This is a genomic window from Frankia sp. R43 (assembly GCF_001306465.1).
Classification (GTDB): domain Bacteria; phylum Actinomycetota; class Actinomycetes; order Frankiales; family Frankiaceae; genus Parafrankia; species Parafrankia irregularis.
In genome coordinates, this window is record NZ_LFCW01000001.1 from 1787060 (window position 1) to 1844730 (window position 57671).

53 protein-coding genes (1 of these 53 cut by a window edge) are annotated in these 57671 nt (G+C 72.6%); 18 read left to right on the plus strand and 35 right to left on the minus strand.

Features of this window, described 5'->3' with window-relative positions; all coding sequences use genetic code 11:
* Positions 1-366, minus strand: partial view of a hypothetical protein gene (locus ACG83_RS06785; RefSeq protein ID WP_054565164.1) — the 5' portion only. The gene continues 75 nt to the left of window position 1, outside the view; the window shows 366 of its 441 coding nt (coding positions 1-366); the start codon lies at positions 364-366; the stop codon falls past the left edge of the window.
* Positions 363-1382 carry a ParA family protein gene (locus tag ACG83_RS06790; protein ID WP_054565165.1) on the minus strand — a complete coding sequence of 340 codons (1020 nt, stop codon included), beginning with the start codon at positions 1380-1382 and terminating at the stop codon, positions 363-365. The genes ACG83_RS06785 and ACG83_RS06790 overlap by 4 nt, the downstream gene beginning before the upstream one ends.
* 351 nt (positions 1383-1733) lie before the next feature.
* Here ACG83_RS06790 and ACG83_RS06795 point away from each other — a divergent pair, with 351 nt between their 5' ends.
* Together ACG83_RS06795 and ACG83_RS06800 are read left to right on the plus strand one after the other, a co-directional pair.
* On the plus strand, positions 1734-3059 hold the full coding sequence (locus tag ACG83_RS06795) for a hemolysin family protein (protein WP_054565166.1): 1326 nt from the start codon (positions 1734-1736) through the stop codon (positions 3057-3059).
* 67 nt (positions 3060-3126) lie between these two features.
* Positions 3127-4212, plus strand: coding sequence for a hemolysin family protein (locus ACG83_RS06800; RefSeq protein WP_054565167.1), 1086 nt, complete (start codon positions 3127-3129; stop codon positions 4210-4212).
* Positions 4213-4559: 347 nt separating this feature from the next.
* Here ACG83_RS06800 and ACG83_RS06805 read toward each other — a convergent pair whose 3' ends face one another.
* Entirely contained in the window at positions 4560-4964 is a 405-nt protein-coding gene (locus ACG83_RS06805) for an antibiotic biosynthesis monooxygenase (RefSeq protein ID WP_054565168.1), read from the minus strand.
* A 78-nt stretch (positions 4965-5042) separates the two neighbouring features.
* On the opposite strand from ACG83_RS06805, the gene ACG83_RS06810 reads away from it, so the two are divergent.
* Positions 5043-5924 (plus strand): hypothetical protein, encoded by an 882-nt coding sequence (locus ACG83_RS06810; RefSeq protein WP_063793017.1) that lies wholly within the window; start codon positions 5043-5045, stop codon positions 5922-5924.
* Positions 5925-6137: 213 nt separating this feature from the next.
* Here the strand turns inward: ACG83_RS06810 and ACG83_RS43965 are convergent, their stop codons facing one another.
* Positions 6138-6635: a hypothetical protein gene (locus ACG83_RS43965; protein ID WP_063792984.1), complete on the minus strand. Its 498-nt coding sequence runs from the start codon at positions 6633-6635 to the stop codon at positions 6138-6140.
* Positions 6636-7032: 397 nt separating this feature from the next.
* Between ACG83_RS43965 and ACG83_RS06820 the strand changes: the two genes are divergently transcribed.
* Complete coding sequence (locus tag ACG83_RS06820) at positions 7033-7905, plus strand: helix-turn-helix transcriptional regulator (RefSeq protein WP_054565170.1); 873 nt, start codon at positions 7033-7035, stop codon at positions 7903-7905.
* A complete protein-coding gene (locus ACG83_RS06825; RefSeq protein ID WP_006543224.1) occupies positions 7902-8123 on the plus strand; it encodes a DUF397 domain-containing protein in 222 nt (73 codons plus the stop codon). The genes ACG83_RS06820 and ACG83_RS06825 overlap by 4 nt, the downstream gene beginning before the upstream one ends.
* A gap of 141 nt (positions 8124-8264) precedes the next feature.
* On the opposite strand, the gene ACG83_RS06830 is transcribed toward ACG83_RS06825, so the two are convergent.
* Both ACG83_RS06830 and ACG83_RS06835 read right to left on the minus strand, forming a co-directional pair.
* On the minus strand, positions 8265-8492 hold the full coding sequence (locus ACG83_RS06830) for a DUF397 domain-containing protein (protein ID WP_054565171.1): 228 nt from the start codon (positions 8490-8492) through the stop codon (positions 8265-8267).
* A gap of 172 nt (positions 8493-8664) precedes the next feature.
* Positions 8665-9495, minus strand: coding sequence for a PD-(D/E)XK nuclease family protein (locus ACG83_RS06835; RefSeq protein ID WP_054565172.1), 831 nt, complete (start codon positions 9493-9495; stop codon positions 8665-8667).
* Positions 9496-9837: 342 nt separating this feature from the next.
* Here ACG83_RS06835 and ACG83_RS06840 point away from each other — a divergent pair, with 342 nt between their 5' ends.
* A complete protein-coding gene (locus ACG83_RS06840; protein WP_054565173.1) occupies positions 9838-10173 on the plus strand; it encodes a chorismate mutase in 336 nt (111 codons plus the stop codon).
* A gap of 280 nt (positions 10174-10453) precedes the next feature.
* Here the strand turns inward: ACG83_RS06840 and ACG83_RS06845 are convergent, their stop codons facing one another.
* The 3 genes from ACG83_RS06845 to ACG83_RS06855 all read right to left on the minus strand — a co-directional run bounded on the left by ACG83_RS06845 (position 10454) and on the right by ACG83_RS06855 (position 14294).
* Entirely contained in the window at positions 10454-11170 is a 717-nt protein-coding gene (locus ACG83_RS06845; RefSeq protein ID WP_054565174.1) for a DUF1003 domain-containing protein, read from the minus strand.
* Complete coding sequence (locus ACG83_RS06850; protein WP_054565175.1) at positions 11167-12546, minus strand: magnesium transporter MgtE N-terminal domain-containing protein; 1380 nt, start codon at positions 12544-12546, stop codon at positions 11167-11169. The genes ACG83_RS06845 and ACG83_RS06850 overlap by 4 nt, the downstream gene beginning before the upstream one ends.
* Before the next feature lie 260 nt (positions 12547-12806).
* Positions 12807-14294, minus strand: coding sequence for a TerD family protein (locus tag ACG83_RS06855; protein ID WP_054565176.1), 1488 nt, complete (start codon positions 14292-14294; stop codon positions 12807-12809).
* An 80-nt stretch (positions 14295-14374) separates the two neighbouring features.
* Here ACG83_RS06855 and ACG83_RS06860 point away from each other — a divergent pair, with 80 nt between their 5' ends.
* Positions 14375-15058, plus strand: coding sequence for a suppressor of fused domain protein (locus ACG83_RS06860; protein ID WP_083473042.1), 684 nt, complete (start codon positions 14375-14377; stop codon positions 15056-15058).
* Positions 15059-15077: 19 nt separating this feature from the next.
* On the opposite strand, the gene ACG83_RS06865 is transcribed toward ACG83_RS06860, so the two are convergent.
* A complete protein-coding gene (locus ACG83_RS06865; RefSeq protein ID WP_255354691.1) occupies positions 15078-16745 on the minus strand; it encodes an aldehyde dehydrogenase family protein in 1668 nt (555 codons plus the stop codon).
* 506 nt (positions 16746-17251) lie between these two features.
* On the opposite strand from ACG83_RS06865, the gene ACG83_RS06870 reads away from it, so the two are divergent.
* Complete coding sequence (locus ACG83_RS06870) at positions 17252-17881, plus strand: DUF6758 family protein (protein ID WP_054565177.1); 630 nt, start codon at positions 17252-17254, stop codon at positions 17879-17881.
* A 177-nt stretch (positions 17882-18058) separates the two neighbouring features.
* Positions 18059-19744 (plus strand): cytochrome c oxidase subunit I, encoded by a 1686-nt coding sequence (gene ctaD / locus ACG83_RS06875; RefSeq protein ID WP_054565178.1) that lies wholly within the window; start codon positions 18059-18061, stop codon positions 19742-19744.
* A 19-nt stretch (positions 19745-19763) separates the two neighbouring features.
* Here the strand turns inward: ctaD and ACG83_RS06880 are convergent, their stop codons facing one another.
* From ACG83_RS06880 to ACG83_RS06895, 4 genes are all read right to left on the minus strand, one after another.
* On the minus strand, positions 19764-20705 hold the full coding sequence (locus ACG83_RS06880) for a diacylglycerol kinase family protein (protein WP_054565179.1): 942 nt from the start codon (positions 20703-20705) through the stop codon (positions 19764-19766).
* Positions 20706-20787: 82 nt separating this feature from the next.
* On the minus strand, positions 20788-22188 hold the full coding sequence (locus ACG83_RS06885; protein ID WP_054565483.1) for an HNH endonuclease signature motif containing protein: 1401 nt from the start codon (positions 22186-22188) through the stop codon (positions 20788-20790).
* 269 nt (positions 22189-22457) lie between these two features.
* Positions 22458-23975 (minus strand): alkaline phosphatase, encoded by a 1518-nt coding sequence (locus tag ACG83_RS06890; protein WP_235497755.1) that lies wholly within the window; start codon positions 23973-23975, stop codon positions 22458-22460.
* A gap of 272 nt (positions 23976-24247) precedes the next feature.
* On the minus strand, positions 24248-25393 hold the full coding sequence (locus ACG83_RS06895) for an Mrp/NBP35 family ATP-binding protein (protein WP_054565180.1): 1146 nt from the start codon (positions 25391-25393) through the stop codon (positions 24248-24250).
* Between the two features lie 440 nt (positions 25394-25833).
* Here ACG83_RS06895 and ACG83_RS06900 point away from each other — a divergent pair, with 440 nt between their 5' ends.
* Positions 25834-26268: a MarR family winged helix-turn-helix transcriptional regulator gene (locus ACG83_RS06900; RefSeq protein WP_193209943.1), complete on the plus strand. Its 435-nt coding sequence runs from the start codon at positions 25834-25836 to the stop codon at positions 26266-26268.
* Positions 26269-26347: 79 nt separating this feature from the next.
* Here ACG83_RS06900 and ACG83_RS06905 read toward each other — a convergent pair whose 3' ends face one another.
* From ACG83_RS06905 to ACG83_RS06915, 3 genes are all read right to left on the minus strand, one after another.
* Positions 26348-27199: a PHP domain-containing protein gene (locus tag ACG83_RS06905; RefSeq protein WP_076829454.1), complete on the minus strand. Its 852-nt coding sequence runs from the start codon at positions 27197-27199 to the stop codon at positions 26348-26350.
* 80 nt (positions 27200-27279) lie between these two features.
* On the minus strand, positions 27280-27783 hold the full coding sequence (gene tatB, locus ACG83_RS06910) for a Sec-independent protein translocase protein TatB (protein ID WP_054565182.1): 504 nt from the start codon (positions 27781-27783) through the stop codon (positions 27280-27282).
* 118 nt (positions 27784-27901) lie between these two features.
* Positions 27902-29242 (minus strand): S1C family serine protease, encoded by a 1341-nt coding sequence (locus ACG83_RS06915; protein ID WP_235497705.1) that lies wholly within the window; start codon positions 29240-29242, stop codon positions 27902-27904.
* 832 nt (positions 29243-30074) lie between these two features.
* Between ACG83_RS06915 and ACG83_RS43975 the strand changes: the two genes are divergently transcribed.
* Positions 30075-30665, plus strand: coding sequence for a hypothetical protein (locus ACG83_RS43975; protein ID WP_152991263.1), 591 nt, complete (start codon positions 30075-30077; stop codon positions 30663-30665).
* A gap of 593 nt (positions 30666-31258) precedes the next feature.
* Here the strand turns inward: ACG83_RS43975 and ACG83_RS06925 are convergent.
* The gene (locus ACG83_RS06925) at positions 31259-32056 is read right to left on the minus strand and encodes an anti-sigma factor (RefSeq protein ID WP_054565184.1); all 798 of its coding nucleotides are present in this window, start codon (positions 32054-32056) and stop codon (positions 31259-31261) included.
* Positions 32053-32898 carry an RNA polymerase sigma factor SigE gene (gene sigE, locus ACG83_RS06930; protein WP_054565185.1) on the minus strand — a complete coding sequence of 282 codons (846 nt, stop codon included), beginning with the start codon at positions 32896-32898 and terminating at the stop codon, positions 32053-32055. Before sigE ends, ACG83_RS06925 begins: the two co-directional genes overlap by 4 nt.
* Positions 32899-33064: 166 nt before the next feature.
* Here sigE and ACG83_RS06935 point away from each other — a divergent pair, with 166 nt between their 5' ends.
* From ACG83_RS06935 to ACG83_RS06945, 3 genes are all read left to right on the plus strand, one after another.
* Positions 33065-33727, plus strand: a complete 663-nt coding sequence (locus ACG83_RS06935; RefSeq protein WP_054565186.1) for an O-methyltransferase — start codon at positions 33065-33067, stop codon at positions 33725-33727.
* A gap of 213 nt (positions 33728-33940) precedes the next feature.
* Positions 33941-35119, plus strand: a complete 1179-nt coding sequence (locus tag ACG83_RS42080; protein WP_054565187.1) for a hypothetical protein — start codon at positions 33941-33943, stop codon at positions 35117-35119.
* A gap of 84 nt (positions 35120-35203) precedes the next feature.
* Complete coding sequence (locus ACG83_RS06945) at positions 35204-35596, plus strand: hypothetical protein (protein WP_054565487.1); 393 nt, start codon at positions 35204-35206, stop codon at positions 35594-35596.
* Here ACG83_RS06945 and ACG83_RS06950 read toward each other — a convergent pair.
* From ACG83_RS06950 to ACG83_RS45955, 3 genes are all read right to left on the minus strand, one after another.
* The gene (locus ACG83_RS06950; RefSeq protein ID WP_054565188.1) at positions 35588-37405 is read right to left on the minus strand and encodes a M17 family metallopeptidase; all 1818 of its coding nucleotides are present in this window, start codon (positions 37403-37405) and stop codon (positions 35588-35590) included. The genes ACG83_RS06945 and ACG83_RS06950 overlap by 9 nt on opposite strands.
* Positions 37406-37465: 60 nt before the next feature.
* Positions 37466-37633 (minus strand): DUF3117 domain-containing protein, encoded by a 168-nt coding sequence (locus ACG83_RS42085; RefSeq protein ID WP_006544345.1) that lies wholly within the window; start codon positions 37631-37633, stop codon positions 37466-37468.
* Positions 37634-37806: 173 nt separating this feature from the next.
* Complete coding sequence (locus tag ACG83_RS45955; protein WP_235497706.1) at positions 37807-38460, minus strand: DivIVA domain-containing protein; 654 nt, start codon at positions 38458-38460, stop codon at positions 37807-37809.
* A gap of 266 nt (positions 38461-38726) precedes the next feature.
* On the opposite strand from ACG83_RS45955, the gene folP reads away from it, so the two are divergent.
* A complete protein-coding gene (folP, locus tag ACG83_RS06960) occupies positions 38727-39539 on the plus strand; it encodes a dihydropteroate synthase (protein WP_054565489.1) in 813 nt (270 codons plus the stop codon).
* Positions 39540-39564: 25 nt separating this feature from the next.
* Here folP and ACG83_RS06965 read toward each other — a convergent pair whose 3' ends face one another.
* From ACG83_RS06965 to fdxA, 6 genes are all read right to left on the minus strand, one after another.
* Positions 39565-40212 carry a TIGR00730 family Rossman fold protein gene (locus tag ACG83_RS06965; protein ID WP_054565189.1) on the minus strand — a complete coding sequence of 216 codons (648 nt, stop codon included), beginning with the start codon at positions 40210-40212 and terminating at the stop codon, positions 39565-39567.
* Positions 40209-41036: a TIGR00730 family Rossman fold protein gene (locus tag ACG83_RS06970; RefSeq protein WP_235497707.1), complete on the minus strand. Its 828-nt coding sequence runs from the start codon at positions 41034-41036 to the stop codon at positions 40209-40211. Before ACG83_RS06970 ends, ACG83_RS06965 begins: the two co-directional genes overlap by 4 nt.
* A 724-nt stretch (positions 41037-41760) precedes the next feature.
* Entirely contained in the window at positions 41761-42873 is a 1113-nt protein-coding gene (dapE, locus tag ACG83_RS06975; protein ID WP_054565490.1) for a succinyl-diaminopimelate desuccinylase, read from the minus strand.
* A gap of 146 nt (positions 42874-43019) precedes the next feature.
* Positions 43020-43856, minus strand: a complete 837-nt coding sequence (locus tag ACG83_RS06980; RefSeq protein ID WP_198955613.1) for a 2,3,4,5-tetrahydropyridine-2,6-dicarboxylate N-succinyltransferase — start codon at positions 43854-43856, stop codon at positions 43020-43022.
* Between the two features lie 105 nt (positions 43857-43961).
* Positions 43962-45758: a succinyldiaminopimelate transaminase gene (gene dapC / locus ACG83_RS06985; RefSeq protein ID WP_054565191.1), complete on the minus strand. Its 1797-nt coding sequence runs from the start codon at positions 45756-45758 to the stop codon at positions 43962-43964.
* 59 nt (positions 45759-45817) lie between these two features.
* Positions 45818-46141: a ferredoxin gene (gene fdxA / locus ACG83_RS06990; protein ID WP_054565192.1), complete on the minus strand. Its 324-nt coding sequence runs from the start codon at positions 46139-46141 to the stop codon at positions 45818-45820.
* Between the two features lie 688 nt (positions 46142-46829).
* Between fdxA and ACG83_RS06995 the strand changes: the two genes are divergently transcribed.
* Positions 46830-47732 (plus strand): transglutaminase-like domain-containing protein, encoded by a 903-nt coding sequence (locus tag ACG83_RS06995; RefSeq protein WP_054565193.1) that lies wholly within the window; start codon positions 46830-46832, stop codon positions 47730-47732.
* Positions 47733-47796: 64 nt separating this feature from the next.
* Here ACG83_RS06995 and ACG83_RS07000 read toward each other — a convergent pair whose 3' ends face one another.
* The 6 genes from ACG83_RS07000 to ACG83_RS07025 all read right to left on the minus strand — a co-directional run bounded on the left by ACG83_RS07000 (position 47797) and on the right by ACG83_RS07025 (position 55153).
* Entirely contained in the window at positions 47797-48351 is a 555-nt protein-coding gene (locus ACG83_RS07000) for a flavin reductase family protein (RefSeq protein ID WP_054565194.1), read from the minus strand.
* A 342-nt stretch (positions 48352-48693) separates the two neighbouring features.
* The gene (locus ACG83_RS07005) at positions 48694-49089 is read right to left on the minus strand and encodes a DUF6113 family protein (RefSeq protein ID WP_369812856.1); all 396 of its coding nucleotides are present in this window, start codon (positions 49087-49089) and stop codon (positions 48694-48696) included.
* Positions 49090-49503: 414 nt separating this feature from the next.
* On the minus strand, positions 49504-50634 hold the full coding sequence (locus ACG83_RS07010) for a S1C family serine protease (RefSeq protein WP_083473044.1): 1131 nt from the start codon (positions 50632-50634) through the stop codon (positions 49504-49506).
* An 819-nt stretch (positions 50635-51453) separates the two neighbouring features.
* Positions 51454-52371 carry an N-acetyl-1-D-myo-inositol-2-amino-2-deoxy-alpha-D-glucopyranoside deacetylase gene (mshB, locus tag ACG83_RS07015; RefSeq protein WP_054565195.1) on the minus strand — a complete coding sequence of 306 codons (918 nt, stop codon included), beginning with the start codon at positions 52369-52371 and terminating at the stop codon, positions 51454-51456.
* 203 nt (positions 52372-52574) lie between these two features.
* The gene (typA, locus tag ACG83_RS07020; protein ID WP_054565196.1) at positions 52575-54416 is read right to left on the minus strand and encodes a translational GTPase TypA; all 1842 of its coding nucleotides are present in this window, start codon (positions 54414-54416) and stop codon (positions 52575-52577) included.
* A gap of 296 nt (positions 54417-54712) precedes the next feature.
* Positions 54713-55153 carry a (deoxy)nucleoside triphosphate pyrophosphohydrolase gene (locus ACG83_RS07025; protein WP_054565197.1) on the minus strand — a complete coding sequence of 147 codons (441 nt, stop codon included), beginning with the start codon at positions 55151-55153 and terminating at the stop codon, positions 54713-54715.
* Between the two features lie 307 nt (positions 55154-55460).
* Between ACG83_RS07025 and ACG83_RS07030 the strand changes: the two genes are divergently transcribed.
* Positions 55461-55760, plus strand: coding sequence for a 4a-hydroxytetrahydrobiopterin dehydratase (locus tag ACG83_RS07030; protein WP_054565198.1), 300 nt, complete (start codon positions 55461-55463; stop codon positions 55758-55760).
* 84 nt (positions 55761-55844) lie between these two features.
* On the opposite strand, the gene ACG83_RS07035 is transcribed toward ACG83_RS07030, so the two are convergent.
* Complete coding sequence (locus ACG83_RS07035; RefSeq protein WP_054565199.1) at positions 55845-56186, minus strand: DUF952 domain-containing protein; 342 nt, start codon at positions 56184-56186, stop codon at positions 55845-55847.
* A gap of 125 nt (positions 56187-56311) precedes the next feature.
* Here ACG83_RS07035 and ACG83_RS07040 point away from each other — a divergent pair, with 125 nt between their 5' ends.
* On the plus strand, positions 56312-57493 hold the full coding sequence (locus tag ACG83_RS07040; protein WP_054565200.1) for a heparan-alpha-glucosaminide N-acetyltransferase domain-containing protein: 1182 nt from the start codon (positions 56312-56314) through the stop codon (positions 57491-57493).
* Positions 57494-57671 lie beyond the last annotated feature (178 nt).

Below are 57671 nucleotides of genomic sequence, written 5' to 3' on the forward strand. Positions count from 1 at the left end.
CCGGCGCGGGAGCGGAAGGTGCACGCTCGGCGTCAGCACCCACAGCGCCCGCCGCAGGCTGACCGTGCTCGTCCGGCCGCAGCGGGAGCAGTCGACCGTGAGAACGGCGCTGCGGTTCCCCGGCGGACGCACCCCGCTGTAGAGGGCCCGCTTGCCCTGCGCGTCCCGGCCGGTCGACGCTCCGGGTGTGCTCACGCCGGCGACCTGGACCGACCTGGGGGCACCGGGGCTCGCGGGCGTCCCGGGTGGCCCGGGTGGCCCGGTGGCGCGCTCCCGGTTCGTGGGACGTCCCGTGTTCTCGTCCGGGCCGCCTGTTCCGGTGCGGGGACGCAACCGGTCGAAGCCCGCCGACGCGTTCGAGCTCACACCGCTCCTGACACCGCGGCACCGGGCATCACGGCTGCCGGCGTCACGACTGCCGGCATCACGACTGCCGGCATTGCGGCTTCCGGCATCACAGCTTCCGAGAGCACTGCCTGAACCGGTGCGGGCGTCGCCAGCCGCGGCGCGCTTCGCGGCGCACCGCCCGCTTCGCCTTCGCCGCCCGCACGTCCACGCGACGCCCCTCGCCCGGTGGCCTGGGTACCGGCGGACGGCTTCGCGGCCCCATCGGTCCCCGCACCCCCACCCCCACCCGCGATCGCACGGGCGTGTGCGCGATAGGCCTCGGCGCCCTTCGAACGGCCGGCGGTGGTGAGGATCGACCGCCCCAGGCCCGGCGCCTCGGCGAACCGCACCGACCGGGCGATCGGCGGATCCAGGATCGTGACCTGATAGCGGGTCTCCACGTCGAGGACGACCGCCCGGCTGTGCGCGGTGCGCCCGTCGAACAGGGTGGGCAGCACCCCGCGGACCCGCAGCCGCGGGTTGGTGAGCCGCTGGACGTCCGCGACGGTGTCGAGGAGCTGGCCCACGCCGCGGTGGGAGAGCGTCTCGCACTGCAGCGGGATGACGACCTCGTCCGCGGCGGTCAGCCCGTTGATGGTGAGGACCCCGAGCGAGGGCGGGCAGTCCACCAGCACGAAGTCGTACTCGGCGGCGATCTCCCCCAGTGCCAGCCGCAGCGCATGCTCGCGCCCGGTCCGGGAGAGCAGGATGGCCTCGCAGCCGGCCAGCTCGATGGTGGCCGGCAGCAGGTCGCTTCCGTCCGGGGTCGAGCGGATGACGATGCCCGGTGGCAGCCTCCCGAGCAGCACGTCGTGGACGGAAAGCTCCAGCGTGTCCGGGTCGAGGCCGAGGGAGAACGTCAGGCAGGCCTGCGGGTCGAGGTCCACCAGCAGGACGCGCCGCCCCAGCTCGCTCAACGCGGCGCCGAGGCTGGCGACCGAGGTCGTCTTCGCGACGCCACCCTTCTGGTTGGCTACAGCAAGGACCCGGGCCACATCGATCAGTGTGACAACTGAAACCGACTGATCACAACACTATCTGTGACTGAATCTCTCGCGTACATCAGCTGGCGGGACAAACCAGCCCAGGACGGGCGCACCGGCGGGCACCCGATCTGACATGTCGGGCGTACCACGCCGCGGCCCGTGTTGCCGGCATCCCGGACGGGCAGGACCGTTCCCGGCACCGCCGAGCACCGGAGCTGACCTGCAGGCACCGAGACACCGGACCTGACGGCACCCGGCACCATGCACCACACGGCACGCACCACGCGGCACGCACCCCACAGGCACCACGCGACACACAGGCACCACGCGGCACACGGCCGACCCGAGGGAGCGACCAGCATGCTTGAGGCCGCCGGCTACCTGTTCGTGGCCGTGCTCCTGATCGCCGGCAACGCCCTGTTCGTCGCGGCCGAGTTCGCGCTGGTCGCCGTCGAGCCGCATCAGCTCCAGCAGGCCGTCGACGCGGGTGAGCGCCGGGACCGTACCGTGCTGCACGCCGTGCGGTCGCTGTCGTTCCAGCTCTCCGGCGCACAGCTGGGTATCACCGTGACCTCGCTGGCCGTGGGCTACCTCGCCGAGCCCGCGATCGCGACCCTGCTGCGGCCGCCGCTGGCCGCGATCGGGATCGGCCCGTCGCCGCGCGGGGTGACGGCGATCGTGCTGGCGCTGGTCCTGGCGACCGTGACGCAGATGGTCTTCGGCGAGCTGGTGCCGAAGAACTGGGCCATCTCCGAGCCGGTGCGGGTCGCCCGCGCCGTCGCGCCGGCTCAGGTGCTGTTCTCGCGGGTGTTCCGGCCACTGATCAGTGTCCTCAACGGCGCCGCGAACGCCCTGGTCCGGGCGGTCGGCGTCGAGCCCCAGGACGAGCTTCGCGCCGGGCGCTCGTCCGCCGAGCTCGACTCGATCGTGACATCGTCGGCCGAGCATGGCACCCTGCCCACCACCACCGCCGCGTTGCTGAGCCGGTCGCTGCGCTTCGGTGACCGCCACGCGTCGGACGTCATGACCCCACGGGTGCGGGCCGTGCTGGTCGACGTGGACACCTCCCTGACGGATCTGCTGGCGCTGGCCGAGCGGACCGGCCTGTCCCGCTTCCCCGTGCTGCGGGCCGCGCCACCGGCCGCCCCGGCCGCCGATGAGGTGGTCGGCATCGTGCACGTGAAGGACGCGTTCCGGGCACCACCCCCCGAACGGGGGATGCGCCGGGTGGCGGAGTTCATGAGCGACCCGCTGCTGGTTCCCGCCTCGCTGCACTGCGAGGTGCTGCTGCACCGCCTGCGCCGCCATGGTCTGCAGCTCGCCGTCGTGATCGACGAGTACGGCGGGCTGGACGGCATCGTGACGATGGAGGATCTCGTCGAGGAGCTCGTCGGCGAGGTCGCCGACGAGTACGACCGACCAGCCGCACCGGACGTCGTCGCGCTCGGCCCGGGGCAGTGGCTGCTCTCCGGCCTGCTCCGCCTGGACGAGGTCCGGGAGCACACCGGAGTCGACCTGCCCAGCGGGCCGTACGAAACCGTCGGCGGTCTCATGCTGGCCCGGCTCGGACGTCTCGGGCAGCAGCACGACGTCGTCCGGGTCGACGGGCACGAGCTTGTCGTGGTGTCGATCGACGGCCGCCGGATCAACCGGATCCGCCTCGTCGCGGCGGCGGACGACCGATGAGCCTTCTGCATCTCACGGGGCACGGTCAGGACCGCCGCAGGTCCGAGTCGACGACGGAGAAGGCTCGATGAACCTTCTCGCCTTTCCGGCTGGTCTGCTGCTGCTGGCCGGGAACGCCTTCTTCGTCGGCGCCGAGTTCGCTTTGATCTCGGCGCGGCGCGACCGCGTCGAGCCGACGGCCCAGCGCGGCGACCGACGCTCGCAGGCCGTCCTGGCCCATCTGGAGCATCTCTCCCCGCTGCTGGCGGCCACCCAGCTGGGCATCACGGTGTGCTCGCTGGCGCTGGGCGCGGTCACCGAACCCGCCGTCGCCCACCTGTTGGCCTCGGGCCTGGACGCGGCCGGAGTCCCCCACGACGCCCAGCACGTGATCGCGTTCGTGATCGCCCTGGGCATCGTGGCGTCGCTGCACATGGTGCTCGGCGAGATGGTGCCGAAGAACCTCGCCATCGCCGGCCCCGAACGAGCCGCCCGCTGGCTGGGCCCACCGCTGTTCGCCTTCGCCCGCCTGGTCCGGCCGTTCATCCTGTTCCTGAACGCGTTCGCGAACACGGTCCTGCGGCTGCTGCGGGTCACCCCGTCGGACGAGCTGACGTCCGCCTACACACCCTCGGAGCTCGGGGCGCTGATCGGCCAGTCGCGGCAGGAAGGGCTGCTGCACAAGGGCGAGCACGAACTGCTGACCCACGCGCTGGAGCTGTCGGTACGCACGGCGCGCACGGTGCTGGTCCCGAGCGCGGACATCGTCACCGTGCCCTGGACGGTGACGGCCACCGAGCTGGAGAGGTTCGTCGCCGAGACCGGCTTCTCCCGGTTCCCCGTCCGTGCCCCGGCGGCCGGGCCCGGCCGGGAACAGGGCACGACCGCGGAACTGGCCGGGTTCCTGCATGCGAAGGACGTCCTGGGGATCCCCGAGGACGCCCGGGACGAGCCGCTCGTGCCGCGGCGGCTTCGGCCCATGGTGCGGATTCCCGTGGACCTGCGCCTCGACGAGGTGCTCCGCCTCATGCAGCGGACGAAGAGCCACCTGGGCCGCGCGGTGGACGCGGCGGGCAGCACCCTCGGCGTCGTCGCCATGGAGGACGTCGTGGAGGAGTTCGTCGGCGAGGTGGAGGACGCGAGCCACCGCGGTGCCGCCGACAGCCGGTCCTGAGGCATCGGTCCCCGGGCCCCACGCCCCTGGCGGTCCGTGTCCACCCGGCCGGTCGCCTGGCAATCCGCAAGAGTGAAGGATCTTGGTCGTTCTGACGACCAGAATCCTTCACTCTTCGGAGTCGCCCCACCGGGCCGCGATCAAGATCCTCAGTTTTTGCCCGGCAGCGAAGCCAACCCGGCGTTCAGGATTCCGTTGCACGCTCCGAGCACCGAGCACCGAGCACCGAGCACCGAGCACCGAGCACCGAGCCAGGTTCGAACACCCCAGGCAGAGGGCTGCCCGCGCCGCCCGTCGCCCGCCACGCGCACAGGACTGACGGCGCGGGCCGCGCCACGAGGACGTGGTCAGCCGGCGGCCGGCGCCGCGCTCTGGACGACCTCAAAAGACCACAGAGTCGCACCGGAGGCGGCTGGCCCACCGTGACCACCCGGTGCGCCGGCCGGCGCACCCGCGGGCGCACCGGAGGGGGCGCCCCCGGGATGGCCATGGGCTGGCGGCGCGGTCTGCGCGCCGGCGGCCCGGTGCCCCTCGCTGAAGGCCATCGAGGACTGCCACTTCTGGAAGTCATCCTCGCTGCGCCACCGGGTGTAGACCAGGTAGGTGTCGGTCCCCTCCAGCGGACGCAGAAGCTCGAACCACTCGAACCCGTCTGCCTTCTCGACCATCCCGGCCCGGCCGGCGAACCTCGCTTCGAGGGTCTCCCGCATCGCCGGGGGAACCGTCAGCACATTGATCTTCACGACACTCATGCCCGCAACGGTAATGCGGGACGTCCCGGAGTGACGTCGTCATCCCCACCGGTGGCTCATGCCGTACAGTCGGCCGGCGTGTCCCGTCTTCCCCGTCTGGCCGTGGTCCTCGGCGTCGGCGCCGCAGCTGACGATCCGGCGGTGTATGGGGCCGCCGGCGCGGCCGCGCTCATCGCCCTCACCGAAGGCGGGCTGGAACCGATCATGGTGCTCGCCTCCAGTGGCGGTGGCAGTGCCGGCGACCTGGCAGCCCGCGCGGCCGAGCGGTCGCTGGCCGGGTTCGGGCTGGTCGACCGGCTCACCCGCCTGCCCGGCCCGCTCGCCGTGGGCCCCGTGCCCGCCGATGGTGGCCCGCGCCGCTCGTTCACGCTGTCAGGCGCCGGCCCGCAGCACGACGGGGACGGCGCGACGGCCCTCGCGCATCAGGACGCGGTCGTGTTCGTCAGCACGCCCGACCTGCTCGGCAGGACCGGCCTGGCCGGCGTGTCCGACCTGGCCGGCGTGTCCGACCTGGCCGGCGTGTCCGACCTGGCCGGCGCTTCTGACCTGGCCGGCGCGCCCGGCGCCGCGGCGGCGACCACGGGTGAGAGCGCACCGCCGGTGGCCTGGCGCGACGATCCGTCGTCGCCGGCGGCCCCGGGTCGATGGGGCGAGATCCACTTCTTCGGCGGGGTCTTCCACATCGAGCTCGAAGGCCTGTTCAAGGTCTCCGCCGACCCGGACCTGGCCGGCCCGCAGGGCCGGTGGATCGGCGAGTACCTGCGCGGGCGCTACCTGCTCCCGGCGCGCTCGGACATGGTGCGCGATCCGGCGCGGTTCGGCGGGCGGCTCCGGGCGGCCGCCATCGGCCGGGCACCCGGCCGCCGCTATCTGACCGCGCTGACCCGCGAGGTACGACGGGGCCACGCCCGCGCTGCCAGCGCGGGCTACCCTCTGCCTCTCCGGGCCCACTCCCACTGAGCCGCTCCCCCTCACGGGAGCGTGTGGCAAGCCCTAGCTTCGTGCTGCCGCTGCTGCCGCTGCTGCCGGGCAGGATCTGAGGATCCTGGTCGCCAGCACGACCGGAATCCTCAGATCTTCGGGCTGCCGCTTCGAGCTACCGCATCGGGCTGCCGGCTCCGCACACCGGTCCGCCGCGGCGGACACGCTGCGCCGGCCCCGGGAGCCGGACTCTCAGCGCCCGCCACCACCGCCGGGAACGGGGCGGCCTGGCTGGCCCGCGGCGGCCCGAGTGCTCCACGCTCCCGGCGATGCCGCGGTACCCGATGCCGCGGTGGCGGGCGGTGCGCCGGCCACCACGGCTGACGACTCGACCCCCGGGACGTAGGTGGGCGGCTCGTGATCGTTCTGGCGTCGCCCCACGACCAGCTGGCACAGGCCCGGCTCGACGGTCCAGGTCCGGCGGTCGAGCTGGTCCTCGATCCGGATCGGCAGCCGGGCGAGCGGCTCGGCCGCGCGCCGATGGCCCCAGGCGTGTGCGGCCTCCCAGGTCTCGAAGATGCCCACGAACTGGCCGTCACCGTCGAAGACCTGGAAGCGGCTTTCCTCGCCGACACGCGGATCGGCGGCCGCCTGCCGAGGATCCGCCGGTTGGGCCGCCCCCGCGGCGGTGGACCCGTCGAAGGCCGGACCGCGCCAGCCTGTCGTACGGGCGGCCGAACCACCGTCCATCATGATCCCCCCCGCGCAGCCGTGACGGCCCATGACAGAGCCGCCCGCCGGCCACCATAAGCAATATATCGGACACATAGTGTCAGTCGAGAACCGTGAGCGACGCACGTGCATTCACGATGATTGTGCATCCATTGTTCCCACCCCCAGCCAACTTATGCTGAGATCATGACGCTCAGGCTACATTGGCATGCGAACGGTTATATTTCGTTAACTCTTTTAAATGACACGAACACCTGGTAGCCCCGTGACGGCAGAACTCGCTCTTCCGTTCGGTGTGCTCAGCGCGCGCTCCCCGCCGCTTTGAACCCGATTCGGCGCGCGGGCAGGCGTGGCATGCGCCGCGCGCTCCGCGATGACGCGCAAAGCATCAGCCAAACGGCCATAGAGAGGCACCATGTCCGAGCTCACCATCGGGGGAAGTCCGACAGTGCGCCGTCGGCGGCTCGGCGCCGAGCTTCGCCGACTCCGGGAACAGGCGGGGCTGTCGGCGGACGACGCCGCACGCCACCTCGAATGCTCCCCATCCAAGATCAGCCGGGTGGAGACCGGGCGGACCCCGGCCCGCGTCCGCGACGTCCGCGACCTGCTCGATCTCTACCTGGTGAACGACTCGTCCGAGCGGGGGATCCTGCTCGACCTGGTGCGCCAGTCGAAGGAACAGGGCTGGTGGCAGTCCTTCGGCGACGCGGTACCCGACTGGCTGGAGACGCTGATCGGCCTCGAGGGCGACGCAGACACGATCTGCACCTACGAATCGGTTCTCGTCCCCGGCCTGCTGCAGACCGAGGAGTACACCCGCGCGCTCGCCATGGACTTCGACGGTGAGGGCTCGCCCTCCGAGGCCGAGCGCACGGTGGCCCTCAAGCGGGAGCGGCAGAAGCGACGCGGCCAGACCGGGCGGCGCATCCACGCCCTCCTCGACGAGGCTGTCCTGCGCCGTCCGGTCGGCGGGCCGGAGGTCCTGCGCGGCCAGCTGGAGCACCTGCTGGCGGAGGCGTCCAGCGGGCGGGTCGTCATCGGGGTGATCCCCTTCCGCGCCGGCGGCTACCCGGCTCAGGGCTTTCCGTTCACCCTCTTCGAGTTCCCCGATACCAGAGACCAACCCGTGGTCTATCTGGAGGCTCTCTCCGGCGCGGTGTACCTGGAAAAGGCACACGAGGTTCGCCGCTATAAAGTCGCCTTCGACAAACTCAGAGCCTGCGCTCTCGGTCCCGACGAGGCAGGCGCCATGATCATGCGCATAGTTGAGAAGGTGAAAGTGGAGTGAACGCATACACAAGCGGTGCCGGCAAGGGTGGCGTCGAGTCCCTCGCTTGGCGGACGAGCAGCTACAGCCAGCCGCGTGGAAACTGCGTCGAATGGGCACCCGGTGCGGGCTCGGCGTTCGTACGGGACTCCAAGGACCGCGCCGGGGGCACGCTGGTGTTCTCGGAACGGTCCTGGTCGTCGTTCGTCAGCGCCATCCGCACCGGCGCGCTGAGCTGACGCCGGCGGCCTGAATGCTGATGTCAGCGGCCTGAGTCGGCCAGCCCGCCGCCCGGCTCGCTTCCGGTACCGTCCCGGGACCGCGAACGGCCGGGCGGCGGGCGTGCGGAGACCGCCCCGAGTACACCAGGACGTCAGACGTCAGGACGTCAGGTCGAACTCGCCATCCGCGAGGCCGGCGAGGAAGTCATCCCACTCCGCGTCGGTGAACAGCAGGACCGTGCCGACAGGCTGGTCCGAGTCACGCATGGCCATGCCACCCGGGACCCTCGCCACCTCCACACGGTTGAGCTCGCCCTCCCCCGCCGCGGCGGAGCGCCACGACGCGCTGGCGAGATCCCGGTGGGTGTAGGAGAACTTGCGCGGCACTGGTACGGCCCCCCGACCTGGTCAGAACGGATATGGGTTGCGGTCGCCAGGGCAGGCGGGCGACCCGCGCCGACCGGCGCAACCCTGAAGAATCACCACCCTAGAAGCCTTGACGCGGCCCGGCGCGCAGGTTGCACGGCGAGTCACCGCCGGCGACAACAAGCGGCCACAGTCATTCGGCCAGCCCCTCCCAGGGCTCCCGGTCGGGCGATACCGCGCGCCCCTGCGGGCAGTGCCGCCGGAAGTCACACCAGGAGCACAGCGGGCCCGGGCTCGGCGCGAACACGGCATCCGCATCGGCACCGGCGCGCAGCCGGTCGGTCGCCTCGGTGATGTCACTCGCGACGGACTCCGCGCGCTGCACATGCCGCTGGAGCGAGGCGTCGGTGTGCTCGGCCACGGCAACCGTTCCGCTGGGCAGATGGTGCAGCTCCACCCGGCGGCACGGGGTGCGCAGCATCCGCCCGGCGGCCAGGGCGTAGAGCGCCAGCGCGGACGACCCACGGGCGTCGGCCTCGGTGAGCGGGCGCCGCCCGGTCTTGTAGTCGACCACGACGAGCTCACCGTCCCGCTGGTCGAGACGGTCGACGCGGCCGTGGAAGGCCAGCTGCTCGGTGCGGGTGGCCACCTGACGCTCCACGGCCCGCGGCTCGGCGGCGGGGTCGAGCCCGGCGGTGTATCCCTCGACCATCGCCGCCGCGCGCTCCCGCCAGGCCGCCGACTGCTCCCGGTCACGGAAACCGTCGGTGACCCAGGCCATGCGCAGCAGCCCGCCGGCGCGTTCCGGAGTCCGCGCCGGCAGCGGGACGTCCCACCAGCGGTGCAACGCGTTGTGCACACTGACGCCGACGGAGGTGTGCGCCCACGGCGGGCCCTTGGGCGGCGCCGGGCGATCCAGGTAGGTCATCCGGTATCGGCGCGGGCAGTCCTCGAACGCAGCCAGCCGGGACGGCGTGCAGGAGAACAGCCGGCGGGGCATCCCGGCCAGCTCCATCTGGTCCATCTGCCGATCATGCCACCGGGGGTCACGAGCCCGGCTTCACATCCGTACCTTCTGGACTGCGCGGACCACGCCTGGCATGCTCGGTCCATGCAGTTCGGTGGGCCTCAGACGCGCGCGCTGGAGAGCACAGCTCTGTCAGCGGCGATCGGGGCACCACAGGCCAGGATCGGGCGGCCGGGTGTCGGCCGGGTCGGTCTTCGTCCACCGCGAAGGTTTTATGGGGGCCGGGTTCGGTCCCCGCTCTGCCGCTGATCGCACGCGGCTCCGCTCAGACCACAGCCCGGCAACACCCGGGTCCTTCGTGGCGCGGGCCGCGCCGAGCCCTACCGAAGGGCCCCACCCGTGACGAACGTCGTCGACGCCGCAAGCTCCGCCACGACCTCACCGGCCGCCGAGGCTTCCGAGTCAGCCACGCCCGCCACCTCCGCGCCGACCATCGCCTCCATCGACGAGGGTCGTCAGCTGATCGATGACATCGACATCAGGATCCGCGCCCTCGTGGCAACCCGCAAGGATCTGTCCGCCCAGGTCCAGGCGCTGCGTGCGGCAGCCGGCGGCCCGCGGGTCGAGCACGGGCGGGAGAACGCGATCATCACGGCCTGGGCGGACGAGCTTGGCCCGCGGGGCGCCGAGATCGCGCTGGCTGTACTGACCCTCTGCCGCGGCAACCTGCCGTAGGCCCGCCAATATTGATCTAGGTCGCCGCACGCCTCGTCAATACGGACAAAACGGGCGTGGAGTGCCCGGCAGTCCGCGTGAAGCAAGGATTTTGACCATCGGAGCGCCCGTCACAGAGTCCCAGGCCTCGGGCTTCCACTGCCGCCGCCGCTTCCGAGCAAGGAGTGAGGATTCTGGCGCCTGCAGCAACCAGAATCCTCACTCCTTGCGGATTACCAAGTGACTCCGCGCCCTTTTGTCGCTATTGGTGTGAACTGCGGACGCTGCGCGGCGGCGCGGGTCAGCTGCTTTCCCGCGGGTCAGGCGAAGCGGCGGGCTCCCCCGGGCCGCCCGCCGCGCCGGATCCACCGGTGCCGCCGGATCCACCAGTGCCGCCGGAGCTGGACGTCCGGGCCAGGCCTGCCGGCCTGCCAGCCCCGTTCTTCCCTCCGGCCCCGTTGTGCGCGCTGGGCACGCTCTCGCGCTGGCGACGGCGCTCCCGCTTGTCCTTACGGGACTTCTCCGCCCGGGAGCCCCCGCCGTCCAGGTCGGCGAGCAGCGCCCTCAGCTCGGACCGCAGGAAGTCCCGGCTGGCCAGGTCGCCGATGGAGATCCGCATGGCGGCGAGCTCCCGGGCCAGGTAGCCGGTGTCATCCTGCAGGCGCACCGACGCCTCCCGGTCCTGCGCGAGATTCGCGCGGTCCCGGTCGTCCTGGCGGTTCTGCGCCAGCAGGATCAGCGGCGCCGCGTATGCGGCCTGCAGGGACAGTGCCAGCGTCAGGAAGATGAACGGGTAGTTGTCGAAGCGCACCGAGGCCGGGGCCACGATGTTGTAGACCACCCACATCACGATCACCACGGTCTGCACCGCGATGAAGCGGGCGGTGCCCAGGAACCGGGCGATCCGCTCGGCGACGCGGCCGAAGGCATCCGGCTCATAGCTGGGCCGGACCTTCACCCGCCGCGACGCGTGCGGCTGGTCGAGCCGCCCCGCCCGCCTGCGCAGCAGCCCGATCATGTGGCCGCCGGCGCGCTACCCACCTCGCCGCGCCCACCCGGCTCCGGATCACCGGCCGGCGGAACACCCAGCAAGCCCGGTGACGCCCCGTCCGTCTCGTCCGCGCCGAGCTGGTGCTCGCGCCAGTCCGACGGCAGCAGGTGGTCCAGCACGTCGTCCACGGTCACCACCCCCACCAACCGTCCCGCGTCATCGAGGACGGGCGCCGCGACCAGGTTGTACGAAGCCAGGTGGCGTGTCACCTCGGGCAGCGGCGTATCGGGACGCAACGGGGTGATGTCGACGTCGATGACGCCGCCGACCAGGGTGCTGGGCGGCTCCCGCAACAGCCGCTGGAAATGGGCGAGGCCCAGGTAGCGCCCGGTCGGTGTCTCATAGGGCGGACGGACCACGTACACCTGGGCGGCCAGCGCCGGTGACAGCTCGGGGGCGCGCACGCGCGCCAGCGCCTCGGCGACCGTCGCGTTCGGGGCGAGGACCACCGGTTCGCTCGTCATCATGCCGCCCGCGGTGTCGTCCGCGTAGACGAGCAGGCGGCGCACCGGAGCCGCCTCCTCGGGCTCCATCAGGCGCAGCAACCGTTCGGCCTCATCGGTCGGCAGCTCGCCGAGCAGGTCGGCGGCATCGTCGGGGCCCATCGCCTCCAGCACGTCGGCGGCACGCTCGGCGGCGAGACCGCCCAACAGCTCCACCTGCTCGTCCTCCGGGAGCTCCTCGAGGACGTCCGCGAGCCGCTCGTCGTCCAGGGCCGCCGCCACCTCGGCCCGCCGCTTGCTCGACAGATGGTGCAGCAGCGACGCGAGGTCCGCGGGGCGCAGCTTCTCGAACGCGGCGAGCAGGTTCGCCGCGCCCTGGCCCTCCTCCGGCAGGGAGAAGCCGGTCACCTCGTCCCAGCTGACCGTGCGGACCTCGCCGCGGCGACCCCGGCCGACCCGGACCGCGACCTGGTCGAGGATCCAGTCGCCCGTGCGGGTCGGCTCGATGGCGGCGTCGACGACGGTCACCTCGCGCCCCTGGTCGGCGGCGCCGCCCGCGGACCGGTCCGCGGGCGGCGGGAGCAGGGTCACCCGGCGGTCGAGCAGCTCGGCGAGCACGCGGGTCTCGTTCGGGCGCTGCGCGAAGCGACGCCAGCTCAGCCGGGCCGACGACAGCACCACGGCGCCGGACTCGACCCCGGTGACCCGCGAGATCGGCACGAAGATCGGCCGGCGCTGCACCTCGACGGCAAGACCGAGCACCCGCGGGGGCTCATGGCCCAGCCGGAGGGTGACGATCACATCGTGGACCCGGCCCACCTGGTCCCCGTTCGGGTCGAGCACCAGCAGGCCGGCGAGACGTCGGCAGTAGACCCGGGACGGACCCGGCCGGGCGGTCATCGGTGGCCTCTGGCCGGGGGGCTGGCAGGGACAGACACAGCGGTCACGGGCGGAGGCTACCCGCGTGTCGGGGCGTCGCAACCCGCGGGCCGCGAGACCACGCGCGACACACCACTGGTCGCCTCACCCGTTCGGCGTTCGGTAACCGCCGGACACCAGGCGCCACCGACCGCTCGGCGCTGCCGACCGCTCCGAGGCGCCGACCGCTCCGAGGCGCCAACCGGCCAGAGGCGCCAACCGGCCAGCAGGGCCGGCGCCGCTCAGAGGTACTGGCGCGCCGGGCCGACCATGGCGCGGACAGTTCGCCCGTCATGGAACTCGCCGATCGCCGTCATCGCCCAGGTGGGCGCGCCCGGCTCCCGCTGCAGCCGGCACATCACCAGACCGGTCGCCGGCTTCGACTCCGAAAGGTCGAAGCGGACCAGCTCCTGGCCTGTCTGATCGTCGATCAGCCGGCAGAACGCGTTACGGATGTCGGTGAACGACTGCCCCTGGAAGCTGTTCACCGTGAAGATCAACGTGATCACGTTGGGCGGCAGGGCCGCGAGGTCGACCATGATGGTCTCGTCGTCGCCCTCGCCCTGACCGGTCAGGTTGTCCCCCGAATGGCGGACCGCCCCACGGGCGCCCTTCTTCGACATGAACCAGACCTTGTCCACGTCCTTGCCGCGATCATCGAACAGGATGCACGAGGCGTCGAGGTCGATGGACTTGCCGAACTGGGCGGGATCCCAGCCGAGCCCCATCCGGACCCGGACCAGCGGGGGCGCACCGGTCTTGACCAGCGACACGCTCTGCCCCTTGCGCAGCGAGACGCGCCCCTTGTCGAGGTTGATCTTCCCTGCGCCGGCGGCCGCACCGGCGACCGGGGCCGGCCCGCCCTGCGGCGGGCCCCACTGCTGACCCCCCGCGGGTGGCGGCGGCGGACCCCACTGCTGGCCCGGCGGCGGAGGCGGCGGACCCCACTGCTGCTGGCCGGGTGGGGGACCCCACTGCTGGCCCCCGGGAGGCGGCGGCGGAGGCGGACCCCACTGCTGGCCCGGCGGCGGGCCCCACGGCTGACCGGGTGGCGGCTGCTGGCCAGGTGGCGGCCCAGGCGGCGGGCCCCACGGCGCTCCCCCCGGCGACGACGGCACGACCTGGGTCGGGGCGTCCCACTGCGACGGGCCCGCGGGCGGCGCGGGAGGTGCCGGCGGCGGAGGAGGCGGCGCCTGTGAGGCGGCGGGCGCCGCGGAACCGGTGTTGCCGGTTCCCGGGTCGTCGACCGTGATGCCGAAGTCGGTGGCGATCCCGGCCAGCCCGGAGGCGTACCCCTGCCCGACCGCCCGGACCTTCCAGGCACCGGAACGGCGGTACAGCTCGACGAGCACCAGCGCCGTCTCGGTGCTCAGCCCGGCCGGGTCGAAGCGCGCGATCTCCTGGCCGCCCCGGTCCCGGACCACGACCGTCAGACCGCGGACGGCGGCGAACGTCTGCGGCCCTGATCCGTCCAGGCTGCCTGTGACGACCACCTTGTCGATGTCGGCCGGCACGGCGGTGAGGGTGAACTCCAGCGCGGACGGCGGTGCGAGGCGGACCCCGGGACCGGCCGGCTGGTTGAAGAAGACGAAATCCGCGTCGCCGCGCACCTTGCCGGACGCCGTGAGCAGCAGCGCGGCGATGTCCAGCGGGGTGGACGACGAGATCTCGACCCGCAGGTCCGTCGCCGGCAGCGCGGCGTTCGCACCCTTGCCGAGCACCTGTGCCATCTGACTCTCCGATCCGCCGTCACACCAGGCCCGCCGTGGAAACGAACAAGTGCGGCGTCGTGATCCTACGATCGACCGCTATGAGCGCAACCGACGATCCGATGCATGACAACCTCGCCTGGGCGGGGCAGCCGCTCGGCGGTGACGACGTCCTGCGGCGGGTCGAGGGCCACCTGACCGGATGGTTCGGCCCGGACAGCGGCCGGGCCAGCCTCACCTTTCTCGGCACGGACCCGATCGAGGTCCTTCGGTTCGGCCCGGACTCCGACGGCGTCGTCCGCTACGTGACGCTGGGGATGGCGCGGGAGCCCATGACGCCCGCGGACGCGACCGTTCGGGACCCCGCCGGCCCGCGGGCCGAGCTCGTTCTCTCGCTGCGCGGACGCCGGGACAGCGCCGCCCGTGCCCTGGCGGTTCTCGCGTCCGTCCCGGTGGTGGAGGGCCGGCCCGTCGTCGCCGGCAGCGGGCTCGATCTGGGTGAGCCGCTGTGGGAGGGCGGGCGGTTCACCGCGGTCCTGGTCGGCGAGCCGGGCGGGCTGGTTCCCGACGTCGAGCTCGGGCGTGGCGGCCCAGCTGGCGGCGACGGTGAGCCGCCTGAGACAGCCGGCGGGCCCGCGCCGGTGCGTTTCCTTCCGCTGCTGCCGATGACCGCCAACGAGGCGGCCTACAAGCGTGTGCACGGCGCCACCGCGATGCGCCAGCGCTGGTTGGACGCCGGTACCGACCTGCGCGACCCCGACCGCGCCGAGGTCGACCTGAGCTGACCGTCGCGCCGCCCGAGGCTCAGAGCTCGACGCCGGCCAGGACCATCACCCGTTCGACCGTCAGATCCGCCATCGCGGCACCGACGCCCTCCCGCCCCAGGCCCGAGCCCTTCACGCCGCCGTAGGGCATCTGGTCGGCGCGGTAGGACGGCACGTCGCCGATGATCACGCCGCCGACCTCCAGCGCGCGGTGGGCCCGGAAGGCCGTCCCGAGATCGCGGGTGAACACGCCGGCCTGCAGGCCGTAGGAGCTGTCGTTGACGCGGGCCAGGCCATCGTCCAGGCCGTCGACGGGCTCGAGCACCAGCACCGGCCCGAACACCTCCTCGCTGGCCACCGTCGCGTCGCGCGGCACGCCGGTCAGCACGGTCGGCGCGAAGGCCGTGCCCTCCGACCCGCCGCCGCAGAGCACGGTCGCACCGCGGGCCACCGCCTCCCGCACCCAGGCCCCCACCCGCGCCGCGGCGGCGCCGTCGATCAGCGGCCCGACGTCGGTCGCCGGGTCGGTGGGGTCCCCTCCGCGCAGCTCGAGGACGGCGGCGACGATCTCCTCCCGGGCCCGGCCGTAGAGCGTCCGGTCGACGAACACCCGCTGCACGGCGATGCACGACTGGCCGGCCTGGTAGTTCGAGAACAGCGCGATCCGCCGCGCGGCATGGCGCAGGTCCGCCGGGTCGGAGTAGTCCGCGGCGACCAGCACCGCCGCGTTCCCGCCGAGCTCGAGGACGACGTGCTTGCGCGGGACGGCGTCCCGGATCGACCAGCCGACCCGGGCCGATCCGGTGAAGGACACGACCGGCAGCCGCGGGTCGGCGACCAGGGCGGGCATCTGGTCGTCGGTGACGGGCAGGACCGACCAGGCGCCCTCCGGCAGGTCGGTGCCGGCGAGCAGCTCACCGAGCAGCAGCGCGGACAGCGGGGTGCGCGGCGCAGGCTTGACGATGATCGGCGCGCCGGCGGCGATCGCCGGCGCCACCTTGTGCGCGACGAGGTGCAGCGGAAAGCTGAACGGCGCGATCCCCAGCACCGGGCCGATGGGGAAGCGCCGGGTCAGCGCGATACGTCCCTCACCGGTCGGATCGGTGTCGAGCCGGTCCACCTCGCCGGCGAACCGCCGGGCCTCCTCCGCACCCCAGCGGAAGGTCGACGAGGCCCGCGCGACCTCCGCCCGCGCCCAGGTGATCGGCTTGCCGGACTCGCTGGTGATCAGGTTGGCGATCTCGTCGCCGCGCCGCGCGATCTCACGGGAGATGCTGGTCAGCGCGCCCGCGCGGACATGGGCGGGCAGGGCGGCGCAGGCTCGGGCGGCGGCTGCCGCGGCGGCCAGCGCGTCCTCGATGTCGGGGGCCTCCGGCCGGGCGACGGTCGCGACGAGCCGCCCGTCGTAGGGGCTGCGAACCTCGAACGTCGCGGTGGAGCGACGGCGACGCCCGGCGACCCAGAAGCCGGTGACCGACAGGCCCCCGCCACCGCCGCCGCGGCCGCTGCCGCCACCGGCACCGCCGGCACCGCCGGCACCGCCGCCGCCAGCACCGCCGCTGCGGCCCCGTCCGGCGCGCCGCGAGCCTGGCCCGATGGCGGACGGGCCGACGATCCACGGCCCGCGCACGGCGTCACGGGCCCCATCACCGGGCCCGGGACGCCCCGGATACCCGGAACCGCCGTCCTCGATCACACCGACCACCATCTCCTCGCCGAAACGGACAGGCGTCTCGCGTCGGCCGCCACGGATTTCCCACCCGTCGAAATCCACAGGACAACAAGTAACCACGACGGAACTATCACGACTCATCCGGTCCCCGGAACGGGCCACGCAGGCTCTCCAGCACCGCGACGCACACCCCCGAAGCGGGGGGCACTTACACTCGGCGTCCGTTCGCCTGCAGTGTGCAATCTACGGGTTGCGGACAGTGCCGTTGATCGGGAGGAGCCCTTGCGCGGAACCGACGGCGCCTCCCGCCCCCCGACAGCGCCGGCGCCCCGCCGAGGCCCATCGCCGCGGGCTGGTCCTGCTCAGCGAAGGGCCGGACCTGCTCGACACGGTCTTCTCCGACATCGCCGAGGAGTCAGAACCCTCCTGAGCGGGCATCAAACGTCCACCAGCCGCGCAGGGAGGCGGAGGATGCCTGTGGACCCCGATCTGACGGACAGCACCACCGGTCACCGCATGACCGGATCGCGCCGGAGCCCCCGGTGACCGCCCCGCCGGTCTGCCCGGCCTGCCTGGGCCCGCTCGACCCACCGGACGTCTGGAGTGACCGGTGGCGCTGCGGCCGGCACGGTGACGTCGAACCGTTCCACGAAGCCCAGTCCTCCCGCGAGGCGCTGCTCCGCTCGCTGGGGCGGACCAGCCAGGTGCCGGTGTGGCTGCCCTCGCCGATGCCGGTGCACTGGTTCGCGAGCGGTGTCGGCTGGGCCGGCGACGACCGCTCCGGCGCCCACGCGACCGCGCTCTCGACGAGTGGGCCGTCGCCGGTGGGTGGGCCCGCCGAGATGGTTCTGGTGGCCGAGGCCCCCCGGATCGGGCTGGGTGCGCGCCTCGCCGGCCTGTCGGGATCCGACCCGGCACGCCTGGACGCGGCGCCCGAGGCGAAGGTGGAGGCCGCGGGGCATCCGACGGCGCTCTGGCCGGTCACGACGCCACCCGACCGCGCGGCCTTCGTCGGTGAGGCGCTCGGGGTCTGGCTGTGGTGCGTCCTCTGGCCGGCCGACGCGGCGCTGCTGCTGCTCGAACAGCTGGTCATCGAGGACATGCGCGACGACGCGACCCTCGTCGACCGTCTGCTCTTCGGCGCCCCGGGCTCGCACCTCTCGTCGCTGTAGCGCCGAAACGGTTTCACCACGCCTTTTGGTATGCATTTCGGACGTCTCCGCGGCACCGCTCGCGGGAACGCTCCGCAGATGTTCTTCCACGGCGCAGTGGAACGGCCTGGCGGGCCACCCATGCGCGTTAGACTCCCTCCCGCCCACTCGTTCGCCGAGCCAGAGCCGGGAGCTGGAGTGACTCTTCTACGCGAACCATCCGGCCCTGCCACCGAGCATCCGCGGGATCAGCACGTCCGGCAGCGCGTCAACATTCTCGGGTACCTCCGCACCACCTCACACAAGGACATCGCCGTCATGTACGCGGTGGCGTCCTTCGCGTTCTTCGTCATCGGCGGGATCCTGGCGATGATGATGCGGGCCGAGCTGGCCCGGCCCGGCCTGCAGTACTTCTCGAACGAGCAGTACAACCAGCTCTTCACGATGCACGGCACGCTGATGCTGCTGATGTTCGCGACGCCGCTGGCCTTCGCGTTCGCGAACTTCCTCATCCCGCTGCAGATCGGCTCGCCGGACGTCGCCTTCCCCCGGCTGAACGCGATGTCCTTCTGGTTCTTCCTGTTCGGGTCGCTCACCGTGATGGCCGGCTTCCTCACCCCGGACGGCGCGGCCGCCTTCGGCTGGTTCGCCTACGCCCCACTGAACAGCATCTCGTACAGCCCCGGCATCGGGGCGGACCTGTGGATCCTGGGCCTCACGGTATCCGGGCTGGGCACGATCCTCGGCGGCGTCAACATGGCCACGACGATCATGGTCCTGCGGGCGCCTGGCATGACGATGTTCCGCCTGCCGATCTTCTGCTGGACCTTCCTGGTCACGTCGATCCTGGTGCTTGTGGCCTTCCCGGTGCTCGCCGGCGCCCTGCTCGCACTGGCGGCGGACCGTCGCTTCGGTGCCCACGTCTACGACGCCCAGAACGGCGGGGCGATCCTGTGGCAGCACCTGTTCTGGTTCTTCGGGCATCCCGAGGTCTACATCATCGCCCTGCCGTTCTTCGGCATCATCAGCGAGATCATCCCGGTCTTCTCCCGAAAGCCCATCTTCGGCTACAAGGGCCTGATCTTCGCCACGATCGCCATCGGCGTCCTGTCCGTCGTGGTCTGGGCACATCACATGTTCGTCACCGGCGCGGTGCTGCTGCCGTTCTTCGCCATCATGTCCTTCCTCATCGCCGTTCCGACCGGAATCAAGTTCTTCAACTGGATCGGGACGATGTGGCGCGGAAACCTGAGCTTCGAGACTCCCATGCTGTTCTGCATCGGATTTCTCGTCACCTTCCTGCTCGGCGGCCTGACCGGCGTCCTGCTCGCCAGCCCGCCCATCGACTTCCACGTCAGCGACAGCTACTTCGTGGTCGCCCACTTCCACTACGTCGTGTTCGGAACAGTCGTCTTCGCTGCTTTCGCCGGCACCTACTTCTGGTTCCCGAAGGTCACCGGCCGACTGATGGACGACCGGCTCGGGAAGATCCATTTCTGGACGGTCTTCTTCGGCTTCCACCTGACCTTCCTCGTGCAGCACTACCTGGGGATGCAGGGGATGCCGCGGCGGTTCGCCGACTACGGCCCGAACGACGGGTTCACCGACTGGAACACCCTGTCGACGGCGGGCAGCTTCCTGCTCGGCGTCTCGACGCTGCCGTTCATGTACAACGTGTGGCACTCGTACCGGCGCGGCCGGCTCGCGATCGTCGACGACCCCTGGGGGTACGGCAACTCACTGGAATGGGCCACCTCGTGCCCGCCGCCCCGGCACAACTTCCACAAGCTGCCGCGCATCCGCTCGGAACGCCCGGCCTTCGACCTGCACTACCCGGAGGTCGCCGGCGCGGCCGACTATCACGCCACCCCCGAGCTGCGCTGACCTAGCCGAACGCCGGCCTTCAGGAACGCGGCGGCACCAGCAGGCGCAGCGCCCCCGGCCGGATGACGATCTCGGCCGGGAGGTCCGCGACCGGGTCACCGTCCGCGTAGACCTGGAAGGGCCGGTCGGCCTGCACCACCAGCCGCTGGGCGCGGCGGACCTGGACGTAGGGCACCTCGACGTGGCGCCCGGAGAAGATCCGGGGGAACAGCCGCAGGAAGGTGAGCCGCCCCGCCTTCGCGATCAGCACGATCTCCAGTTGGCCGTCGGCGATGTCAGCGGCCGGCGCGAACTTCATCCCGCCGCCGTAGTAGGGGCCGTTGGCCGCCCCGACCGTCCAGCCGACGTGCTCGAACGGTGTGCCCCCGTCGACGGAGACGGTGAACCGGGCCGGCTTCCAGGCCAGCAGCGCCCGCAGCACCGCGTAGGTGTAGACACTCTGGCCGGACAGCCGGGTCGTCCGGTTCGCGATCACCTGGACGTCGGAGTCGAATCCGAGGCTGGCGATACCCACGAAGGGCACACCGTTCGCCTCGGGCAGGTCGACCCGGCGCTCCACCGCGGCGGCGAGCGCGGCGGCGGCGACCGCCGGATCCCGCGGGATACCCAGCCCACGCGCGAAGTCGTTACCCCGCCCACCGGGCAGGATGGCGAGCACACCCCCCGCCCGGGCCACCGCACCAGCCACCCGGCCGACCAGCCCGTCCCCGCCCAGCGCCACCGTCACCCGTCCCTCGGCGACCGCCGCTCGCGTCAGCTCGTCGGCATGCTCAAGGCTCTTCGTGGTCTCGACGGTGACGTCATCGGCCCAGCGCTCCAACGCGGCCCGCACGTCGCCAAGAACCTTGGCCGCCCGGCCGCCGCCCGCCTTCGGGTTGACCACCACGGTCAGCCGGCGCCGGCCAACCGCGGCATCCACCGGCGCCTGTGCCATCTCGGGAACGCCATCCACGCCGGCCATTCGCCCTCCACCCGCGCCGCCACTGCCGATCACGGCACAGCCTACGGCCAACCCCGCCGGGCTCCCGGTTCCGGGGCGCTGGCTACGCGACGGCTTCGTGGTCCTGGAGGAGTACGAACAGGGATTCGCCGAGGTTGAGCCGGCCGCCGTCACGGGTGGTGACGGCGTCCGGTGCGACGTGCCCGGTTCTGTCGGCGAGCGCGGTGGTGGGCCGTTCCCCGGGGGTCACCGGTGGTGCGGGCAGGAGGGTCCGGCCGTCGGGGAGCAGCGCGACGATCGTTCCGTTGCTGGTTCTGCGGAGCACGATGCCTTCCTCGTGGAGGTGGCGGTGGTGGGTGCCGCAGACGAGGGTGAGGTTGTCGAGGTCGGTGCGGCCGCCTTCGGCCCAGCCGGTGAGGTGGTGGATGTTCAGCCAGCGGGTGTGGGCACAGCCCGGGTACTGACAGGTGCCGTGGTCACGGGCGTGCACGGCGGCCTGGAGACGGCGGGTGGGGAACCGGTGTCGCCGGCCGAGGCGGAGCGGGTTGCCGTGCGGGTCGGTGAGCAGGGCCTGCACCAGACCATCGCAGCCGAGGCGTTGCAGGACGGCCGGGGGAAGCGTCGCCGGCGTGGCGGTACCGGTCACGGTGGTGCCTGACCGCAGGTCGGTGGGGCGCAGGTGCAGGACGAGAGAATGCGCGGGCCGGAGGAGCCCGGGTGCGCCGTGGTGCAGGAAGCTTTCGGCAAGCGCGACGAGACCGTCGGCGTCACGCTGACACCCCGACCCCGATCTCTCTTCCGGTGCTGGTTCCGGTTCGGGGTGTTCCAGCGCGGTGGGTTCCGGCGTGCCTGGTTCCGCGGTGCCGGGTTCGGTGGTGGCGAGGCTGTCGCGGGCGGTCTCGATCGCGGCGACCAGCCGGGCGCCTTCCTCGGCGGGAAGGACCGCGGTGAGGTGGACCATGCCGTCCTCGTCGGTGTGCCACGCCACCCGGCGGGCGGCCCGGGTACGGGCGCGGTCATCGGGATCCGCGCTGCGTTGCCGATAGGCGCGGGCCAGGTGTTCCAACGCGCCGGCGGTGCAGTGCTCGGCGTGGTTGAGCCAGGTCCGCTCGGTGTCGGGGCGGGCGACCCGGGTGATCGCCCGGACCTTCGAGTACGACAGCGCTCCCGCCGTGAACGCCGCCCGGATCGCGGGAAGCTGTTCGAGGGCGTGCGCGGTCGCGAGATGATCACGGGCGGTGCGCGGGCTCAGCCCGCACCGCCAGGACAGCCAGTGGGCACACGAGCGCATCCCGATCCCCGACCAGCCGCGACGGCGGTCGAACGCGGCGAGCAGACCGAGCCAGGCGCAGGTCGCGGCCGCGATCCGGCCCGCCCACTGGCAGATCGCGGTCTCCAGCTCGGCGACCGGGACGGCGTCGGGATCCACCGAGGAACCCGCGGCGTCCGCAGCCGCATCGGCAGCAGCAGTGTCGGCAGGAGGAACAGCAGCAGTATCGATCATGAGGATCACCGGGCCAGAGGTGTCGTCGGTCCATCGGTCCCGCGCATCATCACACCGGCCACCGACAGTTCTCACAACCTGGCCACAACCCGACCCCGGCGCTGACCGCGACCACCCACGACGGACGCGAACGGTTCAGCGGAACCGCCCGCACCCGGGGATCAGCCGCGGACGACCGCGACGGAACGGCCCACCGCATCGGGTCGGCTACTGAAGCCGCAGCGTAACCGACTGAGAACGCTGATCAGCGTCCGCCCGGCCAGGCGGCGCTACGCCTTGGTCGCGCCGGGCTTGCCGGCTTCGACGACCCAGGTCTGGTCGGTGGACGTCGGGGCGGTGCGCTTCTCGATGGTCTCGACGACCCGCATGTCCGAGCGCCACTCGTCGTTCGTCACCGTGACCCGGGTGTAGCCCCGCCGGTCCCCGCGGAAGTAGCGCACATGGGGGTTGAGGCGGGCGTTGTTCTCCTTGACGAAGTCCTCGCTGACCAGGAAGAACCCCGAGCTGATGGAGGTGCACACGAACTCGGTCGCGATGACCGGGGTCTCCGGCCGGTCGAAGTCGACCCGCAGGTCGTTGACCCACGCGCAGTGGATGTCCCCGGAGAGCACCACCGGGTTCGCCGCCTTGCTGTCGCGCACCGCCGAGAGGATCCGCGTCCGGTACGGCAGGTAGCCGTCGGCCTGGTCCAGGTTGGTCAGCGTCTCGCTGCCGTTCAGCTGGCCGTGCAGCTGCGCCATCATCGTCTGCTGGGCGATGACGTTCCACCGTGACCGCGACGCCCGCAGGCCGTCGACGAGCCACTTCTCCTGCTCCGCACCGGTCATGGTGCCGGCCGCGTTGTCCCGGCCCAGGCTGACGGCGCCGATGCCGTCGGCGGGCGAGCCGGGCTGCGGCGTCCGGTACTGGCGGGTGTCCAGCACGTTGAGGGTCAGCAGGTCACCGAAGCTCAGGCGGCGGTAGATGCGCAGGTCCGGCGAGCCCGGGTCGAGCTCGGCCCGGATCGGCATGTGCTCGTAGTACGCCTGGTAGGCCGCCGCCCGCTGCTTGGCGAAGGTGGACTGGTCCTGGTGCTTGTCGCCGGTGTCGCCGCTCTCGTCCACGAGGCCCGCGTAGTTGTTCTCGGTCTCGTGGTCGTCCCAGGTGACCACCCAGGGCGCGGCCAGGTGGGCGGCCTGCAGCGCCGGGTCGGACTTGTACTGCCCGTACCGGTTGCGGTAGTCCGCCAGGGTCTGGAGCTGGTCGATCCCGGGCTTCTCCGGGGTGGTGTGGCGGCGGTCCGCGTAGTCACTGTCCGGGTCGTACTCGTAGATGTAGTCCCCCACGTGGAGGACGAAGTCCGGGTGGTCGGCGGCGATTGCGTCGAAGGCCGGCCAGTACCCGTTCTGGAAGTCCTGGCAGCTGGCCAGCGCGAAGGCGAGCTGGCCACCCGCGGACCCGGCGGCCGCGGCGGTGCGCGTCCGCCCCACCGGGCTGAGGACATCCCCCGCGCGGAACCGGTAGAAGTAGTCACGCCCGGGCTCCAGGCCCCGCGCGTCGACATGCACCGAATGGGCGAAGGACGCGGTGGCGAGCTGGGTGCCGCCGCGCACCACGTCGGCGAACTTCTCGTCGCGGGCGATCTGCCAGTCGACCTCGATGTCGCGCAGGGGCATGCCCCCGCCCGAGGTCGGTTCGGGCGCGAGCCGCGTCCAGAGGATCACCCCGTCGGGCAGCGGATCGCCGCTGGCCACGCCGAGGGAGAAGACCCCGTCGCGGATCCCGGGGATGGGTGTGGCCGCACGCATCGTCGGCGTCGCCGACCGCGCCGAACCGGACCCACCACCGCATCCACCCACGGTGGCGGCGACCAGAGCGCCGAAACCACCTGCCAGTACAGCCCGCCGGCCCGGCCGTGCGCCCGCGAAGGAACCCCTGTCACCCGCCACGGCCCGATGACACCACAGTGGGGTGAACGGGGAGGGACTGTTCGCCAACCGCCTCGCCAAGTCTCCGGTCGGCCCCCGCCTCGACCGCGGCCGGCCCGGGGTGGGCCGGGCCGGCCGCTACCGGCTCAGGCTCAGGCCCGGCCGGCGGGGCTGATGCCCAGCGAACGGCCGGACAGGCCGCGGGAGCGGAAGGTGAGCCGCTCGGCGACGGCGCGCAGCGCCTTGCCGGCCTCGGAGTCGGGCTCGGAGAGGACCAGCGGCTTGCCGTCGTCGCCGCCCTGGCGCAGCCGGACGTCCACCGGGATCTGGGCGAGCAGCGGCACGTCGTGGCCGAGCACCCGGGTCAGGCGCTCGGCGACGGCCGCGCCACCGCCCTCGCCGAAGACGTCCACCCGCTCACCGCAGTGCGGGCAGGGCATGTAGGCCATGTTCTCGACCACACCGATCACGTTCTGGTGGGTCTGCACGGCGATCGTGCCGGCGCGCTCGGCGACCTCGGTGGCCGCGAGCTGCGGCGTGGTGACGAGCAGCAGCTCGGACGTCGGAACCAGCTGGGCCAGCGAGATCGCGATGTCACCGGTGCCGGGCGGCAGGTCGAGGAGCAGGACGTCGAGGTCGCCCCAGAAGACGTCCGACAGGAACTGCTCCAGGGCACGGTGCAGCATGGGGCCACGCCAGGTGACCGGCTCGTTCCCACGGGTGAACATGCCGGTGGAGATGACCCGCACCCCGTGCGCCTGCGGGGGCATGATCATCTTCTCGACCTGCGTCGGCGGGCGATCGATGCCGAGCATCCGCGGGACGGAGTGGCCGTAGATGTCGGCGTCGAGGACACCGACGGACAACCCCGAGCGGGCCATCGCCGCGGCCAGGTTCACGGTGACCGACGACTTGCCGACCCCGCCCTTGCCGCTGGCGATGCCGTACACGCGGGTCATGGAACCGGGCTGGGCGAACGGGATGACCCGCTGCGCCGCGCCGCCGCGCACCTTCTCGTGCAGGGCCGTGCGCTGCTCGGGGGTCATGACTCCGAGCGCCACCCGGACATCCCGGACGCCGTCGACACCGCTGACGGCGCGACTGACGCGGGAGGTGATCTCATCACGCATCGGGCAGCCGGAGACGGTCAGCAGCACGTTCACGTCGACGGAACCGTCGTCGCGGACGTGGACCGATTCCACCATGTCCAGATCGGTGATCGGCTTCCCGATCTCCGGGTCCAGCACTGTCGCCAGGGCGGACTGGATGGCGTCGGACGAAGGCAGGGCTGGTGACAAGGGAAACCTCAGTCGCGGGTCGACATCCTCGGCCGTGTGGGACCGCGGATGTGCTGCAAAGCGGGGGCTGGGAGGCGCCGGTGGCACGCAGCCGGATCCGGCGCTGTCGGTGGTTCTCGTATGCCAGTGCTCGTATACCAGTGATCGTGTGCCAGTGATCGCACAGCCGTTGGGACTTCGCGGCCGTGGGCCGCGGGTCGGTTACTCACCTGGCGCGACCTCGTTCCACGATAGCCGCCCATCGGCCCCTCGGGCCGGCTCGGCGGTGGGGGGCATAGCACGCCGGGCTTCGGCGCGGACCCGGCGGGTCACCGCGTCGTACTCTGATCGGCGTGGGGCGGATCGACGTGGTGCGGGACAACTCGACCGTGGCCGGAGCCGGAGATGTGGGCAGAGCCGGAGATGTGGGCAGAGCCGGCGAGGTCGTGGATGCCCGCGGCATGCGGGCCTGGCGGCAGCTGCTGAGGGCACACGCCCACGTGACCCGCCTGCTGGAGGCCGAGCTCGACGCCGCGCACCAGCTGCCGCTCGCCTTCTACGACGTGCTCGTGCAGCTCTCCGAAGCCCCCGACCACCAGCTCCGGATGAGCGAGCTCGCCCACAAGGTGCTGCTCTCCCGCAGCGGGCTGACCCGGCTGGTCGACCGCATGGAACGGGAGGGGCTGGTGGAGCGGCGATCCTGCCCTTCGGACGCGCGGGGAACGCTGGCTGTCCTCACCGACGCGGGGTTCAGCCGGCTGCGCGACGCGTCCGGCACCCATCTGCGGGGGGTCGCGCGCCACGTCCTGAACCACTTCACACCCGAGGAACAGGACGTCATCGCCGAGCTGCTGGGGCGGCTGGGAACGTCGGACATCCCGCCCGCCACACACTGAGGCACTGGGCACTGAGAGGCACTGAGAGGCTGGGGACTGAAATCGAGGTGCCGGAACAGCGGCCACCGGGGTGATCGGGTCACCCGGTGATCGGAGCTGCCCCGCTCGCCCTGGCGACCAGCGCCTCGTACGACTCCCGCGACGTGCTCTCCGACCCGAGAACCCTGCGGTCGCCCGTACCACCGTGGAAGTCACTCGACCCGGTGGCCACCAGATCGAGCTCAGCGGCCAGCGCCCGCAGCCGCTCCCGGTCCGGCGGGGTGTGGTCGGGATGGTCCACCTCGACACCGGTCAGCCCGGCCCGCGCCATGTCCACGATGACCTCGGGCCCCACGGTGTCGCCACGGGCGCTGGCGAACGGGTGGGCGAACACGCTGACGCCCCCCGCCGCCCGGATCATCCGCAGCGTCTCCCAGACGTCGGGCTGCTGTTTCGGGAGCCAGAACCGCCCACCGGAGCCGATCCACTCCCGGGTGAACGCGGCCTCCACCGTGGGCACGACGCCCGCATCGACGAGCGCCGCGGCCACGTGCGGGCGGCCGACCGTGCCGCGGGCCAGTTCCTGGACCCGCTCCCAGCGCACCGGATGACCCGCGGCGGCGATCCGCTCCACCATCCGGCGGGCGTGGTTCGCCCGGTCATCGCGCAGCCTGGCGCGCGCGGCGGCGAACCGCGGCTCGGCCCGGTCGAACAGGTAGGCGAGAACGTGCAGTGCGATCCGCCGCCCACCGACCTGCACCGAACAGGAGATCTCGGCACCAGGCAGCAACGTCATCCCGGCGGGCAGCGCGGCGGCGGCCCGGTCGAGCCCGCCGGTGGTGTCGTGATCGGTGAGGGCGAGGACGTCCACACCGGCCGCCGCGGCGGACCGGACCAGCTCGTCAGGTGTGAGCGCGCCATCCGACGCGGTGGAATGGGCGTGCAGGTCGATTCGCGGCGGACGAACCGCTCCCGGAGTGGGCTCCGGCGCGGAGACCGCAGCTTCCGACGTTGCGAGGTCCCGCTGGTCGCTCAGGTGGCGTCCGAATCGAACGGCGCCGAGTCGGCGGGAGGCTCGGAGCGCACGGCGGGAGTGGTGCCGGTGGCGACCGGACGCGCCGCGGACGGGCTCGACTTGGTCAGCGACGGGCGCGGAGCCGGCTTCGTCAGGGACGTCTCGGAGCCGGCCTGCGGCAGCCGATCCTTCGTCAGCGAGGGTGCGGCGGGCGCATCGTCCTCGCCGAGCAGCGAATCGATGGTCCGCTTTCCGGCCGGGTAGCCGAACGGATCATCTTCACCCTCGAAGAGATGCTTACGCACGAAGGTCTTGGGGTGCAGATCCCGGATATCCAGATCAGCGAGCTCGGGGCCCAGCTCCGACCGCAGGTCGTTGCGCATCCCGTTCGCCATCTCGCGGAACTGACGCAGCATCCGGCCAGCGTCACGGGCAGCCTTCGGCAACCGGTCGGGCCCGAAGACGAAAAGCCCGATCAGGAGCAGAACAGCTACCTCGCCCCATCCGACGCCATTGAACACTCGGCCAGAGTACCTCCCCTGCCGCTGCCGGCGAAGGGTTCCGACATGACGAACAGATGTCCTGTTACCTCTCGCGGGCCCACGACCTGCTCTGTTCTTACCCCCACCTTTGTGGTGGTCAGCCCGGCTGTTCCTGAAGTACCACCCGCGTCGTACGCTCGGCACCGGCACGCCAGAAGGTGACGGTGACCGAGTCGCCGACCCGGTGCAGCCGAGTCGCCGCCGTCATGTCGTTCGTGCTGTTGACGGCCATGCCGTCGACCTGGGTGATGATGTCCCCCAGGGTCAGCCCCGCCGCGGCCGCCGGCCCGGTCGAATCGACCTCACGGATGATCGCCCCCGCTCTGGTGCCGCGGGCCCGCGCCTCGGCCGCGGTGACGGTGGCCGCCGACACCCCGAGATAGGGATGTGTCGCCCGACCGGTACGGATGATCTCGTCGGCGACCGAGGCCGCGTAGTCGATCGGGATCGCGAAGCCGACGCCCACACTGCCTGACTGCGTCGTCGCCCCGGGCACGGTGGCTATCGCCGTGTTGAGGCCCACCACCTGCCCGGCCGCGTCGAGCAACGGCCCGCCGGAGTTCCCGGGGTTGATGGCCGCGTCGATCTGGATCGCTCCGATGATGACCGAGGCCCCGCCGCCGTCGACCGGCACGCTCGGATTGCGGTCCAGGGCGCTGACGATTCCGGTCGTCACCGTCCCGGACAGGCCGAACGGCGCGCCGATCGCGATCACCGGCGCGCCGACCACCAGGGAGCCGGAACGGCCCAGTGTCGCCGCCGTCAGCCCGGTCACGCCGGGGATCCGCAGCACGGCGAGGTCGGAACGCGCGTCCCGGCCGACGACCTCGGCCGGCCTGGGCTCCGTGTCGGAGCCCAGCGTCACCACGATCTGGCCGCCCGCGGCGACGGCCGGTGAGATCACGTGATTGTTCGTGAGCACGTAACCCTCGGAACGGATGATCACCCCCGAACCGTTTCCGCCCTCCTCGCCGGCGGTCACATCGATGGTCACCACCGACGGCATCACCCGGGCCACCACGTCCGCCACCGAGCCGGGGTCGATGACGGTGGGTGCCGCCTCGGCGGACGTGGCCGGCCCCGACGTCTGCGCCGACTCGTCCGTCACCGCGGCGATCGTCCCGCCACCGACCACCCCGCCGAGCAGACCCGCGATCACCGCGGTGATGACGAGCGCCCGGCGGCTGTGGACCGGCCGCGATGCGGGGACACGATGGTGCTGGGCGGCCGCTCCAGTCGCACCGTCGAGTGACCCGGGCGCCGCGCCCGTCGCCCCAGCCGGCTGCGCTGGCCTTCTGCCGCCGACGGACGGGCCGTCACCCGGGGCGCCGGGCGTTCCGGCCGTACCCGATCTGCCGGGCGGGGCCGCCGCCCCCGTCAGCTCCGACGGAGGCGGTGTGGTCGGGCGCGGCGGGCGTCGTTGGGACACCAGGTCCATGAACGGGTCGGCTGACGGCCGGCTTGGGGCCCGGGTGGCGGTCGTCTGCGCGGGCCGCCCCGCACCCGACCAGTCACCCGACGGCCGGCTCGACTCTCTGGGCAGCTCATCCGGTCGATCGCCACGGGCACGCCCGATGTCGGCCCGTGACGTCGCGTCGGCCCGTGACGTCGTGTCAGCCCGTGACGTCGTGTCAGCCCGTGACGTCGTGTCAGCCCGTGACGTCGCGTCGGCCCGTGACGTCGTGTCAGCCCGTGACGTCGCGTCGGCCCGTGACGTCGCGTCAGCCCGTGACGTCGCGGCCGGCCGAGGGGTCTTGTCCGGCCGAGAGGTCGCGTCCGGCCGAGGGGGCACATCCGCGGCGGGCACGGTCCGTGCGGTGCCCTCCCGTGTTGTGTTGTTCGCCGCCTCACGAGACGGCTCTCGCGTCGCCTCACGGGAGGTGCTGTCCCGGCCGGCTCCGCCGGGCGAGAGTCTCGCTGCCGGCCGTGCCTCCCCCGCATCGCGCGGGGTGGCAGCCGGCCCCACGCCGGTCGGACGCGGCCGCGCGGGCGACGAAGGCGGCGCGGACCAGTCGCCGCGTGCGCTTTCGAACAGGCCACGGGACGGGCCGGGCCGCCGTTCGCGACCCTCAGGAGACACCGTCGGCGCGCCCGGGCGAGCGACGGGGTTCTTCTCCGGCGCTGCCGGAGCACTGCTGGCAGGCCTCCTCCGCGGGGTACCGCCGGCGCCGCCGGTCCCGTCCGTCCCCTCGGCCGCCCGATCCGCCCGATCCGCCCGATCCGTGCGGTCGGCCGGATCCGCGCGACTGGCCGGCGTCGTCGCCTCACGCGTGGCGGGCGCGCCTCCCCTGACCTGCGACGGCGGGCGCACCGGTTCGACGAACGGCGGTCGGTGGACCGGCTTCGCGCGGCTCTCGTGCCCCGGTCTGGGCTGGCCCGGCCCGCCCCCCGACCCGGATGCGGTCTCCGCCGCCGGGGTCTGGGCGGCCCTGGCCGTCGACGCATCGGCGGCCCTGGCGGCCGGAGCATCGGCTGCCAGGGCCGCCGGAGCATCCGCCGCCCTGCCCGGAGCGGCCGCGGACCTGCCCTGCGGGGCGTCCGCCGGCCGGTCGGCCGGAGCATCCGCCGGCTCGCTGGCTACGGTCTCCGCGGGCCTGCGGGCCGAGGTCTCCGCGGACCTGCCGCGAGCCGCCGCGGCCGGAGTCACCGGTGGAGTCCGTGCCGCCGAGGGGAAAGGATCATCCCGCCGGCCAGGCCGAACCCGGGCGGTGACCGGGCGCCCCGCAGCCGCGGCGCGATTCGCGGCCGGAGCGGCGGCTGCCCCGGACCCGGGAGTGGACGCCGCTGCGGACGTGGACGCATCCTGCCGCGCCGCTACGCGCTCGCCCACCGCTGGACGCCGATCCGCCCCTGCACGCTGATCGGCCCCTGCACGCTGATCGGTCACCGGACGCTGGTCGGCTGCCGGTGCGGAGCCGGCCGGACGGCGTTCAGGTCCGTGCAGCGGCAGCGCCGTCGGGACGGGACGGTCGGCGCCGCCCGGTGACGGAGCGGTGCCCTCGGCCGCGGGTGGACGTAGCCGCGGCGGCCGGACCACCGGTGCGCCCCGTGACGATCCCACGCCAGGACGGGCATCTGTGGTCTGGTCGTCGCCGGTGCTGTCCACATGCCCTCCCCGAAGTGCCCGAGCGCCACGCTGAAGACCGCGGGCTTCCTGCGGGCCGAGGCACGATCCGGCCAACCAGGCGGACAACACGGTAAAGGGTGCCAGACAGGCACAGGAAGGTCAGCGGGCATGAATTCCCTCCGCGCCCCCCAGCGCGGTAACTCATCGTGAGGGAAGCGCGGCGTTCATGCACCCGACAGCGGCCACCTGCCGCATTCATTGGGGAAAATGAAGATTCGTCGACATTTGAGCTAGCCCGGTCGGGCATCAAATGATCAGTGAACGGCAGACCGAGATCGGTTCACGCGGTCGGCAGCCGTGCGGGGCGCCGCCGCCGCATCAGCCCGGTCAGGGCCTCGGGAACGAAACCGTGGCGATCATCGGGCTCGGACGCATCATGTTGATCGCCGGAGCCTTGGCCGGAATCGCGGTCGCGCTGGTCGGTGCGGGTATCGCCGGCAGGTCGGAGGGGCGGGCGACCGCACCCGCGTCCGCGAGCGCCGAACCACTGACCGCGAGCAGCATCACGGCCGCCGAGCCGACAAGGGTGCGGCGCATACGGCTCCGGTTGCCCGATCGTGGGTGCGGCGCGGGACGCCGAGCCGAGGGGCCCGCGACCCTCGTCGCTCCACTGGCAGCCACCCAGAGCACTCCGCCCGGCGCGGACCAGGCGGACCGCCCACGCGCACCACCCGGCGGCCGCCCCGCCCCCGCCGCCGGCCGCACAAGGCTCACGCCGCCGCCCGCGAACGGGCCGGCGGGCCGGAACGGACCCGGCGCCCGGGTCAGGCCACCCGGCCGGGAGCCAGCCGCGGTGAGCTCCGTGGCCGGCCCGCGCACGACGGGGCGCGCCGCGACGAAGCCGCTCGCCGCGCCGATCAACGGTCGCGGCGCCGAGGGCGCCGGGGTGGCCCGCAGCGCGGCCTGGTACTCACGTGCGCCCAGGCCAAGCAGGTTCGCGGCCAGCCCGCTCGGCAGGGAAGGCTCGGCGAGCCCGACCAGCCGGGCTTTGAGGAATCGCTGCTCGGCAACCTCGGCCTGGCATGCGGGACACCGGGTGAGATGTGCCAGGGCTCGGTCACGGTCGTCATGACCGAGCTGCCCGTCGACCAGGGGGGTGACAAGCACGCCCAGATGACCGCTCACGCCCGCCGCTCCCGAGGAGCACCGCCCTCGGCACCGACGGTACTGCTCACCGGACCACGGCGACGCTCGCTCCGGCGACCGCGCCGGCCCGACCGCTCCGGCTCGGTGACACCGTCGGCGAACGACCCCTCGCCACGCCCAGCCGGCTCCGGCTCGGCGACCTCGTGCTCCCAGCCGCCCGGATCGGCGGCGGAAGGCGCCTGTGCGGAAGCGGGACCGGCAGCCGCGGCCAGCGGAGCGCTCTCGGGGCCTTCGGCTGCCATCGCCGCCCGCGGCGCCCGGTCGGCGAGAGCCGCCCGCAGCATCGCTCGCCCGCGGGAGATCCGGCTGCGCACGGTGCCCAGCTTGACCCCGAGGGTCTGCGCGATCTCCTCGTACGAGAGCTGCTCGATGTCGCACAGCACGACCGCGGCCCGAAAGTCGGGCGGCAGCGCGGCGAGCGCCGCCTCCACGTCCGCGTCCAGATGGCTCTCGGCGTAGACCGCTTCCGGGCTCGCCTCCCGACCGGCCAGCCGCTCGGTGTCCTCCGGCAGCGCGTCGAACCGGATCTTCTGCTGGCGGCGCATCCGGTCCAGGAACAGGTTCGTGGTGATGCGATGCAGCCAGCCCTCGAAGGTGCCAGGCGTGTAGTCAGCCAGGGAACGGAAAACCCGGACGAAGACGTCCTGCGTGAGGTCCTCGGCGTCGTGGGCGTTGCCGGTCAGGCGATAGGCAAGCCGGTACACCCGGTTGCCGTGCTCGCGGACCACGTCCTCCCAGGACGGGGGCACCCAAGCACTCATTTCTGGGGCGGCGGCCGCGCCCTGGACGGCCGAACCCGCCCCGAGCTCCTCCGCCGCCACAGCCGCCTCTCGGTCGGTTCGCGACGAACGTACCCGACGCGCCGGCCAGGGAGCGGCGAATCCCGCTGCGGACACCGATTTTTCTCCCCTCGACCCAGTCGACACGGGCGCACTGCCAAGACGAACGTTCCTGTCTCGTCTCCCGTTCCCGTAGGCTGCGGATGTCATGCCGGACATCGACATCGCGGCACGGGAATCTGCCGTCGCCTACGCCGAGGGCTTCCTCCTGGAAGACCCCGTTCTTCGTGCTGCCCGCGCTCGCGCCGAGGAAGTCGGGATCGTCCCCGTCAGCCCCGGCGCCGGAGCCGTGCTTCGTTTCCTGGCCGCCTCCGTGGGAGCCCGTGCGGTCGTCGAGATCGGAACCGGTACCGGGGTATCCGGGACCTGGCTGCTCCGCGGGATGCGACCGGACGGAACCCTGACCACCATCGACGTCGAGGCGGAGCACCTGCGGCTGGCCCGCCGGATCTACGCCGACGCCGGGATGGCACCGGGGCGCAGCCGGCTGATCACCGGGCGCGCCCTGGAGGTGCTCCCCCGACTCACCGACGGCGCCTACGACCTGGTGTTCTGCGACGCCGACCGGCGGGAGAGCACCGAGTACCTCACGCAGGCGCTGCGGTTGCTGCGGCCTGGCGGCGTCGTGGCGTTCGCCGGGGTGCTCGCCGGGGGCCAGACGACGGACCCCTCGGCCCGCAGCCCGGACGTCACCGCAGTGCGCGAGCTGGCCACCGCCGTCCGGGACGACGCGCGGCTCACCCAGATGCTCCTCACGACCGGGGATGGGCTGCTGGTGGCGGTCGTCGCGAAGTCGTCACCGGTCGGCTGAACCACCCGAACCAGTCGAACCACCTGTACCGGCCAGCGGGCGGCTCGCGCGCGGAGCGTTCGAACTGGGTTACGGTTTAGGCTCTTCTGTGCCGGGGCGAACATTTTGTCCGCCCGTACGATCCGTCGCGGCGTCCGATCCGGGTCGGGCCCGCGGCGGTCGACACAGGTCGGACGACAGCGTCGAGCCGGGAGTGAGCAGGTGCGCGGTCAGGTGGATCGTCGTCGTTTCGACGACGACTACAGCCGCGATGGCGACCCCGGCGGGTTCGGCGAGTCGTCCCGTTCCGGCTACCCCGAGTGGCCTGACCACATCGACCACTCCGGCTACCCCGAGTGGCCCGACCACGCCGACCACTCCGGCTACTCCGATCGGTCCGGTCCCGTCGCTCGCTCCGCCGCCCGGTCCGACCAGTTCCGGGGTCCGCAGGTGTCGGCCTCGAACACCCGTGGCACCCGGCCCGGCCATCACGAAGGCGCCGGCTGGGCGGAAACGCGCGACCGAGGCCGTTTCACCGACCCGGCCGCGCGCTCCGGTGGGAGGCATCCCGGCGGAGCCGACTACGCCGACGATCCGACACCGGCACCGGGCCGGGAGCCGGGCCCCGGGGCCGGGCGCGGACCCGGGCAGGCGAGCCGTTCGGGCCGGCCGGCGCCGGCTACTGGCGACGACGGGTCCAGCAACTGGGCGGCCAGCCGGCCGGCCTATCCGGGCACCGGAGGATTCCCCGGTTCCGATCGGGCCCGGCCACCGGCGTCACCGCCACCGCGGGAGCCGGGCGAGAACTGGCTGGGCTGGGTCGCCTTCCTCATGGGCATCGCCGTGCTCGCCGGCGGCGCCGGCTACGTCCTGAACAGGATCACCACGGGCGGGCCGGCCGGCGGCGCGGTCCCGTCCGCGGCAGCCACCGCCGGCACCCCGACGGCGAGCCCGGCCGACCCGAGCCAGACCGATCCGGCAGCGGGCTCATCCGGTCAGGCGACCGGCCCGACCGCCGAACAGGTCGCGATCATGCTGGCGAACAGCGGGCTGCCACTGCGGACCACCGTCGTCTACACCGCGCAGAACGACCCCGACGCCCTCCTGGGCCGTCCGGGCGGCTACCTCAGCCGGATCGCGTTCACCGACAGCCGGGTCAGCGCCAGCGAGATCGCGGGCGCGCCGGCCGACGCGATCGAGCGGGGCGGCGCCATCGAGGTCTTCCACGCCCCGGAGGTCGCCCAGGCCCGGGGCGCGGCACTGAGCGCCCCCTCCGCCGGCGGCGACCCAGCCGCCGAATACACGTTCGTGCAGGGCCGGATCGTGCTGCGGCTGTCACTGATCCTCACCGAGACGATGGCGGCGGGGTATCAGGCCGCCCTCGGGAGGATCGGCGGCGGCGAGTCACCCTAGCGGGTCGCGCCCGGTCGTCACTCCCCGGGCCCGAAGGCCCGGATCCGGGGAGTGCGGCACCGCCCGCGGGGGCAGGCGTACCGCATGAACATCCGCGAGTTCTACGATGCCGATCCGCGCCGGCAGACGTCCGAAGAGGTCGCTTTCGGGTATGGCTGGACCACCGAGGACGACAAGCACTCCACCTACCGGCTGAGCTGGGTCGCGGACACCGGCGAGGCCTACATCGTCCGTGAGCCGCATCCGGGGGGCATCCTCGCGCGCTACCTCGACCAGCTCCGGGTCGATCAGGTCGACGTAGGGGAACTGCTGGTCGAGGTGCTGGCGACGACGGACCGGTACACCCTCGAGGCCGCCCTCGCCGGCTGGCCCGCGGTCATGCCGGAGAAGAACAGCCTGCACTGGGCGCGGCGGCAGCTTGCCGCGCTGGGCTCGGCGAACAGTTCGCCGAGCACGACGCGGCCGCCCTCAGCCTGACCCCGGCCCGGCCAGGTAGGCGATCAGCGTGCGGACGCCCCAGCCGGTGCCGCCGCGGCTGATCTCACCGTCGTCGGAGTCCGCGCGAGCCGTGCCGGCGATGTCCAGGTGTGCCCAGGGGCGACCACCGGTGAACTCCCGCAGGAACAGCGCCGCGGTGATCGAGCCGCCGTTCACGTCCATCGCCCGGCCGATGTTCGCCAGATCCGCCACGGGCGAGTCGATCGCCGGCCGGTACTCCTCGGTCAGCGGCAGCCGCCACACGCGCTCCCCCGCGGCGGTGGACGCCGCGGCGAGCTCGGCCGCGAGCGTGTCGTCCGAGGAGAACAGCCCGGCGGTGCGCCGGCCCAGAGCGACGGTGATCGCACCGGTCAGGGTGGCGAGGTCGACGATCTGGTCGGGCTCCAGCGTCGCGGTGGCATAGGCCAGGCCGTCGGCCAGGACGAGGCGCCCTTCGGCGTCGGTGTTGAGCACCTCGACCGTGGTCCCGCCCCAACAGGTGATCACGTCACCGGGACGCATCGCGGACCCGCCGATGAGGTTCTCCGCGAGGCAGAGCAGCCCGGTGACCTTGCCAGGCACGGCCAGCTCGGGCAACGCCGCCATCGTGCCCAGCACCGCCGCGGCGCCGGACATGTCGGTCTTCATGCTCGCCATGGAGACCGACGGCTTGAGCGACAGCCCACCCGAGTCGAACGTGATCCCCTTGCCGACCAGCACCCGATGCCCGGGCTCGACACCCTCGGGCCCGAGCGGGCCGTCGTAGGTGAGCCGCACCAGGAACGGCGGGCGCGGCGACCCGCCGCCGACCGCCACCAGCCCGCCGAAGCCCTCCCGAACCAGGTCGTCGTGGTCGAGCACCGCGACGTCCAGGCCAGCCTGGGAGGCGACCAGCTTCGCCTGGTGAGCCAGCCAGGCCGGTGTCTTGACGAGGCTCGGCATGTTGATCAGATCGCGGGCCAGGCAGACCGCGTCCGCGACGGCCCGTGCCCGGCGCACCGCGTCCACGACCGCTGGGTCGCCGGCCTGCTCCAGGCTCAGCACCAGCACCCGGTCCGCCCGCGGGTCGGCCGCCGCCTCGTCCGCCGTGGCCGGCTGCGGCTCCGGCACATTCTGTTGCCCGCCGTCCGGCTGGACGTCCTGCTGCTGCCCGGCCGGCTGGTCCCGCCCGCCCGATGCCTCGGGCCCGTCCGGCGACGGCCCGACGACCCGCACGGCCACGCTCCCGCCGGCCGCGCGGTCCCCGTCGGGGACGGCACCGGCGACGACGTCGGCGAGGCGGTAGGAGGCCAGCGCGTGGCCCTCGACGAACGCGTACACCCGCTCGGCATCCGGATCGGCGACCACGAAGGGCCGCCCCTTGGCTCCGCCCCGGCGCGCGAGGACGGCCCCCGCCGAACGCCAGTCCGCGGCCTCACCGGCGCCCACGCCGAGCAGGAACAGCCGCCAGGGACGTTCGGCCCGGGACAGCGGAACCGTCAACAACCCACCGGTGTCAGCCCGGAAGCCCTCGTTCTCGATGAGCCGATCAACGTCGACACCGACCCGTGTGCAGGCGCGGCGACCACGGTCAGGCACGACGACAGCACCATCGACCGAGGCGACCACGACCACGAGAACGGAACTGTCCGCACCCACCGCGCCCACCTCACCCGGGGCGACAGCCGGCTCGGCGGCCGGTTCCCGGCCCGACGTGGGCTGGTCGACGGATGCGAGCAACGGGTGGTCGTCGGAGGTGACCAGGACGAGCGGAGCTCGGTACCTCGACTCCGCGAGGTCGGCCATCGATGCGACAGCAACCGTGCTCATGCCCCGCTCACCGCACCGCGGAAACGCCCGCCTGACGAGTGGTGAGTGACCACCCCCGGCCTAACCGACAGCGATCTTGAGCGCATCTCCCAGCGCACTCGCCTCGTCGGCGGTGAGTTCGACGACGAGTCGGCCGCCCCCTTCGAGCGGGACACGCATGACGATGCCACGCCCCTCCTTGGTGACCTCGAGCGGACCGTCACCCGTCCGCGGCTTCATGGCCGCCATCGGTGCACCTCTTCCTGCCGTCGGACCTGCGTCTGACGACGATTATCCCGGAGAGCCGCCCGCAAACCGAAACACGTCCCAGCGGGGAATCACAACGGTCACGGCAGAGCCGTGATCTCGATGTCCTGCTGGCCACCTCCGCACATCTGTGCTAGTTACTCCGATGCGTTTCACTACTGTTGCCCATCGACATCGTCCTCGGCCGGAGAGGCTTCGGGCTGGTCGGGCTCGCCCCAAACGTGTCGGGGCCGGCTGGCGTCGCCCTGGTTGGCCCCACTTTGGCGGGCATCGTCCTCGCGGGCATCGTCCTCGCCGCCAGCGTGCCCGCTGGCATCGGGCCCGGCGACCCCGTCCCCGGCGGGCAGGACAGGTGTGACGGGCGCCGCGGGCTCGGCCGGTTCGGTCCACTCGGCGGGCTCGACACTCCACCCGGCCGGCTCGGCGCCGCCGGTTCCGCCGAGCCGTGCGAGCTCCGCGAGCCGGACCAGCTCATCGTCCCGGCGTGCGATCTCCTCGTCCCGCCATGCGAGCTCGTCGGCGAGTCGGGCCAGGACGGCATCGACCTCCGCCATCCGGTAGCCACGCACGGCCATCCCGAAGCGCAGGCCCTCCACGTCGGCGGGGGCGACCGCACGGCCGCTCAGGCTGACATGGGGGCCGTCCGGTACAGCCGGTGCCATCCGGTCGAACCGCCCGACGGACAGTGCGGCCACGACGAACACGATCGTCGCGACCAGCAGGACCTCCACCATGAGCACCACAGGGTCGATCGTGCCATGCGCGCAGGCGGGCGGCGGATTCGCCCACCCGTCGGACGGCAGCGCCACGAAAGGACCGTGAACCGGGCGCGAAAGGACCGTGAACCGGCCACGGGAGGACCGCCGCCGGGTCTGGCCGGGTCCATGCCCGGTCTGGCAGGGTGGGCGGGGTGGCCGCCGAATCTCCCCCGACCAGCAGTCCGACGCCTGGCAGCGGGGCGACACCCGGCTACGGCGCAGCGCATCCGGACGATCCGAGCGATGCGGGCGACACTGCCCTCCCCCGGCCGCTGCGGCTCGGCGGGCAGGTGTTCGGCCCGTCCGAGCTCGTCATCATGGCGATCGTCAACCGCACCCCGGACTCGTTCTTCGACCGCGGCGCGACCTACGGCGAGGCGGCGGCGCTCGACGCCGTGGACACCGCCGTCGACGGTGGCGCCGGGATCATCGACATCGGCGGTGTCAAGGCGGCCCCGGGCGAGGAGATCGACGCCGCCGAGGAGCTGCGCCGCATCGGCGGCTTCGTCTCCGCGGTACGGGCCCGCCACCCCGACATCGTGATCAGTGTGGACACCTGGCGGGCCGAGGTCGGGCGGGTGGTCGCGAGCGAGGGCGCCGACCTGCTCAACGATGCCTGGGGCGGCGTGGACCCGGAACTGGCCGAGGTCGCCGCCGAGTTCGGCACCGGGCTGGTGTGCACCCACGCCGGCCACCTGCCGCCACGCACCCGACCACACCGGATCGCCTACGACGACGTGGTCGCCGACATCGCCGCCACCACCACCGGGCTGGCCGAACGAGCCGTCTCGCTGGGCGTCCGGCCCGACGCGGTGCTCATCGACCCGGGGCATGACTTCGGCAAGAACAGCCGGCACTCGCTGGAGTCCACCCGCCGGCTGCCGGAGCTGGTGGCCACCGGGTGGCCGGTCCTGGTCGCGATGTCCAACAAGGACTTCGTCGGGGAGGTGCTCGACGCGCCGGTGGACCAGCGGCTGGAGGGGACCCTCGCGGCGACCGCGGTCGCGGCCTGGCTCGGCGCGCGGGTGTTCCGCGCGCACCAGGTGATCGCCACCTGGCGCACGCTGCGGATGGTCTCCGCGCTGCGGGGGGATGTCGATCTGCGCATCGCGCGGCGAGGCGTGGCCTGACCCGCGCTGGTGGTCTGACCCGCCGCTACTCGCCCTCCACGGCCTCTGCGGACTCCACGGCCTCTGCGGCCTCTGCCGATCCAGCTGGCGCGGCTGGCAGCCGCCGGCTCCCGCCGGCCGCACCGGCCGCACCGGCCGCACCGGCCTCGACGAAATCGAGCGCCTCGGTGATGCTCGTCGCCCAGATCAGGGTGTCGCGGGCCTGCGGACGTACGAAGCCGCGACCGACCAGGTCGTCGACGAGCAGCCGCAGGTGCGTGAACACGCCCTCGGACTCCAGCACGACGACCGGCTTGTCATGTAGGCCGAGCAGCGCCGCGACCCAGATCTCGAACAGCTCCTCCAGCGTTCCGAGCCCACCGGGCAGCGCCAGGAACCCGTCGGCGCGGCCATCCATGATCGCCTTGCGCTCACGCATCGTGGCCGTGACGATCAGCTCGTCCGAGTCGGTGTCGCCGACCTCCATCGCGAGCAGCGCCTCGGGGATGACCCCGATCGTGTGTGCGCCGCCGGCACGGGCCGCTCTGGCCACCGCGCCCATGCAGGACACCGAGCCGCCGCCGGACACCAGGGTGTGCCCGCGGCGCGCCAGCTCCGCGCCGACCTCCGCCGCCAGCAGGACGAAGGAGGGGTCGATCAGCTCGGAGGACGAACAGTAGACGCAGATGTTCACCGCGGTTCCGTGCCGAGGGGCCGGCCGGTCTGGTCCGTGCCTCCGGCGAACCCGGGCACGTCGCCGGTGCCGGCGTCCAAGACGCTGTCGGCGCTGTCGGCGACAGCGGTCTCGGCCTCGGCGGCGCTGCGGCCGGTGCCCCGCAGGATGACGTCCACCGCCTCGTCGACGTCGTCGGTGAGGGTCACCAGGTCGAGGTCGCCGGGCTTGATCCGGGCGGCCCCGAGCACCGTCGAGCGCAGCCAGTCCAGCAGACCGGCCCAGTAGCCGGTGCCCATCAGCACAATGGGGAAGCCGGTGACCTTTCCGGTCTGCAGCAGGGTCAGTGCCTCGAAGAGCTCGTCCAGCGTGCCGAAGCCGCCGGGCAGGATGACGAAGGCCTCGGCGTACTTCACGAACATCGTCTTGCGGACGAAGAAGTACCGGAAGCTGACGCCGAGATCGACCCATTCGTTGAGGCTCTGCTCGTACGGCAGCTCGATACCCAGGCCCACCGACAGCCCGCCGGCCTCCCGGGCCCCCCGGTTGACCGCCTCCATCGCGCCCGGGCCGCCGCCGGTGATCACCGCGTAGCCCGCGTCGGCCAGCGCGGCCCCGAGCCGACGCCCGAGCTCGTATTCGGGCTCGTCCCGGGCCACCCGCGCCGAGCCGAACACGGTGACCGCCGGCGGCAGGTCCGCCAGCAGGCCGAAGCCCTCGACGAACTCGCTCTGGATGCGCAGGACCCGCCAGGGGTCGCTGTGGACGAACGAAGCGGGGCTGCGGGTGCCGAGCAGCCGCTGGTCGGTGGTGGACGCCTGCACCTGGTCACCCCGCGCGGTCACCGGCCCGCGGCGCTGCTCCGGCGGCAGCCCGCCGGCTCGACCCGTTTGCCCGGTTCGGACGTCTTGCTCGGCTCGGCCCACTTGCTCGGCTCCGCCGGCTAGCCCGGCTTGGCCGGCTTGCTCGGCTCGTCCGGCTTGGCCCGGGCTGGTGGGCGCCGGCACCTTGGGGGCATCCCCCGAACGGTCCACGCCGGTTCCCTGGTCCGCGCGGTCCCCGTCCAGGCCTTCCGCGGCCACGGAGACCACCGGCGGGGACGTCGATCCGCCGCTCGGCGGATCAGCATTGGCGGAGGAGCTCACATCCCGCACCATACGCACGCCCGGCGGATGCCTGGAAATCCCGCCAGCACCGCTGTCCGCCCGCGCGACCGGTTGACGCCTCTCCCGGCATCCCCGCGTCCCAGCGCAGGCGGGCAGGTCGGCAAACGGGCCCCGTACGGGCCATCAGGCGCGGGTGGTGGCGGCTACCTCGGCGACGACGGCGGACCCTCGCGCAACCACGAGTCATCGGGGAGCGGGGCGGAGATCTGAGGATTTCGGTCGTTCCAGCGACCAGAAGCCTCAGGTTCGCTCGACAGCAGCGGCGGCCCGAAGGCACCGCTCGAAGATCGGAGGATTTCGGTCGTTCCAACAGCGAAAATCCTCCGGTCTTGCGCGGCAGCACCGGCGGCAGCGGCAGCATGGGCGGTAAGCGGCGCGCTGGCAGCCCGGTTAGCTCAGCAGGTCAGCAGATCAGCAGGTAGGACCGCAGCACGCGCTCCGCTTCGTCGATCAACGCCAGCTCGACGTACTCGTCCCGGGTGTGTGCCAGGTTCGGGTCGCCCGGGCCGTAGTTCAGCGCCGGGATGCCCAGCTCGGCGAACCGCGCCACGTCCGTCCACCCGAACTTGGCGGCCGGGGTGCGGGCCGTCGCCGCCACGAACGCGGCCGCCGCCGGAGCGGACAGCCCCGGCAGGGCCCCGCGGGCGCTGTCCTCGACGGACAGCTCGAATCCGTCCAGGACCTGCGCGACATGGTCGAGAGCGGCCGGGACGTCCCGGTCGGGAGCGAAGCGGAAGTTGACGGTGACCCGGCACTCGTCCGGGATCACGTTGCCCGCCACGCCACCGTCGATCCGCACCGCGGACAGGCCTTCCCGGTAGGTGCAGCCGTCCAGGGTGACGGAGCGGGGCTGGTAGGCGGCGAGCCGGGTCAGCAGCTCCCCGGCGCGGTGGATCGCGTTGTCGCCGAGCCAGGAACGAGCCGAATGGGCCCGGCGGCCACGGGTCGTCGCCACGACGCGCACCGTTCCCTGGCAGCCGGCCTCGATCTCACCGCCGGTGGGTTCCATCAGGATCGCCAGATCGGCCTGCAGCCAGTCGCGATGCCCGGAGGTGATCCGTCGCAGCCCGTTACGATCGGCGGCGACCTCCTCGTTGTCGTAGAACACCCAGGTCACGTCGTGCCGGGTCGCCACGCCCGCGCCGGCGGCCGCGGCGAGGCGCAGCATGACGGCGACCCCGGCCTTCATGTCGGACGTCCCGCAGCCGTACAGGCGGGTGCCGTCGAGACGCGACGGCAGGTTCGCCGCGATGGGGACGGTGTCGAGGTGCCCGGCGAGCAGGACCCGCGACGGCAGGCCCCGGTTGGTGCGTGCCAGCACCGCGTCGCCGTCCCGGAGAACCTCCAGGCCACCGGCACCACCAGCGCCGCCAGCACCGCTGCCGTCATCGCCGCCCGCCGCGCGCAGTGCCTTCTCGACGGCGGTCGCCAGGGTGGCCTCGTCACCGCTGACCGACGGCACGTCCACCAGGGCACGGGTCAGGTCGCCCGCCGAAAGCGCCAGGTCAAGCTCCATGTCGACCGACCCTAGTGGCCGCGGCCCCGGGACGGCACCCGGGGCACCACCGACGTCCATGCACCACCCGCACCAGGGCGGCGCGAGGTCCGGGGCCACCGGCGCGGCGCGCGAGACCCAGGCCACCGGCGCGGCGGCCGGTCAGGTCAGGAGGCCACCCCGTGCTCCCGCAGGATGTCGTTCAGGGCGAGCTTGTCGTGGATCTCGCCTTCGTCCAGGGTCCGCAGGACGAGGATGCACGGCATGGCGAAGTCCCCGGCCGGGAACGAGCGGACCCGGCTGGAGCCGACCGCCACCGCACGCTCGGGGATCTCCCCGCGCGGGTACTCCTCGCCGGTGACCGCGTCGAAGACATGCGTGGAGGCGGTGAGGATCGCGCCCGCGCCGAGCTTCGCCCCGCGCCGGACCCGCGCGCCCTCGACCACCATGCAGCGGCTGCCGACGAAGGCGTCGTCCTCGACCACCACCGGCACGGCGCTCGGCGGCTCCAGCACGCCACCGAGGCCCACCCCGCCGGAAAGGTGCACGTTGCGCCCGACCTGGGCGCAGGAGCCGACGGTCGCCCAGGTGTCGACGAGGGTGCCCGCGCCGACGTGGCCGCCGATGTTGGTGTAGCTCGGCATCAGCACGGCGCCCGGCTCCACGTGCGCACCCCACCGCACGATCGCGCCCGGGACCACCCGGACGCCGTCGAACCTGGTCTTCAGCGGCACGCGGTCGTGGAACCGGAAGTCGCCGGCGGCGGATTCGACCATCGGCAGGACCTTGAAGGACAGCAGGATCGCGCGCTTGGCCCGCTCGTCGACGACGACCGCGCCGTCCGCGGCCACCTGGGCCACCCGGGCCTCACCTGCGTCGATGGCGTCGACCGCGCCGACAATGGTCTTCCTGGCCTGGGTGTCGTCCGGGGTCAGCTCGCCGCGGCGCTCCCACAGGTCGTCGATGGCCCGGTCAAGCGGGGATTCGAACGTCGTCTCACTCACGCTGGTCACTCCTCAGACCCTACGGTCCGCCCGAGGACCGGCGCTCGGAACCATCGGCGCCGGTCAGGCACGGGACCCAGCCGGAGGACCAGCCGACCGGGCCGGTCAGCGGATGTCCGGCTCCGTTCGCCAGCCGCGGGACCCGTTGTGCTCGGCGGGGTCACCGCCGGTGCGGCCCGGTGCGCTCCGCTCGTCCGCCGGATCCGTCGGGTACGGCCGCGGGATGGCGGTCTGGCCGGTCTGGTACGGCGGCATCGACGGCATCGGCGACTGGCCGGACAGGTGATCCGGCACCGGCAGCTGCCCGGTCGCGTACGGCGGAAGTGGCGTCTGCCCGGTCACGTACGGCGGGACGGACGGTTGCCCCGCGTAGGGCAGCGGCGTCTGGCCGGTCTCGTACGGCGGAAGTGGCAGCTGCCCCGTCGGGTATGGCGAGGCGGACGCGGGAACGGGCCCGGCGCCGTAGACCGGCGCGCCGCCCGGACCGGTGTGCCCGGGTTGGTGCCCGCCGCGTGTGCCTTCGGGGTAGGGCCCACCGCCGGCCGGCTGGGCCCCGTGCGGGTCCCGCCCGTCCCGGTATTCGTTCACGCCGGGCGGCCGGCCGCCGGCATCGGGCTGGCCCGCCCGGTAGCGCTCGAACGCGCCCACCGGACCGGGGCCTGGACGTGCCGCCTCGCCCGTGCCATAACCTTCCGGACGAACCTGGTAGCCACCGGTCACCGGGGCGGCCGGCGGAGCCCAGCCGGAGCCCGCGCCATGCTGCCCGCCCTGACCACCCGCACCGCCATAGCCGCCCGCACCGCCGTAGCCACCCGAAGCGGCCGGACCGCCCACCGACGGCAGCATCGTCATGCGCTCGGGAACGGTGGCGATCTGCGCGTCCGGTGCGGTGAGCGCGACGCGGACATGACGCCGGCCCGACTCACCGTAGAAGCTGCCCGGAGCCACCAGGATGCCCACACTCGACAGGGCGTCCAGTGTGGCCCAGCAGTCCTCGCCGCGGGTCGCCCACAGGTACAGGCCGGCCTCGCTGTGCTCGATCGTGAAACCAGCGACGGCCAGCGCGGCCGCCAGCACCGCCCGCCGGTTCGCGTACCGGGCCCGCTGGTCGGCCACGTGCATGTCGTCGGCGAGTGCGGCCGTGGTCGCGGCCTGGACCGGCGCCGGCATCATCATGCCGGCGTGCTTGCGGAGCTGGAGCAGCCCGCGCACAAGCTCCGGATCGCCGGCGACGAAGCCCGTCCGGTAACCGGCGAGGTTCGAACGTTTGGACAGTGAGTGCACGGCCAGCAGCCCCTCGTGGGATCCGCCGCACACATCGGGGTGGAGCACGGAGATCGGCCGGGCTTCCCAGCCGAGCTCGATGTAGCACTCGTCGCTGGCCACGATCACGCCGCGCTCACGCGCCCAGTTGACGACCGCGCGCATCTCGTCCACCGACAGGACGCGCCCCGTCGGGTTCCCGGGCGAGTTCAGCCAGACCAGGGTGACGCCCTCGGCGGGCCCCAGCACCGGCTCACAGCGGGCCAGCAGGGCACCGACCTCATAGGTCGGATACGCGGGGGTGGGGACCCAGACGCGGTCCCCGGGTTCCAGGCCAAGCTGGGAGGGAAGCTGGGCGACCAGCTCCTTCGTGCCGAGCACCGGCAGCACCGCCGATGGCTCGACAACCACGCCGAGGCGACGGGCCAGCCAGCCGGCCGCCGCCTCCACCAGTTCCGGCGTCCCCGCGGTCAGCGGGTAGCCGGGAGCGTCCGCGGCAGCCGCGAGCGCATGCTGAACGACCTGCGGCGTCGCGTCCACCGGCGTACCGACGGACAGATCAACCAGGCCGTACGGGTGAGACCGCGCCTTCTCCTTGAACGAGACCAGCTGGTCCCACGGAAAGTCGGGCAGCCGCACCCGAGACCGCCCCGGCGATCGAATCGTCCGGGGCGGTCCAGCCGACTCCCCCGGACCGGTCAGGACTCACCCTGAGGGGCCAGGGCCGCGACCGCGGGCGGGTCGAAGTCAAGGGCGCCGACCTTCGAGGCGCCGCCCGGCGAGCCGAGCTCCTCGAAGAACGTCGCGTTGTTGTCGGCGTAGATCTTCCACTGCTCGGGGACATCGTCCTCGTAGTAGATGGCCTCCACCGGGCAGACCGGCTCACACGCACCACAGTCGACGCACTCGTCAGGCTGGATGTAGAGCATCCGTCCGCCTTCGTAGATGCAGTCGACCGGGCACTCCTCGATGCAGGCCCTGTCCTTCACATCAACACAGGGCTCCGCGATGACGTAGGTCACCGGACGTTCCTCCTCGAGCTCACGGACGACTGAGTTCCTTAGTATCGACCTGGACCGTTCGGTGTCGACAACAAGGGCGTTCACTGGTCGTGTATGTCGTCCACATCACTCCAGCAGACATCGGCTCACGGGTCGTGATCCGGCGACGAATTCCGGGCCCACTCCCTCTGAGCGATGTTCTGGGCACCCTTGAGTCTTGGTCGGAAGGCGAGCTTCGCCTCCGTCGCACCGACGGTACGACAGTGAGTGTGCCCGAGGAATCCCTAGTGGCGGCGCGTGTCGTCCCCCCGACACCCCGCCGGGCCAGTCCGCGATCCCCCGGCCGGGCACCCAGTTCATACCAGCCCGGATCAGACCGCGGCCACATGATCGCAGAAAGCAACAGTCGGATCACAAATGTGGGTCCGGACGCCGATACCCCAAAGGATGCGACGGACCCTCGGGCCGACTCCGGCGATACTGAAGGACAATGACCGCGACCGGGACGCGCGATACATCGGGCGGTGTGTCGGCAAGCGGTTGACGGCCAGCAAGCGTTCGCCGGCCGTCGACGGCCGGGGAGCGGTTGACGGGTCGGGGCGTACCGCCTCGGCCCGGGCGGGGGCAGACCGGGCGGGGCCGACCCGCCCCCGGGGCGGCCCAGGCAGGATCGGGGCGGACGGCCTGATCCGAACGTGGAGGTCCAGCGGTGAGCGACCACAGCAGGCGGATGTTCGCCACGGTCGTCCGGCGCGAGCAGGTCGACCTCGCCCTCGCGTGCCATCTGATCGCGGCCGAGGCCGGCCCCGAGACCAACCCGGTCGAGACCTCCCGGGCGCTCGACGCCCTGGCCGCTGACACGGCCAGGGTGCTGGCGGCCCGCGGAGCCACCGCCCGCGGCCACGGCCAGACCAACTCGGACACCGGCTCCGAATCGGCGTCGGACGGAGGTGCCGGCACCCTCACCGGCCTGGACCTGCGGGTCGCCGCGGAGGCGCTGCGGGAGTCGCTCGGCGAGCGGGCCGGGTTCGCCGGCCGCGAGAGCGACTACGAGGACGTCCGCGCCTCGCTCCTGCCCGAGGTGCTGCGCCGGCGCCGCGGCCTGCCGATCCTGCTGTCCGTGGTGTGGATCGAGGTTGCCCGCCGGATCGGGATCCCCGCCTACGCCGTCGGCCTTCCCGGGCATGTGATCGTCGCTGTCGGCTCTCCGAGAGAGCACGTTCTCGTCGACCCGTACGCCGGCGGGGTGATCATGACTGTGCACGACGCGGCGGCCCGGGTGCGGGCGGCCGGAGTCGCCTTCACCCGCGCCCACCTCGCCCCGATGCCCCCGGCGGACCTGCTGGCCCGCGTGCTGGGCAACATCCGGGTGCTGGCCGCGCGGACCGACGTGCCGCGGACCAGGCTGTGGGCCGTCGAGCTGTCCCTGCTGCTGCCCCACCACCCGGCCGCGCTGCGCCGCGAACGGGGCGAGCTGCGGGTCCGGCTGGGCGACTTCCTCGGCGGGGCGAGGGATCTCACCAGCTTCGCCGACGCGGTGACCGTCGTCGAGCCGGCGGCCTCGGCCGCGGCACGCCAGGCCGCGATCGCCGCCCGCGCCAGGCTCAACTGAGGCCGCGCCTCCCACGCGCCTGCGCCCCGCCACCGCACCTTCGCCCCGCCACCCCCTCCGCCCGTCAGCCGGGCTCGGGGCCGTCGGTGGACAGGTAGGCACCTTCGTAGAACACGAGCGGCCGGGCATCGGGCCGCGGCCGGTCGAGCCCGATCACCTCACCGATCACCAGGGTGTGGTCGCCGGCGCGATGCGTCGCGGTGGTGGCGCACTCCAGCACCGCCAGCGCGCCGTCGAGGAGGGCGACCCCGGTACGCGGCCCGAACGAGTGCGGCCAGCCGCCGAGCCAGTCGTCAGGCCGGCCGTCGGGCCGGCCGTCGGGCCGCGGTGGCCCTCCGGTCCGCGCGAAGTCGCGGGAGGCCTGGCTCATGTCGGCGGCCAGCACCGAGACGCCCCAGACGCCAGCGGCGATGACCGGGTCATGGAAGCGGGCATCACGGCGGATGCTGACGAGGACGAGCAGCGGGTCCAACGAGACCGAGACGAACGAGTTCGCCGTCATCGCCAGATGCCGGCCGTCCAGGACGGTGGTGAGGACCGTGACGCCGGTGGCGAACCGCCCGACCACCCGGCGGAACTCCTGCGCGTCCGGCCGGTTCCGCAGGCCCGCGAGGATCACGGGGCCGACACCGGCCGGACCAGGCTGCACCGGACCCGGCTGAACAGCGGCTCGCGGGACAGCCGCTGGCAGGGCGGGGGCCGACGAGGCAGACGCCGACGGGACAGGCTCGGGCGGGTGCTGGCGCGCTGGGCTTGCCACGGCGGCCACGCTACCGCCGCCGCGCCGGCCACACCGCGCCTTCCGGCCCCTGGGGTGACCATCGGCACTCGCACGCAACGCCGCCTGATCAGCTCCGCTCCGCCGCCGAACCACCGCCGAGCCGGCGGTGACCACGCACAACGCGGCTCACCGGGCTTCCCACCCGCCCGGATTCACCCCGGACAGCGCCGGATCGCTCCCCTAGCGGGACGGCACCCTCGGGCGCTCCATCACGGGCGGCAGGGCCGTGAGGCCGCGCCGGGCCCGCCCGAGAACGGCGACCACCACCGGTGCCAGCACGCCGATGGCGAGGAAGAGATAGCCGGTCGCCGTCGCCTTGAGCAGCAGGTCGCCCTCGGTTCGGGACGCGGCCAGGGCGAGCACGATCGGGGTCCAGCCGATGAGTGGGATCATCGCCCCGAGCCGGGTACCGGTCAGCCAGCGGACGAGCAACGGCACCCCGGTGTTGCCGATCAGGGCCAGCAGCAGCCCGACCGAGATCAGGGTCCCCCCCGGCCGCGGCCCCGAAGCCACCAGGACGACACCGTAGAGGCCGAGCACGAACCCGGCGATGACGCCGAACACGTAGGAGCCCACAAGGAAGGCACGGCCGGGCTCCTCAGGCCGGGAACTGGGTACCACTGGTCGAGCGACCGGCTTCCCAGCCCCGGCGGCGGGCTCCACAGCCCGCGCGGCAGCCTGCTTCGGGCCACCAGCGGGCTGCTTCGAGGCACCGCCAGGCAGCTTCGAGGTACCGGCGGGCTGCTTCGACCGAGCGGCAGGCTTCTTCGAGCGTGCGGCGCCCCGCGGATGAGCCCCACCGGCGGTGCTCGAGGTCGTCTTCGAGGCCTTCACGACCGGCTCACGGCCCGCTTCGTGGTCGTGGTCGTGACCGTGGCCTACTGTCGGACGGGGCATTCTCCGACAGTAGGCCATCGAGCGCACCAACCACGCGCCGGTCGCGGGCCGATGATCGGTCCTCCGAGCCCCACCCGCCAGCGCGCCGGGATCTCAGCGGATGGCGAGCTCGTCGGGAACCGCGACGACGTCCACGAGCGCACCGCGCCGCCAGACCGTCAGCTCGACGGGGTGTCCGATGGTGTCCTCGGTCAGCAGTCGTTGCAGATCACCCGGCCCGGCGACCGGCGTCCCGGCGACGGACAGGACAAGATCGTCGGCGAACAGCCCGGCGCGCCCGGCCGGGCTGCCTCGCACCACCTCGGCCAGCCGCAGCCCATGGCGCTGGCCCGTCCGATCCGCGAGGCCCGACGGCAACGGCACCCGTACGCTCGCGACCCCGAGATAGGCCCGCCGCACCCGGCCGTCGCGGATGAGCGCGGCGAGGATGCGCCTCGTGGTCGCGTTCACCGGGACAGCGAGGCCGAGCCCGATGCCCGCGACAGCCGTGTTCACCCCGACGACCCGACCGTCGGCGGTGACGAGCGCGCCGCCGGAGTTTCCCGGATTCAGCGCCGCGTCGGTCTGGATCACCTCGTCGACGACCCGCACGGCCGAGCCGGAACGGGTCGGCAACGAACGGTTCAGCGCGCTGACCACACCGGCGGTCACGCTGCCGGTGAGTCCCAGCGGGTTGCCGACGGCCACCACCAGCTGGCCGACCCGCAGGGCCGCGGCGTCGCCGAGCGCGGCCGGCGCGGGTGTCGAACCCCGGGCCCGCAGCACCGCGAGATCGGACAGCGGGTCGGCGCCGACGAGGTCGAGATCCCGTTCGGTGCCGTCGGTGAACTCCGCCGTGCCGACCGGCACGCCGCTGCGGGCGCCTTCCACCACGTGCGCGGAGGTGAGCAGGAATCCGTCGGCGGTGAACACGATCGCGGAACCGGCTCCGGCGCCCCGCGAGGTCCGTACCCGCAGGCTGGCGACGCTCGGCGCGACCTGGGCCGCCACCCGGGTCACGACCCGGGAGTAGGCGTCGAGGGCGGCGTCTCCCAGGTCAGCGGGCCCTCCGGGCCCTCCGCGGCCTCCGGAGGCTCCGGAGGCCGCCGGGGCGTGCCTGCCCGGGACGTCACTGCCCGGGACGTCACTGCCCGGGGCTCGGCTATCCGGAGCCCGGCCACCCGGAAGGTGGTCGTCCTGGACGTTGTCGTCCCGGACCCGTCGGGCGCCCCTGTTACGGAACATATTTTCCCCGCAGGGGCACGGTGGGATCGATCACGTCTGATGAGTCGAGGGCAGCGAACCACCCGTTTGGGCTCGGGCGGGCGGTGGCACGGTGGACCATCCGAACCTCCTAGCACTGATTACAGCGTTACACCGTTAAATGGGAACGCTGACGTGCGGGAGGCCATGCCGCCATCGTGTCCGCCGTCGGCGTAAACGGCACCAAGGTGGCATATCACCGCAAAGGGAGTTCCTGGTTTTGGCCGCCGCGGAGCCTGTCGCAAGGCGGCGCCAACCAAGGTCGGCAATCCGGCGGACGCGACTGAGATCGCCGCTTGCGAACGAACCCGGGCCGCCCGGTCACGGTGCGCGGACCGGAATCGGCGACAGCTCGAAGCCGCCGACCGACAAGTTGGGGATCTTCGTCGTTCCAGCACCCGGGGCCGAAATCTGAGACGCGGCGGATCCGGACCCACCAGCCTCGGCCTGGCGGAGCCGCGCCGATGGAACGCGGGCCCCACCCGCGCGGCCACCCGTCGAGGATCTCGCGCCCCCGCGCGGCACGAGCAATCGACATCAAGAGGGGCAGAAGGGGCGCGCATTCACCTGACAACCCGCAAGAAGCAAGGATTTTGGTCGTTGGAACGACCAAAATCCTTCACCCTTGCGACTCGCCAAACCGGGCCATCGGGCGACCCGGCCTGACTCTCGAGCCGGGCTCTCGGGGCACCGGAGGCCCGGCCGCGTTCGTGCAGCGCGGACGTCCCCGCCCACCGGCCAACGATCTTGATCGGCGGCGCCAGTCCGCGACAGGAGGCCAAGCCAGGCTGGCCTCGAGCGTCAGAGAGACAGACCCGCGAAAAGGTCGGTCTCGCGGGTGCCGGGCTCGGCACCCGCGCCCCGCTCGCCGCGGGTGAGAACGAAGTGCTCCACGGCCCAGGTCCGGTTCCCGATGCCGTCGGCGAGAGCGAAGAAGAAGCCGTCGACGGCCATCTGGGTCCGGTGCGCGCGCATCGCCGCGATTTTCGCCGGCAGGAAGTCCTCGGCCGCGATCTCGGTGGTGATCACCTCGTCCGGCACGGCCAGGGGGACGTCATCCGCGGAGGCAGCCTCGGCGAACGGGCTGTTCTCGGGTGCGGTCTCCCGGAAATAGTCGATACTCGCCTGGATGAGGGACTTCGGCATCGCGGTCTCGTAGAGCTTGGAGATCTGCCACGACGGGCCGGCGCCGGGAGCGAACGCGGGGTCGGCGGCGGCCGTGAAGGCCCGGACGGACACGTCGTGTGCCCGGATGTGGTCGGGATGCCCGTAGGCCCCGTTCTCGTCATAGGTGACGAGAACCTGCGGCCGGACGTCCCGGACGATCCGCACCAGTGCCTCGGTCGCCTCGTCCAGGTCCGCCTGCCACAGGCACCGCGGGTCGTTGTTGGCGACGGTGCCCATCATCCCGCTGTCCCGCCAGCGGCCGGCGCCACCGAGGAACCGATGATCGGTCACCCCGAGCTCGGCACAGGAACGCTCCAGCTCGCCGATGCGGTAGCCACCGAGCTGATCACCGAGGTCGGACCTCAGGTTGACCAGCTCGGGCACCAGCACCTCGCCGACCTCACCGAGCGTGCACGTGACGAGCGTCACCTGGGTGTCCGCACGGGCCGCGTACGAGGCGATGGTCACACCGGTCGAGATGACCTCGTCGTCCGGGTGGGCGTGAACGAACAGCACTCGGCGCGGTGGAACGGTTTCGGTGGATTCCGGCACGGCACGACCCTACGCGCGCCTTCTCCGGCCGGGCGGCGGCGGCACCCCGCCCCACCCGGCCGGCACGAGAACGATGTCGGCCGCGCCGGCCCAGCCAGCGCGGCCGTTTCAGCCGGCAAGGACCGGTTCAGCCAGCACCGCCCGATTCAGCCGGTACGGCCCGGTCCAGCCAGCACCGCGCGGCCCAGCTGGCGCAGCCCGGTTCAGCCGGTGCGGCGGCGGGAGCGCAGCTTCTCACGCTCCGACGCGGTCAGCGCCACCTTGCGCATCCGTACCGTCGCCGGCGTCACCTCGACGCACTCGTCCTCACGGCAGAACTCCAGCGCCTGCTCCAGCGAGAGCTGGCGGTGCGGGGTGAGCCGAACCAGTTCGTCACCGGTCGAGGACCGCATGTTGGTGAGCTTCTTCTCCTTCGTCGGGTTGACGTCCATGTCGTCGGCCCGGGAGTTCTCACCCACGATCATGCCCTCGTAGACCTCGGTCGTCGGGGAGACGAACATCGTCCCGCGGTCCTGCAGGTTGAACAGGGCGTAGGCGGTGGCGACGCCGGAGCGGTCGGCCACCATCGAACCGGTCGGACGGGTCCGCAACTCGCCGAACCACGGCTCGTACCGGTCGAAGACGTGGTGCAGCAGGCCGGTGCCGCGGGTCTCGGTGAGGAACTCGGTACGGAAGCCGATCAGACCACGGGCGGGCACCAGGTACTCCAGCCGGATCCAGCCGGTGCCGTGGTTCACCATCTGCTCCAGCCGGCCCTTGCGCAGCGCCAGCAGCTGGGTCAGCACCCCGAGGTACTCCTCCGGGGAGTCGATGGTCAGCCGCTCGACGGGCTCGTGCACCTTCCCGTCGATCTCCTTGGTGACGACCTGCGGCTTGCCGACCGTCAGCTCGAACTCCTCCCGGCGCATCAGCTCGACGAGGATGGCGAGAGCCAGCTCGCCACGGCCCTGGACCTCCCAGGTGTCGGGGCGCTCGGTCGGCAGCACCCGGATCGACACGTTGCCGATGAGCTCGGCGTCCAGCCGGTTCTTCAGCAGGCGCGCGGTCAGCTTCTTGCCCGACTTCCCGGCTAGCGGCGAGGTGTTCACGCCGATGGTCATGCTGATGGACGGCTCGTCCACAGTGATCACCGGGAGTGGGCGCGCGTCCTCGGGGTCGGCCAGCGTCTCACCGATCATGATGTCGGGGATACCGGCGACGGCGATGATGTCGCCGGGGCCGGCCTGCTCCGCCGGTACCCGCTCCAGCGCCTCGGTCATCAGCATCTCGGTGATCTTCACCCGCTGCTGGGTGCCGTCGACCCGGCACAGCGCGACGGTCTGGCCTCGGGTGATCGTGCCGTTGTGCACCCGGCACAGCGCGAGGCGGCCCAGGTAGGGCGAGGCGTCGAGGTTCGTCACCAGCGCCTGCAGCGGTGCGTCCTCGGCGTAGGACGGTGCCGGCATCGTCTCCAGCAGGAGGTCGAACAGCGGCTTGAGGTCCGGCGAGTCCGGGCTCTGGCCGTTCTCCGGACGGGTGGTGGACGCCCGGCCGGCCTTCGCGTTGCAGTAGACGATCGGGAAGTCGATCTGGTCCTCGTCCGCGTCGAGATCGAGGAACAGCTCGTAGGTCTCGTCGACGACCTCACCGATCCGCGCGTCCGACCGGTCGACCTTGTTGATCACCAGGACGACCGGCTTGCGGGCGGCGAGCGCCTTGCGCAGAACGAACCGCGTCTGCGGCAGCGGGCCCTCGCTCGCGTCGACCAGCAGCACCACCCCATCGACCATCGCCAGGCCCCGCTCGACCTCGCCACCGAAGTCGGCGTGGCCGGGAGTATCGATGATGTTGATGGTCACGTCACCAAAACGTACGGCAGTGTTCTTCGCGAGAATCGTGATTCCCTTCTCGCGTTCGAGATCCATGGAGTCCATGACCCGGTCGGTGACCTCGCCGCGCTCACCGAACGCGCCGGACTGCCGAAGCATCGCGTCCACAAGGGTCGTCTTGCCGTGGTCAACATGGGCAATGATCGCGACATTACGAAGATCGGCGCGTACGGACACGGTGATGAGCTCCGGGGAAAGTGGGGCTTCAGGGCTCGTTCGGCGTAACCCCGAAACGGTTCGTCTGAGAGGACCGCGATCTACAGGCGCGCCACCCCGGTGGGTGGCCCCGCCCGGGAGAACGACGTCCGCGCCGCCGCGGCCCGACTCCATGGTACGGACTCACCTTCGCGCGCCGCGCGTGGCTGACCGGCTCCGGCCGACCGAACTCCGCTCTCGCCGCCCACAAACCCGCCCCGGCCACCCATAAAACCCGCTCCGGCCGCCCGAAGGCTCACACCGGACCAGCCCGAACCTCACACCGGACCGGCCTGATTCCCGACGGCCTGCGCCGAGGCGCCGGTGAGCTCGCCGCGCAGCGCGTCGACGAGCGGACCGTCCGCGGGCAGCCAGGGGACGTCGTCGAGCTCCTGCGCGCCCAGCCACCGCAGGGCGTCGTGCGCGGTGGCGACCGGCGTCCCCTGAAGCACCCGGCCCAGCCACAGCCGCATCCGCCAGCCGGGAGCGGGCAGCGCGATCTCCCCGAACAGGCGGCCGACCTCGATCTCCACTGCGAGCTCCTCGCGGCATTCGCGGCGCAGTGCGGTGAGCTCGTCCTCCCCCGGCTCGACCTTGCCGCCCGGGAACTCCCACAGGCCCGCGAGCGCCGGCGGCGACACCCTGCGCGCGGCGAGGACCCGGCCGGCCTCGTCGACCAGCGCGACGGCGACGACCAGCCCCTTCAGATCCTGTCCCACGGCCGAACTCCCTCCATCGATGCACTGCGTCCAACCCACGCGGCCCGCGGCCCCGCACGCTCCAGGAGGTGGCGGTACCGGGCCGCGGATGACACCATCCGCGCGAGGAGCGTCGCACTCGGTGTTCCCGCCGCTCGGGGGCCCTCCGGCGCGCACGAGCGGAACCACCAGCGAAGATCGCCACCAAAGATCACTACCGAAGACCACGACGAGGGCCACCAACCGCCCGCACCGTCCGAACCCATCCCGCCCGCTCCATCCATCAAGCACCGATACCACCGCGCCACGGATCGCCGAGGAGTCACGGATGCCCGTCCGGCTGGACAACAGCGCTGTCACCACATCCCTGGAAGCCCTGCCCGGCTGGATCGGCGACGCCGACCGGATCCGGCTGGAGATCCTCGTCGACGGCGACGAGGCGACCGCCATCGTCGACGAGGTGATGCGCGAGGCGGACGCGATGGACCACCACCCCGTCGTGGAGCACGGCCCCGGAAGCACCATCTTCACGGTCTGGACCCACTCGGCCGGCGGCGTGACCGAGCTGGATGTGGAGCTGGCCCGGCGGATCTCGTCGATCCTGCGTTCCGCCGGCGTCTCCTTCTGACCACACGCACCACCAGGCGGCAGGCGCCGTCCGGTCGGTGTCAGAAGCTCCGCGCCTGAAGCTCCGTGCCTGAAGACCGGCGGCTCAGAAGGTCGGCATCGCCGTGAAGGAGCCGTCCGGCGCGCACGGGAGCGGGACGACGGCCCGGACCGCCGCCGCGTCGACGGGCCCGTACAGGTGCGGGAAGAGCGCACCGCCACGGTCCGCGGGCCCGGCGGCCGGCTCCCAGCGCAGCGGGGCGGTCAGGCTCTGCGGGTCCACGACGACGAGCAGCAGGTCGGTGCGACCCCGGTAGTAGAGGTTCGCTGTCTCCAGCACCAGCTCCGGCGCGGAAAAGTGGATGAAGCCCTCGTCCCCCAGGCTCGCCGGCCGGTAACCGTCCGCTCCAGCCGCCCACTCGGACCGGCTCACCAAATGGCAGATCATCCGCACGAACTCCGTCCCGTCCGGTCCTACCCGCTGCTTTGCTGCCCACGGCCACGCTGCCCACCGCCACACCCGAAGTCCGGCGATCCGGTGCACGAACTCCGGAGCCTGCGACCCTGGACGGTATGGACGAATCGAGACCTCCCGCGTCCAGTCGCATCATCGGGGTGGACCTGGCCCGCGGCGTGGCGCTGATCGGCATGGTGGCAACCCATGTGTACCCCGCGTTCACCGACACCGCCACGGACCATCCGGCGATCTCACCCGCGTTCACCATCGCGGCGGGGCGGGCCGCCGCGGCGTTCGCGGTGCTCGCCGGGGTGGCGCTGGTCCTGTCCACCCGTCGGCGCAGCACCGCGCAGGCCCAGCTCTCGGTGTTCCTCCGCGCGCTGGGCATCGGCGTCATCGGCCTGGCCCTCGCCTACGCGGACTCGGGCATCGCGGTCATCCTGGTCTACTACGCGCTGCTGTTCGTCCTGGCCCTGCCACTGCTGCGCGCGGACGTCCCCGTGCTGGTGACAGTGGCCGTCCTGGCGATGGTCGCGGTACCGGTGATCAGCCAGGCCGTGCGGGACGACCTGCCGGTGTCCGATCTGTCCTCGCCGACGTTCGCCGATCTGGGCCAGCCCGGCCCACTGCTGGCGAAGCTGACGCTCACCGGGGTCTACCCGGCACTGGCCTGGTTGGGCTACCTGTGCGCGGGGATGGCGGTGGCCCACGCCGATCTGCGATCTCGCGTGGTCGCCGTGCGCCTGTTCGCCGGCGGCCTCCTGCTGGCCGTCGTGGCGAGCGGGACGTCCTGGCTGCTGCTGGGGCCGCTCGGCGGCGGCGAGCACCTCGAGGACCCGGCGGCCGTCCCCGGTGTGGGCAACCTGCCCCAGGGCTGGTTCATCGACTCCGGCCTGTACGGCACCACGCCGACCGACTCCGCCTGGTGGCTGGCCGTCGACACCCCCCACTCGACCACGCCGCTGGACCTGGCCCACACCACCGGAACGGCGCTGGCGCTGCTCGGGCTGGCCCTGCTGGTGGCGCACATCCCGCTGACCCGCCCGATCACGGCCGTCGGCGCGATGACGCTCACCTTCTACACATTGCACGTCGTCGTGATGTCCACGCACGCCCTGCCCACGGACCCGACCTGGTCGTACGTGCTCCAGATCCTGGTCGCGCTCGCCGCCGCCACCGCCTGGCAGCTGACCGGGCGACGCGGGCCGGCCGAAGCCGCCGTCTCGGTGCTGCCCCGGGCCGCCCGCCTGCTGAGGAGCCCAAGAGGGTCCGGCGTCAGTCTGGGCCAGCGAACCTAGCGAACCTGGGTCAGGCCCACCCCGGCCGCAACGCCGGGCGAAACGCGCACGGCGGCGTGAATACAGCCGCCAGGACCGTTAAGGTCGCCAAGACCGCCAGATGTCTCCAACCTCTGGCAAATGCCGCGGCTGGGCGAATCCGACGCCTCGGCCAGCCCGACAAACTGGTCTCACCGGG

Coding starts and splice junctions, on each gene's coding strand:
- ACG83_RS43965 (WP_063792984.1), bottom strand. CDS start 6,635: ATGGACGGTGGTTCGGCCGCCCGTACGACAGGCTGGCGCGGTCCGGCC.
- ACG83_RS06850 (WP_054565175.1), bottom strand. CDS start 12,546: ATGACCGCCCGGCCGGGTCCGTCCCGGGTCTACTGCCGACGTCTCGCC.
- ACG83_RS07030 (WP_054565198.1), top strand. CDS start 55,461: ATGCCCGTCCGGCTGGACAACAGCGCTGTCACCACATCCCTGGAAGCC.
- ACG83_RS06880 (WP_054565179.1), bottom strand. CDS start 20,705: ATGGCCGGCGTGGATGGCGTTCCCGAGATGGCACAGGCGCCGGTGGAT.
- folP (WP_054565489.1), top strand. CDS start 38,727: ATGGCGATCGTCAACCGCACCCCGGACTCGTTCTTCGACCGCGGCGCG.
- ACG83_RS06890 (WP_235497755.1), bottom strand. CDS start 23,975: ATGCGTGCGGCCACACCCATCCCCGGGATCCGCGACGGGGTCTTCTCC.
- ACG83_RS07040 (WP_054565200.1), top strand. CDS start 56,312: ATGGACGAATCGAGACCTCCCGCGTCCAGTCGCATCATCGGGGTGGAC.
- ACG83_RS06950 (WP_054565188.1), bottom strand. CDS start 37,405: ATGAGCACGGTTGCTGTCGCATCGATGGCCGACCTCGCGGAGTCGAGG.
- dapE (WP_054565490.1), bottom strand. CDS start 42,873: ATGGAGCTTGACCTGGCGCTTTCGGCGGGCGACCTGACCCGTGCCCTG.
- ACG83_RS06835 (WP_054565172.1), bottom strand. CDS start 9,495: ATGGACCAGATGGAGCTGGCCGGGATGCCCCGCCGGCTGTTCTCCTGC.
- ACG83_RS06795 (WP_054565166.1), top strand. CDS start 1,734: ATGCTTGAGGCCGCCGGCTACCTGTTCGTGGCCGTGCTCCTGATCGCC.
- ACG83_RS06885 (WP_054565483.1), bottom strand. CDS start 22,188: ATGATCGATACTGCTGCTGTTCCTCCTGCCGACACTGCTGCTGCCGAT.
- ACG83_RS06860 (WP_083473042.1), top strand. CDS start 14,375: ATGAGCGCAACCGACGATCCGATGCATGACAACCTCGCCTGGGCGGGG.
- ACG83_RS06945 (WP_054565487.1), top strand. CDS start 35,204: ATGAACATCCGCGAGTTCTACGATGCCGATCCGCGCCGGCAGACGTCC.
- ACG83_RS06820 (WP_054565170.1), top strand. CDS start 7,033: ATGTCCGAGCTCACCATCGGGGGAAGTCCGACAGTGCGCCGTCGGCGG.
- ACG83_RS06800 (WP_054565167.1), top strand. CDS start 3,127: ATGAACCTTCTCGCCTTTCCGGCTGGTCTGCTGCTGCTGGCCGGGAAC.
- ACG83_RS06855 (WP_054565176.1), bottom strand. CDS start 14,294: ATGGCACAGGTGCTCGGCAAGGGTGCGAACGCCGCGCTGCCGGCGACG.
- ACG83_RS06900 (WP_193209943.1), top strand. CDS start 25,834: ATGCGGGCCTGGCGGCAGCTGCTGAGGGCACACGCCCACGTGACCCGC.
- ACG83_RS06865 (WP_255354691.1), bottom strand. CDS start 16,745: ATGGTGGTCGGTGTGATCGAGGACGGCGGTTCCGGGTATCCGGGGCGT.
- ACG83_RS06805 (WP_054565168.1), bottom strand. CDS start 4,964: ATGAGTGTCGTGAAGATCAATGTGCTGACGGTTCCCCCGGCGATGCGG.
- ACG83_RS06915 (WP_235497705.1), bottom strand. CDS start 29,242: ATGGACCTGGTGTCCCAACGACGCCCGCCGCGCCCGACCACACCGCCT.
- ACG83_RS06845 (WP_054565174.1), bottom strand. CDS start 11,170: ATGATCGGGCTGCTGCGCAGGCGGGCGGGGCGGCTCGACCAGCCGCAC.
- ACG83_RS42085 (WP_006544345.1), bottom strand. CDS start 37,633: ATGGCGGCCATGAAGCCGCGGACGGGTGACGGTCCGCTCGAGGTCACC.
- ACG83_RS07035 (WP_054565199.1), bottom strand. CDS start 56,186: ATGATCTGCCATTTGGTGAGCCGGTCCGAGTGGGCGGCTGGAGCGGAC.
- ACG83_RS07010 (WP_083473044.1), bottom strand. CDS start 50,634: ATGTTCCGTAACAGGGGCGCCCGACGGGTCCGGGACGACAACGTCCAG.
- ACG83_RS06935 (WP_054565186.1), top strand. CDS start 33,065: ATGCCGGACATCGACATCGCGGCACGGGAATCTGCCGTCGCCTACGCC.